At 61.5% G+C, this 57,671-nt stretch carries 57 protein-coding genes and 2 pseudogenes (1 of these 59 cut by a window edge); 25 read left to right on the top strand and 34 right to left on the bottom strand.

Annotated elements, in window-relative coordinates; all coding sequences use genetic code 11:
* Positions 1–124: the 3' portion of an ISL3-like element ISPfr2 family transposase gene (locus A0W34_RS32040; protein WP_081559509.1), read on the top strand. Its footprint begins 1,202 nt before the window's first position; only the last 124 of its 1,326 coding nucleotides appear in the window; the start codon falls outside the window, past its left edge; the stop codon is at positions 122–124.
* A gap of 24 nt (positions 125–148) precedes the next feature.
* Positions 149–529, top strand: a complete 381-nt coding sequence (locus tag A0W34_RS32045) for a VOC family protein (protein ID WP_054828530.1) — start codon at positions 149–151, stop codon at positions 527–529.
* A gap of 38 nt (positions 530–567) precedes the next feature.
* Here the strand turns inward: A0W34_RS32045 and A0W34_RS32050 are convergent, their stop codons facing one another.
* The 9 genes from A0W34_RS32050 to fdxA all read right to left on the bottom strand — a co-directional run bounded on the left by A0W34_RS32050 (position 568) and on the right by fdxA (position 8,665).
* Entirely contained in the window at positions 568–765 is a 198-nt protein-coding gene (locus A0W34_RS32050) for a hypothetical protein (protein WP_076949374.1), read from the bottom strand.
* An 11-nt stretch (positions 766–776) separates the two neighbouring features.
* Entirely contained in the window at positions 777–1,970 is a 1,194-nt protein-coding gene (locus A0W34_RS32055; protein WP_076949375.1) for a globin domain-containing protein, read from the bottom strand.
* 32 nt (positions 1,971–2,002) lie between these two features.
* Positions 2,003–2,452 (bottom strand): RrF2 family transcriptional regulator, encoded by a 450-nt coding sequence (locus A0W34_RS32060; protein WP_076949376.1) that lies wholly within the window; start codon positions 2,450–2,452, stop codon positions 2,003–2,005.
* A 174-nt stretch (positions 2,453–2,626) separates the two neighbouring features.
* On the bottom strand, positions 2,627–2,863 hold the full coding sequence (locus A0W34_RS32065; protein ID WP_076949377.1) for a hypothetical protein: 237 nt from the start codon (positions 2,861–2,863) through the stop codon (positions 2,627–2,629).
* Positions 2,864–3,740: 877 nt separating this feature from the next.
* The gene (locus A0W34_RS32070) at positions 3,741–5,531 is read right to left on the bottom strand and encodes a molybdopterin-dependent oxidoreductase (RefSeq protein ID WP_081559511.1); all 1,791 of its coding nucleotides are present in this window, start codon (positions 5,529–5,531) and stop codon (positions 3,741–3,743) included.
* A 120-nt stretch (positions 5,532–5,651) separates the two neighbouring features.
* Positions 5,652–6,062 carry a DUF952 domain-containing protein gene (locus tag A0W34_RS32075; protein WP_076949378.1) on the bottom strand — a complete coding sequence of 137 codons (411 nt, stop codon included), beginning with the start codon at positions 6,060–6,062 and terminating at the stop codon, positions 5,652–5,654.
* Between the two features lie 30 nt (positions 6,063–6,092).
* Positions 6,093–6,539 (bottom strand): hypothetical protein, encoded by a 447-nt coding sequence (locus A0W34_RS32080; RefSeq protein ID WP_076949379.1) that lies wholly within the window; start codon positions 6,537–6,539, stop codon positions 6,093–6,095.
* Positions 6,536–8,281: an aa3-type cytochrome oxidase subunit I gene (gene ctaD / locus A0W34_RS32085; RefSeq protein WP_081559513.1), complete on the bottom strand. Its 1,746-nt coding sequence runs from the start codon at positions 8,279–8,281 to the stop codon at positions 6,536–6,538. The genes A0W34_RS32080 and ctaD overlap by 4 nt, the downstream gene beginning before the upstream one ends.
* Before the next feature lie 9 nt (positions 8,282–8,290).
* Positions 8,291–8,665 carry a ferredoxin gene (gene fdxA, locus A0W34_RS32090; RefSeq protein ID WP_076949381.1) on the bottom strand — a complete coding sequence of 125 codons (375 nt, stop codon included), beginning with the start codon at positions 8,663–8,665 and terminating at the stop codon, positions 8,291–8,293.
* Positions 8,666–8,725: 60 nt separating this feature from the next.
* Between fdxA and A0W34_RS32095 the strand changes: the two genes are divergently transcribed.
* From A0W34_RS32095 to A0W34_RS32115, 5 genes are all read left to right on the top strand, one after another.
* A complete protein-coding gene (locus A0W34_RS32095) occupies positions 8,726–9,421 on the top strand; it encodes a helix-turn-helix transcriptional regulator (RefSeq protein WP_076949382.1) in 696 nt (231 codons plus the stop codon).
* 177 nt (positions 9,422–9,598) lie between these two features.
* Positions 9,599–10,288 (top strand): hypothetical protein, encoded by a 690-nt coding sequence (locus tag A0W34_RS32100; protein ID WP_076949385.1) that lies wholly within the window; start codon positions 9,599–9,601, stop codon positions 10,286–10,288.
* A gap of 116 nt (positions 10,289–10,404) precedes the next feature.
* Positions 10,405–10,737, top strand: coding sequence for a cupin domain-containing protein (locus A0W34_RS32105; RefSeq protein WP_076949383.1), 333 nt, complete (start codon positions 10,405–10,407; stop codon positions 10,735–10,737).
* Between the two features lie 223 nt (positions 10,738–10,960).
* On the top strand, positions 10,961–14,530 hold the full coding sequence (gene metH / locus A0W34_RS32110; RefSeq protein ID WP_081559684.1) for a methionine synthase: 3,570 nt from the start codon (positions 10,961–10,963) through the stop codon (positions 14,528–14,530).
* Positions 14,523–14,840 (top strand): MGMT family protein, encoded by a 318-nt coding sequence (locus tag A0W34_RS32115; protein ID WP_076949123.1) that lies wholly within the window; start codon positions 14,523–14,525, stop codon positions 14,838–14,840. The genes metH and A0W34_RS32115 overlap by 8 nt, the downstream gene beginning before the upstream one ends.
* 383 nt (positions 14,841–15,223) lie before the next feature.
* Here the strand turns inward: A0W34_RS32115 and A0W34_RS32120 are convergent, their stop codons facing one another.
* From A0W34_RS32120 to A0W34_RS32130, 3 genes and pseudogenes are all read right to left on the bottom strand, one after another.
* Positions 15,224–15,811 carry a uracil-DNA glycosylase family protein gene (locus tag A0W34_RS32120; RefSeq protein WP_076949122.1) on the bottom strand — a complete coding sequence of 196 codons (588 nt, stop codon included), beginning with the start codon at positions 15,809–15,811 and terminating at the stop codon, positions 15,224–15,226.
* A gap of 144 nt (positions 15,812–15,955) precedes the next feature.
* A complete protein-coding gene (locus tag A0W34_RS32125) occupies positions 15,956–16,615 on the bottom strand; it encodes a carbonic anhydrase (RefSeq protein ID WP_076949121.1) in 660 nt (219 codons plus the stop codon).
* Between the two features lie 352 nt (positions 16,616–16,967).
* A pseudogene (locus A0W34_RS32130) lies at positions 16,968–17,505 on the bottom strand (DUF488 domain-containing protein).
* 397 nt (positions 17,506–17,902) lie between these two features.
* Here A0W34_RS32130 and A0W34_RS33305 point away from each other — a divergent pair.
* The 4 genes and pseudogenes from A0W34_RS33305 to A0W34_RS33780 all read left to right on the top strand — a co-directional run bounded on the left by A0W34_RS33305 (position 17,903) and on the right by A0W34_RS33780 (position 19,213).
* Positions 17,903–18,043: a hypothetical protein gene (locus A0W34_RS33305; RefSeq protein WP_179090822.1), complete on the top strand. Its 141-nt coding sequence runs from the start codon at positions 17,903–17,905 to the stop codon at positions 18,041–18,043.
* Between the two features lie 287 nt (positions 18,044–18,330).
* Positions 18,331–18,654 carry a hypothetical protein gene (locus tag A0W34_RS32135; protein WP_076949119.1) on the top strand — a complete coding sequence of 108 codons (324 nt, stop codon included), beginning with the start codon at positions 18,331–18,333 and terminating at the stop codon, positions 18,652–18,654.
* Positions 18,651–19,003 (top strand): annotated as a pseudogene (locus A0W34_RS33775) (recombinase family protein); the annotation flags it as partial. The gene A0W34_RS32135 and the pseudogene A0W34_RS33775, both read left to right, overlap by 4 nt.
* Positions 19,004–19,009: 6 nt before the next feature.
* Positions 19,010–19,213 (top strand): helix-turn-helix domain-containing protein, encoded by a 204-nt coding sequence (locus A0W34_RS33780; RefSeq protein ID WP_308252621.1) that lies wholly within the window; start codon positions 19,010–19,012, stop codon positions 19,211–19,213.
* 18 nt (positions 19,214–19,231) lie between these two features.
* Here A0W34_RS33780 and A0W34_RS33715 read toward each other — a convergent pair whose 3' ends face one another.
* Both A0W34_RS33715 and A0W34_RS33720 read right to left on the bottom strand, forming a co-directional pair.
* Positions 19,232–19,366 carry a hypothetical protein gene (locus A0W34_RS33715; protein ID WP_256718329.1) on the bottom strand — a complete coding sequence of 45 codons (135 nt, stop codon included), beginning with the start codon at positions 19,364–19,366 and terminating at the stop codon, positions 19,232–19,234.
* 157 nt (positions 19,367–19,523) lie between these two features.
* Complete coding sequence (locus tag A0W34_RS33720) at positions 19,524–19,646, bottom strand: hypothetical protein (protein WP_256718328.1); 123 nt, start codon at positions 19,644–19,646, stop codon at positions 19,524–19,526.
* A gap of 121 nt (positions 19,647–19,767) precedes the next feature.
* On the opposite strand from A0W34_RS33720, the gene A0W34_RS32145 reads away from it, so the two are divergent.
* Positions 19,768–20,244, top strand: coding sequence for a hypothetical protein (locus A0W34_RS32145; protein WP_076949118.1), 477 nt, complete (start codon positions 19,768–19,770; stop codon positions 20,242–20,244).
* Positions 20,245–20,749: 505 nt separating this feature from the next.
* Here the strand turns inward: A0W34_RS32145 and A0W34_RS32150 are convergent.
* Entirely contained in the window at positions 20,750–21,040 is a 291-nt protein-coding gene (locus A0W34_RS32150) for a hypothetical protein (RefSeq protein ID WP_076949117.1), read from the bottom strand.
* A 205-nt stretch (positions 21,041–21,245) separates the two neighbouring features.
* Between A0W34_RS32150 and A0W34_RS32155 the strand changes: the two genes are divergently transcribed.
* Both A0W34_RS32155 and A0W34_RS32165 read left to right on the top strand, forming a co-directional pair.
* Complete coding sequence (locus A0W34_RS32155; RefSeq protein ID WP_232330117.1) at positions 21,246–21,452, top strand: hypothetical protein; 207 nt, start codon at positions 21,246–21,248, stop codon at positions 21,450–21,452.
* Positions 21,453–22,179: 727 nt separating this feature from the next.
* Positions 22,180–22,536: a hypothetical protein gene (locus A0W34_RS32165; RefSeq protein ID WP_076949115.1), complete on the top strand. Its 357-nt coding sequence runs from the start codon at positions 22,180–22,182 to the stop codon at positions 22,534–22,536.
* A 48-nt stretch (positions 22,537–22,584) separates the two neighbouring features.
* On the opposite strand, the gene A0W34_RS32170 is transcribed toward A0W34_RS32165, so the two are convergent.
* The 5 genes from A0W34_RS32170 to A0W34_RS32200 all read right to left on the bottom strand — a co-directional run bounded on the left by A0W34_RS32170 (position 22,585) and on the right by A0W34_RS32200 (position 27,778).
* Positions 22,585–23,574: an exodeoxyribonuclease VII large subunit gene (locus A0W34_RS32170; RefSeq protein ID WP_198035751.1), complete on the bottom strand. Its 990-nt coding sequence runs from the start codon at positions 23,572–23,574 to the stop codon at positions 22,585–22,587.
* Between the two features lie 2,249 nt (positions 23,575–25,823).
* Entirely contained in the window at positions 25,824–26,153 is a 330-nt protein-coding gene (locus A0W34_RS32180; RefSeq protein WP_076949112.1) for a hypothetical protein, read from the bottom strand.
* The gene (locus A0W34_RS32185) at positions 26,150–26,710 is read right to left on the bottom strand and encodes a hypothetical protein (protein WP_076949111.1); all 561 of its coding nucleotides are present in this window, start codon (positions 26,708–26,710) and stop codon (positions 26,150–26,152) included. The genes A0W34_RS32180 and A0W34_RS32185 overlap by 4 nt, the downstream gene beginning before the upstream one ends.
* The gene (locus tag A0W34_RS32190) at positions 26,707–27,165 is read right to left on the bottom strand and encodes a hypothetical protein (RefSeq protein ID WP_081559521.1); all 459 of its coding nucleotides are present in this window, start codon (positions 27,163–27,165) and stop codon (positions 26,707–26,709) included. Before A0W34_RS32190 ends, A0W34_RS32185 begins: the two co-directional genes overlap by 4 nt.
* A 301-nt stretch (positions 27,166–27,466) precedes the next feature.
* The gene (locus A0W34_RS32200; RefSeq protein ID WP_143541279.1) at positions 27,467–27,778 is read right to left on the bottom strand and encodes a hypothetical protein; all 312 of its coding nucleotides are present in this window, start codon (positions 27,776–27,778) and stop codon (positions 27,467–27,469) included.
* Between the two features lie 644 nt (positions 27,779–28,422).
* Between A0W34_RS32200 and A0W34_RS32205 the strand changes: the two genes are divergently transcribed.
* Positions 28,423–28,854 (top strand): helix-turn-helix domain-containing protein, encoded by a 432-nt coding sequence (locus A0W34_RS32205; RefSeq protein WP_039972922.1) that lies wholly within the window; start codon positions 28,423–28,425, stop codon positions 28,852–28,854.
* A gap of 414 nt (positions 28,855–29,268) precedes the next feature.
* Here the strand turns inward: A0W34_RS32205 and A0W34_RS32210 are convergent, their stop codons facing one another.
* The 10 genes from A0W34_RS32210 to A0W34_RS32255 all read right to left on the bottom strand — a co-directional run bounded on the left by A0W34_RS32210 (position 29,269) and on the right by A0W34_RS32255 (position 40,991).
* Positions 29,269–30,279, bottom strand: a complete 1,011-nt coding sequence (locus A0W34_RS32210) for a GAF domain-containing protein (RefSeq protein WP_076949107.1) — start codon at positions 30,277–30,279, stop codon at positions 29,269–29,271.
* Positions 30,280–30,415: 136 nt separating this feature from the next.
* Positions 30,416–31,237, bottom strand: a complete 822-nt coding sequence (locus A0W34_RS32215; RefSeq protein ID WP_076949127.1) for an SDR family NAD(P)-dependent oxidoreductase — start codon at positions 31,235–31,237, stop codon at positions 30,416–30,418.
* A 113-nt stretch (positions 31,238–31,350) separates the two neighbouring features.
* Positions 31,351–31,932 (bottom strand): hypothetical protein, encoded by a 582-nt coding sequence (locus A0W34_RS32220; RefSeq protein ID WP_081559525.1) that lies wholly within the window; start codon positions 31,930–31,932, stop codon positions 31,351–31,353.
* Between the two features lie 155 nt (positions 31,933–32,087).
* Positions 32,088–32,675: a hypothetical protein gene (locus A0W34_RS33580; RefSeq protein WP_076949106.1), complete on the bottom strand. Its 588-nt coding sequence runs from the start codon at positions 32,673–32,675 to the stop codon at positions 32,088–32,090.
* The gene (locus tag A0W34_RS32230) at positions 32,672–34,243 is read right to left on the bottom strand and encodes a peptidoglycan DD-metalloendopeptidase family protein (RefSeq protein WP_076949105.1); all 1,572 of its coding nucleotides are present in this window, start codon (positions 34,241–34,243) and stop codon (positions 32,672–32,674) included. The genes A0W34_RS33580 and A0W34_RS32230 overlap by 4 nt, the downstream gene beginning before the upstream one ends.
* Entirely contained in the window at positions 34,240–35,073 is an 834-nt protein-coding gene (locus A0W34_RS32235) for a hypothetical protein (protein ID WP_076949104.1), read from the bottom strand. The genes A0W34_RS32230 and A0W34_RS32235 overlap by 4 nt, the downstream gene beginning before the upstream one ends.
* Positions 35,073–37,184 (bottom strand): hypothetical protein, encoded by a 2,112-nt coding sequence (locus A0W34_RS32240; RefSeq protein ID WP_081559527.1) that lies wholly within the window; start codon positions 37,182–37,184, stop codon positions 35,073–35,075. The genes A0W34_RS32235 and A0W34_RS32240 overlap by 1 nt, the downstream gene beginning before the upstream one ends.
* Entirely contained in the window at positions 37,181–40,228 is a 3,048-nt protein-coding gene (locus A0W34_RS32245; protein ID WP_081559529.1) for an ATP-binding protein, read from the bottom strand. Before A0W34_RS32245 ends, A0W34_RS32240 begins: the two co-directional genes overlap by 4 nt.
* Positions 40,225–40,623 (bottom strand): hypothetical protein, encoded by a 399-nt coding sequence (locus tag A0W34_RS32250; RefSeq protein WP_076949102.1) that lies wholly within the window; start codon positions 40,621–40,623, stop codon positions 40,225–40,227. The genes A0W34_RS32245 and A0W34_RS32250 overlap by 4 nt, the downstream gene beginning before the upstream one ends.
* 41 nt (positions 40,624–40,664) lie before the next feature.
* A complete protein-coding gene (locus tag A0W34_RS32255) occupies positions 40,665–40,991 on the bottom strand; it encodes a hypothetical protein (protein WP_076949101.1) in 327 nt (108 codons plus the stop codon).
* 1,270 nt (positions 40,992–42,261) lie between these two features.
* Between A0W34_RS32255 and A0W34_RS32260 the strand changes: the two genes are divergently transcribed.
* The 8 genes from A0W34_RS32260 to A0W34_RS32295 all read left to right on the top strand — a co-directional run bounded on the left by A0W34_RS32260 (position 42,262) and on the right by A0W34_RS32295 (position 50,140).
* Positions 42,262–44,364, top strand: coding sequence for an FtsK/SpoIIIE domain-containing protein (locus A0W34_RS32260; protein ID WP_081559531.1), 2,103 nt, complete (start codon positions 42,262–42,264; stop codon positions 44,362–44,364).
* Between the two features lie 58 nt (positions 44,365–44,422).
* Positions 44,423–44,779 (top strand): hypothetical protein, encoded by a 357-nt coding sequence (locus tag A0W34_RS32265; RefSeq protein WP_081559533.1) that lies wholly within the window; start codon positions 44,423–44,425, stop codon positions 44,777–44,779.
* Complete coding sequence (locus A0W34_RS32270) at positions 44,779–46,113, top strand: ParA family protein (protein WP_081559535.1); 1,335 nt, start codon at positions 44,779–44,781, stop codon at positions 46,111–46,113. Before A0W34_RS32265 ends, A0W34_RS32270 begins: the two co-directional genes overlap by 1 nt.
* A gap of 77 nt (positions 46,114–46,190) precedes the next feature.
* Entirely contained in the window at positions 46,191–47,417 is a 1,227-nt protein-coding gene (locus A0W34_RS32275; protein ID WP_081559537.1) for an insoluble domain protein, read from the top strand.
* A gap of 107 nt (positions 47,418–47,524) precedes the next feature.
* Positions 47,525–48,181, top strand: coding sequence for a hypothetical protein (locus A0W34_RS32280; RefSeq protein WP_081559539.1), 657 nt, complete (start codon positions 47,525–47,527; stop codon positions 48,179–48,181).
* 36 nt (positions 48,182–48,217) lie between these two features.
* A complete protein-coding gene (locus A0W34_RS32285; RefSeq protein WP_081559541.1) occupies positions 48,218–49,015 on the top strand; it encodes an N-formylglutamate amidohydrolase in 798 nt (265 codons plus the stop codon).
* A 346-nt stretch (positions 49,016–49,361) separates the two neighbouring features.
* On the top strand, positions 49,362–49,520 hold the full coding sequence (locus A0W34_RS33310) for a hypothetical protein (protein WP_198035752.1): 159 nt from the start codon (positions 49,362–49,364) through the stop codon (positions 49,518–49,520).
* A 71-nt stretch (positions 49,521–49,591) separates the two neighbouring features.
* Positions 49,592–50,140 carry a hypothetical protein gene (locus A0W34_RS32295; RefSeq protein WP_232330118.1) on the top strand — a complete coding sequence of 183 codons (549 nt, stop codon included), beginning with the start codon at positions 49,592–49,594 and terminating at the stop codon, positions 50,138–50,140.
* A 153-nt stretch (positions 50,141–50,293) separates the two neighbouring features.
* Here A0W34_RS32295 and A0W34_RS32300 read toward each other — a convergent pair whose 3' ends face one another.
* The 3 genes from A0W34_RS32300 to A0W34_RS33585 form a co-directional block, all read right to left on the bottom strand.
* Complete coding sequence (locus A0W34_RS32300; RefSeq protein ID WP_081559545.1) at positions 50,294–51,544, bottom strand: hypothetical protein; 1,251 nt, start codon at positions 51,542–51,544, stop codon at positions 50,294–50,296.
* Positions 51,541–52,644, bottom strand: coding sequence for a hypothetical protein (locus tag A0W34_RS32305; RefSeq protein WP_081559547.1), 1,104 nt, complete (start codon positions 52,642–52,644; stop codon positions 51,541–51,543). Before A0W34_RS32305 ends, A0W34_RS32300 begins: the two co-directional genes overlap by 4 nt.
* A 203-nt stretch (positions 52,645–52,847) precedes the next feature.
* On the bottom strand, positions 52,848–53,852 hold the full coding sequence (locus tag A0W34_RS33585; RefSeq protein ID WP_232330119.1) for an Ltp family lipoprotein: 1,005 nt from the start codon (positions 53,850–53,852) through the stop codon (positions 52,848–52,850).
* 642 nt (positions 53,853–54,494) lie between these two features.
* On the opposite strand from A0W34_RS33585, the gene A0W34_RS33590 reads away from it, so the two are divergent.
* The gene (locus tag A0W34_RS33590) at positions 54,495–54,770 is read left to right on the top strand and encodes a hypothetical protein (RefSeq protein WP_232330120.1); all 276 of its coding nucleotides are present in this window, start codon (positions 54,495–54,497) and stop codon (positions 54,768–54,770) included.
* A 5-nt stretch (positions 54,771–54,775) separates the two neighbouring features.
* Positions 54,776–55,120, top strand: coding sequence for a hypothetical protein (locus A0W34_RS32315; protein ID WP_232330121.1), 345 nt, complete (start codon positions 54,776–54,778; stop codon positions 55,118–55,120).
* A 516-nt stretch (positions 55,121–55,636) separates the two neighbouring features.
* On the opposite strand, the gene A0W34_RS32325 is transcribed toward A0W34_RS32315, so the two are convergent.
* Positions 55,637–57,655, bottom strand: coding sequence for a DUF499 domain-containing protein (locus A0W34_RS32325; RefSeq protein ID WP_156888996.1), 2,019 nt, complete (start codon positions 57,653–57,655; stop codon positions 55,637–55,639).
* Positions 57,656–57,671: the final 16 nt, after the last annotated feature.

Below are 57,671 nucleotides of genomic sequence, written 5' to 3' on the forward strand. Positions count from 1 at the left end.
CGGACGGCTCGAACACCTGCGCGGCTCCGCACTCGGGTTCCGCAACCTGACCAACTACATCGCCCGAAGCCTGCTCGAGACCGGCGGCTTCAGACCCCAACTCCTACACCCCCGATTGGGATGAGCCGCCAAAGTTGCCTCGTCGGTGATGCAAGTAGCCAACTTGGATCGGTCGGTGAGTTACTACTGCGACGTGTTTTCTTGCCGTGTCGCCTTGCGTGAACCCGATGCGGTACTTCTTCTGACACCGGATGATTTTCAGATCTACATGTATGTGCAAAAGGGCGCATCCCGGCGCAACATGAGCAACATCGGCGTCCACTACGTCATGTGGTCCGCTGATACAGAAGAGGAACTTACGCGGATCAGTGAGCGTCTACGTGCATATGATGCCTCCACCTTCACCCAAGCAGTCGGTGGAGTGACCTTCGTCGACGGCTGCGATCCGGACGGTATCCGCGTTATCGTCGCCTACCCGGGCCCCGAGCAACTACCCCGAGAGCTGATCGCACAACGATTCCACGGATAACGTGCCCGTCGACCGCAGGTAGCGGTGCGTCGGGCACGTCAGTCCTCGCTGGTGGAGCGGTTACCGATCCACTCCAGGAGGTCGGGATCGGATGACGTCAGGCGCTCTACTTCCTCGCCCCCGTCGCAGCGTCGTAGTGACACCGTAATCGATGTGGAGGTGCGCCGTAGAACCCGCCACGTCGCTCCCGAGTCGGACCATCGCGAAAGCGTCTCCACCGGTTGCTCTTCCGTCATGTCGGCTCCGCTCAGGTATTGGCCCAGCTGTCCGGTCCGAAGACTTCGTAGTGGATATTCTGCGCCGGGACGTCCCTTTCGAGCAACGATGCGCGCATCGCCAACATGAACGGCATCGGCCCACAGAGGAACGCCTGGGTATCCGGTTCGACAGTGATATCGCGCAGATCAGCCCGTCCTTCGTGTACCGATCCGAACGGTACGTGCGTGCCGAGATCCTCGTACCAACGATGCAAGGTTGCGGCGGGAATCTTCTCGACGAGCGTGCTGAGTTCTGCTCGGTGAGCATGATCGGCGATGGATCGATCAGCATGAATGACAGATACCGAACGGTCAGCGCCGGTGTCTGCAAGATGATTGAGCATGCCGATCATCGGTGTGCAACCGATTCCGGCCGACGCGAGCAGGAGCGGTGAGTCGTCGTCCGGCATCATCAGATCACCGAAAGGTGTGGTGACCGACAGCTCGGAACCTTCGAACGCGTTGTTGTAGAGGAAGTTCGACACTTCGCCGTCGGGCGTGCCCGAAATTCGCTTGACGCTGATCCGCCAGTCTGCGCTGCTCGGTATCGAACACAAGCTGTACTGACGGATCTGGCGAGCGCCGTCGGGCAGCGTAACCCCGACCGAAAGGTACTGTCCGGGAGCAAAGGTGGGGAGAACGCTGCCGTCGAGCGAGGTGAGTGTCAGGGACACGGTGTCGGCGGACTGCAATACCCGTTCGGTGATTCGCACCATCCGCCAGACGTCACCGGCCTCGACTCCGACGAGCTGATAGAGGCCTCGCTCCATCGTGATCAATGTTTCGGCCATCAGCCAGTAGACCTCGTCCCAGGCTGCTGCGACGTCGGGAGTGACTGCATCGCCGAGTATTTCGACGATTGCGGCAAAGAGGTGTTCGTGCACGATTGCGTACTGGTCGGGGGTGATTCCCAGCGACGCATGCTTGTGAGCGATACGAGAAAGGATGAGATCGACCTTGGCGCTGTCCGGCTCGAGCTGAAGCGTCGCGAATGCTGCGATGGCGCCGGCGAGAGCTTTCTGCTGTTCGCCCTGCTTCTGATTGCCGCGATTGAACAAATCGCGTTCGAGTTCAGGATGTGCGTCGAACATCGTGCGGTAGAACAGGGTTGTGATATCGCCGATGGCGGCGTCGACCACGGGAAGGGTGGCGCGAATGACCTCGGTTGACTGTGGGGAAAGCATGAGCTGCTCCGTTCGGTCGAAATTGACGTTGATCAGCTTGCTTCGTCGCTCCGGGTGGTGAGGCGAAGCAGAACAGTTTTGGACGGCTGCCGGATGACGTCTTCGATCGTGACCGCGTCGAGTGAAACGAAGAACGCTTCCTGAGCGTCGCGTAATGCACTTCGAAGGAGGCAACCGGCGCGCAGTGGGCACGGCTTGTCGCCTTCGCAGTCGACGACTTCACCCGGGCCTTCGAGGCGTCGGGCCAGCCAGCCGATGGTGGCGGTGCGGCCGAGTTCGGTGATGGAAAGCCCACCGCCGCGGCCGCGCCTGGTTGTCACGATGCCGAGCTCACCGAGCCGTGTAACCACCTTGGTGGCATGGGAATACGACACGTTGAGCTGCTCCGCAATTACCCGCGTACTGGGAGAAGCATCGGCGTCGAGTACGGCCAACCGCATGACGACGCGCAATCCCAGATCGGTGAACTGCGTCAGTTGCATGACCCGAACCTACATAATTCGTATCTGAGATGACTATTTATGTGAGGGGGATCTCAACCGAAGCCTCAACGCATCACGTCGACATGGTCGAGAACGCTGTGAAGCGGCACCGATCGTGCAAAATTGGTTTGTCGACGAAAGATCGAACCGGGCACATCGGCCCGTAGCGCACGCTCAGAGGGCGGAGGTGAAACCGTACCGTCGACGCATTTCCTTGATGGCGGCGACGTCGTTTGCGCTGAAACTCGTTGCAGCTGACCATTGCAGCGCTTGCGCGTAGTCCTCTCGCCACTGGTCGATCTCACGTGCGGTGAGGCGAGTGACGGTCGGTTTCTGTCCCTCGGCTACGGGTTCGAATTGGGCCAGAAACACGGCGAGTAATGCCGCTTCGCGCCGACACCTGTTCGTCATGGTGCCACCGCTTTGATGCTGATACCGGCAACGCGGAACGGTGCTGCAATGATCCCGCAAGCGTCGGTCGGATCTCGGTGAGGCCGATCGATGCGTCGAACGCAACGACGAACAAATGATGTACAGGGACTTTCGTTCCGGAAATGCACTGTGCTACATAGTTTCATTACAGATGGAGCTCCATTCGGCCCCGACCTCATGAAGAACGAACAACTTTCAAGTAGCTCACCGTAGCAGTACGATTCGGATTATCGCTAACCTCAAGCTACCGGCGGTTCGCTCACCGTACATCGCACCCGAACGGCAACTGTCAACGGGGGTAGCGACGGTGGACTTGATCTGGAATCGGTCCGCCGCCGAAGTCCGTCGTATATTTTTTGCGTCGAGCGACTCGCCAACGGTCACGCCCGAGATCGCACGTGGAGGCTTCGGCTCCATGGTGCGCGGTTCTGTCTGCCACGATCTTTCTGCCGAAGATTTTGTGGCACCTGTATTACCGGGCTTCTCCTCGGAAGGTCGCGGAGGAGTCAGATGGCAACGCTTTTTCAGGGGCGACGGAATCGAGGCCGATCCCGGATCCGATGGAAATTCCACTACCAGAGGAGAATTGAGGGCGCGGTAAGCCCGGATATCCACCTCGCCGAGGTGCTCGGTGGTGACAACAGCGATGAATCGGTCCGGTCGAACATCGGTCCGAGTGGATCCTCGTACTCTCCGAAGCGCGCGCATTTCCGCCCGCGTCGTCAGCGAGCGCTGTGCGGCTGACTTTTCGCTTGTCGCATTGTTCCTTTTCCGGGTGTCGTGTTTGCGTTGTCCGTTGATCGACCTTTGCGGTCGACGAATATCTCACATCACAGCAGTCGTCTGCAGGACAGGTTTACAAGGATTGCCGGTACCCGAAAAATTCATGATCCTCGTTGTACCCGCCGAAGCCGCCACCGACGTCGGAATAGTCCGCGACGAACTCCACGCCCTTGAGCCACTTGACCTGCTTGAAACCGAGTTGCGTCTCATTGCGGAGTCGCAGCGGTGCACCATGGCCGAACGGCAAGGGGGCTCCATTCATGTCGTAGGCAAGCATCGTCAGGTGGTATCCCATCTGTTCGATCGGGTGCGCGTCATAGTAGATACCCCCGTCCGGTCCGTCACCGAGTGAATAGAACACCACCCACTTCGCGCCCGGTTTCGGTTGCACAAGGTCGATGATCGTCTGCATCGACACCCCGCCCCACCTGGCGATGCCCGACCATCCCTGGATGCAGAAATGCTGGGTGATCTGCTCCTGTAGTGGTAGTGCGCGGAGGTCAGCCAGGTCCAATTCCACCGGGTGCTCGACCAGTCCGTTGACCCGCAACGGGTAGTCGACGAAGTTGCCGACCAAAAGAGCTTGGTACTCCTCGGATTCGGGGTACTGCCCGTTGTGCCAGAAGTACGGGGAGATGTCCTTCTCGGTGTATTCGCCCGGCTTGGAGTCGACGTGCTCGAACAAGCGCTGCGCTGGTCCGATGAGCGCGAAACCCACTCGCTGAACCACCCGTGGATGACGCAGCGTGAACGGGGTTGCCGCAACCCAGCCGACAATAACGACCACCATCGAGACCGCAAAGATCGTGAAGCCGATCCAGCTGTTGTCATCCCTCGACGCGTACATGTGGTTGGCGTTGCGGAGCAGACCGGTCGTGAAGACCATCGCCACGTGGATCACGATGAACGCCAGGAACCAGATCAGCACGAGAAAGTGCAGCGAGCGGGCAGTTTGAATGCTCAATACTTTGCTGACCCGCCTGAAACGGGTGGACAACGCCGGCGACATACCCAACCCGGTGATCATCGCGACCGGAGCGGCGACGAAGACCGTGACGAAGTAGGCGAGCAGTTGCAGTCCGTTGTATGCCATCCAGTGATCTTCGGTCGGCCAGTCGAGCGAAAGGTATTGCAGAAGTACAGATATGGTGTTGGGGAAGACGTCCCAGCTGGTCGGAATCACATGCCGCCATTGCCCGGTCACGAGCAGCAACACGTAGAAGATCAGACCGTTGAGCAGCCACAGCGTGTTGGTGCCGAGATGCCACCACCGGGCCAGGCCGATCGAGTGCCGGATCCCCGGTAAACCCACTTGTCCGGGCAGGCTGATCGAGTCCTTCTTCGCTGTCCAAAAGGGATCGGCAGGAACAGGTTTCTGGATACGGAACCATTCCCGGCCAGGTGTGCTGTGGCGAGTCCAGTACAGCCGAGGGTGGTCGGTGAGGATCTGTGCTCCCGACCGGATGATGAAGACCATCAGAAACAGATTGAGAAAGTGTTGCGCACCCAACCATGCGGGGAGGGCCGACGTTTCGCCTGGACCGGGCTCACTCGCACCGGGATGCTGCTCGATGAACACCTGCACGGACGACATGCTGCGCAGGTGTTGCGCCGCTGCGACTGCCCCGATCAGGACGACGAATCCGAGAGGGAGCAGCCAGAGCAGGTTGAACCATCTGCTGTGGCCGATGCGCATGCGAGGTGCGATGCCGGTGGCGTACGGTACCGAACCCGCCCACGTGACGGGGTCGACGACGTCCGCACCTGGGGTCAATTGTGTGCGGAAGCTGTGCGCCACAGCAGGAGTCCGCGCAGCATCGGGAGCCGCACTCGGCGGTGTAGGTGAATCGGTGGAGTCGACCATCGGTCACATCAAAACGCTGTCAGCGACACCGGCGAGATACCGGTGACCAAAAAATTGTTCGATGACCTGACCCTACGCACCACTATTAGCCGCAAAGTCGGCTTACCTGGTTTTTGTCGACTACCGCGTCGCATCTCGGAGCGTATATGCGGACACGTCGGGAACCACCCATTTCTCGTCGACTTCCTCGATCGGGAGAACATCGAGGACGATGTCCGGATCCAGCGGTAGTGCTCCCAAGATCCCTGGAACCCGCGTGCCTGTACCAGGAGGCGATGGGTTGCGCTCGTCCCACCTGATCGAGACCCCCGCAGCAAGGAGGGCATCCTGATCGACAACCACCACTACCAGTGGAAGTCGGAGGTCTTCGTACACTGTCGAGAGAACATAGTCGAGATCCGCAGCAGTGGCAGCATGGATGAAGCCGACTTGATCAAGAGTCGTTGCGCGGGTTGATCCTTCATATTCTCCGAATCGTTGAGCGCCCTCCCAGTCGTCAGCAAGGGCTATGTGAAAAATACATTCGCTCATCGGAAACCTTTCATCGAAGTGGTCCGGGTGTCAGTGAAGACATGCGGACAACACCCGGAACAGAGACATGATCACGCTGACCAACAACACCACCTTCACCAACTCGAATGCGATGTACACCAGATGCATCGTCGAACGTGGTAGGTCTCCTCCGGCAAGGATCCGGTCGGACCGTCTACAGAGCCGCGGCCGGATCACCACAACCTGAACAACGAGCACCAGTGCGACCAGCACGAAGAACGTCAACGCGGGTGCGTCAGGTTTCGCGGCCATGCAGGATGCCGCCAATATCAGTGCCAGAACCAACTCCACGGCGTTCAGTGCGGTGAAGACCTTCCGGCCGATCCCGAGCCCGATGGCCAGGCTCACTCCTGGAGCACTAAACTTGATCGGTGCTTCCAGGAAGGAAATCGCAGCGACTATCCCGAGCCAGAAGACCGGCAAAATCAATTGTGCGTAGCGTGCCGCTTCTGTCATAGGTCATCAGGCTCACCGGACGGGATCGAGTTCGGTTCGTTCACTGCGGAGGTGACAGCCTTCCTTCTACCTGCATGTTCTTCCGTCCTCATTCGTTCGGTCATGTTCAGGTAATGCAGTTCGAATGCGGGACGCTCGGAGCGGATCCGCGGCAGTTCGGTGAAGTTGTGCCGCGGCGGCGGACAACTTGTAGCCCATTCGAGCGAATTGCCGTACCCCCACGGATCGTCGACCGTGACGACCTGGCCGTAGCGGTAGGACGTGAACACGTTCCACACGAACGGCAACAGTGACGCGCCGAGAACGAACGAACCGATCGTGGAGATCGTGTTCAGCGTGGTGAATCCGTCCGAGGGCAGGTAATCGGCGTATCGGCGCGGCATACCTTCGGCGCCGAGCCAATGTTGCACCAGAAAGGTTGTGTGGAAACCGATGAAGGTCGTCCAGAAATGCCACCTACCGAGTCGTTCGTTCATGAATCGTCCGGTGATTTTCGGGAACCAGAAATAGATCCCGGCGTACGTGGCGAAGACGATCGTCCCGAAGAGGACGTAGTGGAAGTGTGCGACGAGAAAGTACGAATCGGTGACGTGGAAGTCGAGCGGCGGGCTCGCCAATATCACCCCGGAGAGACCTCCGAAGAGGAAGGTGATCAGAAACCCGATCGAGAACAGCATCGGCGTTTCGAAGGTCAATTGTCCTTTCCACATCGTTCCGATCCAGTTGAAGAATTTGACCCCGGTCGGTATGGCAATGAGAAAACTCATCATCGAAAAGAACGGCAGCAGAACGGCTCCCGTGGCAAACATGTGATGTGCCCATACTGCCGCCGACAGTGCCGATATGGCGATCGTCGCGTAGACGAGTCCGAGATAGCCGAAGATCGGCTTGCGGGAGAAGACCGGAAAGATCTCCGACACGATACCGAAGAACGGTATCGCCACGATGTACACCTCGGGATGTCCGAAGAACCAGAACAGATGTTGCCACAGGATCGCACCACCGGTGGCGGGATCGAAGAGATGCCCGCCCAAGTGTCGGTCCACGAGCAGTCCCATCAGCGCTGCAGTGAGAATAGGAAAAGCCAACAACACCAGGATCATGGTGATGAAGACATTCCACGTGAAGATGGGCATCCGGAACATCGTTATCCCGGGTGCACGCAGACAGATCACGGTGGTGATCATGTTGACCCCACCCAAGATGGTCCCGACGCCGGCCAGTGCGAGTCCCATGATCCACAGATCCCCGCCGACACCTGGTGAATGCAGGGTACTGGTCAGCGGGGAATAACCCGTCCATCCGAAGTCGGCGGCACCTCCGGGGGTGAGGAATCCGGATACGGTGACGAGCGCACCGAAGAGGTACAGCCAGTAGCTGAGTGCGTTCAGTCGCGGGAACGCCACATCCGGTGCGCCGATCTGCAGGGGAAGTATGTAGTTCGCGAAGCCGAAGACGATCGGAGTGGCATAGAGCAGCAACATGATCGTGCCGTGCATGGTGAAGAGCTGGTTGTACTGCTCGTTCGAGAGAAACTGAAGACCGGGGACGGCAAGTTCGGTCCGGATCAGCAGGGCCATCAATCCGCCCAGCATGAAGAAGGCGAACGAGGTGACCAGATACATCACGCCCAGCTGTTTGGGATCGGTCGTAGTGGCAGCGGAATAGAGGAACGTGCCCTTGAGCCCCCGCCGTTTCGGGTAAGGCCGCGAAGGAAGGAGCTCTGTCACAACGGGAGTCATGGCCGTTCCTCACTGCGCGGGAGATGGCGGTCCGATATCCGGACGATTCGAGTGCGGGTACCCGCCTACCAATTCCGTATCGACACCTACGCGACCGAGATTCATGGATCCTCCCGGTGATCCCACCATCTCGGACGCACCGGGCAGTGGCCGATGGAAGAAGCGGGCGTTGTCATCGATGAAATCTTCCCAGCGGGCGGGGACGTCGGATTCGTACGAGATGGCCTCGACCGGGCAGACCGGTTCGCACGCGCCGCAGTCGATGCATTCGTCGGGGTGGATGTAGAGCGACCGCGCTCCTTCGTAGATGCAGTCCACCGGGCATTCCTCGACGCACCCCCGGTCCAACACGTCGATACATGGTGCTGCGATCACGTATGTCATGAGCGACCTCCGGGGGCACTGCCTATTTTTAAGGAAATCTTTCCTCTAAAGTCTTACAGTATGGCGATACGAAAGGGAACCGGTTCTGCGCGCGCCGGCACCCATGCAGTGCTGGCGTCTGGGCGGCGAGTTCAACTGTTGGATGCCTTGCGGGCTGCCGCGGAATCGATGACCGCCACCGAACTGGCGGATCTGTGCGGCCTGCATGTGAGCACAGTTCGGTTCCACCTCAATGCGTTGATCGAAGTCGGTCTGATCGCGAAGGACACCGAGCGCAACGTCATCCGAGGGCGTCCGCGCCAGCTTTACCGGGCACAGAATCCACTCGGGTCAGGATTCGGCATCACCTCCGGATACGAAAAGTTGGCCCACGTTTTGGCGGCGCACTTCGCACGCCACGCGGACGGTGATCCGGAACAGCTCGCCGAGGCTGCGGGTCGGCAGTGGGCGCTGGACGATCTCGGCGAAACCTCCGGAAACGGTCGATCCGCAGAAGATGCGGTGGTCGTCGTCACTACCTTGTTCGCGGAGATGGGGTTCGATCCGGAACTCGAATCCTCGACTTCCCGAACGCGTATCCGATTGCACGCCTGTCCGTTCGAAAGCGTCGCCCGACAGAACCCCTCCGTTGTCTGCTCCTTACATCTCGGTCTGATACGCGGCGTTCTGACACGACTCGGCGCACGTCAGATCAAGAGCACGCTCACCCCCTGGGACACCGCGCATACGTGTCTCGCGCAACTGGAGCGGCAATGATGCCCAGGTACATACAGCCGGTGTCTATCAATATCGAACTCGCACAGTCACATTCCCCTCCCTCATACATTGTTGGACCACTGACGTGCTCGCGCGATCGAAGATGTTCCCCGTTTCGGCGGACCGCATCGAGAAATGAACAGCCGGAAACTTCCTCACCACAACGGATTACATCCCATGAGCATCTATCGCATGATCTGGTGGATTACCGCGGTCATCCTGGCCGCTTCAGGGGGGATCGCCGCAGCCGTCACCGTCCAAACCGACGTTCTGGTCTCGGCGGTGATTGCCGCAGTGTTGATCGGAGGGGGTTCACCCTGGCTGCGACCGATCACACGTCGTACTACCCCACCACCGCGAAATCTCCTTCCGATTGCGCTACGAGACGGTGCTACGTGGGCGGCAGGAGTGGTCACTGTCATCGGATTGATCACGCTCGCCGGCGCTGCTGCCTTACCGTTGATACTGCTGATGGCCATCACCTCTGCTCCGGTATGCTGCTATCTTCGCGACAGTGTCGAGTGCACACAGTCACCGCCGCGCTCGCCGAGGAGTACACTGATCCACCCACGCCCTGTCGATGTGCCGCTTCATCCGCTGCCGGACTGCAGTCAACTGTCGAACGAAGCCCTGTGCCGATGTTGGCGAATGAGCTTTGCCGCCCTGAAGAGCGATCCCTCGACATCGCCCTCGGTCACGGACGCCCTGCACCTCGCGCGTACCCGCGAGGCTTTTCTCGACGAAATCGAACGTCGAGATCCAAGGGGATTCGCCCGATGGTTAGATAGCGGCGCCCGCGCCGGCAGTGACCCCGCCAAGTTCCTCACCGCGCGAGATCATCCCCCACCCCCGCCGCAGCAGCCCTGATTTAACGCCCTCCGAAATGCCCATGAACCAACTGAGGAACCTCCTCATGGCCGGACTAGTCGAGAACGAGTGAAATCCCTGGCCAGCACCGCATAAATGCAAAGAAAGCGAACATCGTGGAGAAGATGTCATTGACAGCGCTCGCTCGCCAACTCGCCGACAAGGCGGGAAGCTCGAAGAGTGGCCGTAGCGCTCGTACCGTGTACGGCGGCCATGAACACGTCCTGCGTCAAACCGTCATCGCGCTGGCCGCGGGGCAAAAACTCGACGAGCACGAGAACCCTGGGGAAGCGACCGTCTATGTCCTCACTGGCCGGGTACGCCTGTGCGCGGACGAAAATGCGTGGGAGGGATCATCCGGCGATCTGTTGATCGTCCCGAATGCTCGGCATTCTCTCGAAGCGCTGGAGGCCTCGTGCGTACTGCTGACGGTCGCTAAAACAATCTGAAAGTATCGACGGCCGACCGCGGCCACTGATGTGACCGTCATTTCTTACTCTGCTTCGTCATCGACCATGCTCCGGTCGCGAGCTGTGCCCCGCATCACCCGCGTGCACGGTTCGCGGTACTTCTACGTGTCGATGGCAATCGTCCTGTTAGGTAAATGCATTGAACGGTTTCGAGACGAAAGATCCGATCGCCACTGATTCCTCGGAGTCCGCTGTCGGCGGCATGTCTGCCCCATTTAACTCTGCCCTGCTTGATGCGCTGAAACAGCGCGTTGTCATCGGCGACGGAGCGATGGGCACCATGTTGCAGGCCGCGGACCTCACCCTGGACGACTTCCTCGGCCTCGAGGGGTGCAATGAGATCCTCAACGACACCCGTCCCGACGTGCTCAAAGACATCCACCGCGCGTACTTCGCCGCTGGTGCCGATGCCGTCGAGACAAACACCTTCGGTTGCAACCTGCCCAACCTCGCCGACTACGACATCTCTCACCGGATCCGCGAACTCGCGGAAAAAGGCACTGCTCTCGCCCGTGAAGTAGCGGACGAGATGGGACCAGGCCGCGACGGCATGGCCCGATTCGTACTCGGCTCGATGGGACCGGGAACCAAGCTCCCCAGCCTGGGACACGCACCGTACGCAGTCCTGCGTGACGCGTACACCGAAGCTGCGCTCGGCATGATCGACGGTGGCGCCGACGCCATCCTCGTCGAAACCTGCCAGGACCTGCTTCAGGTGAAAGCTGCAATCCTCGGCAGCCAGCGTGCGATGGAGCAACTCGGACTGCGGTTGCCGATCATCACGCACGTGACGGTCGAGACAACCGGAACGATGCTCCTGGGCAGTGAGATCGGTGCGGCGCTGACGGCACTCGAGCCACTCGGTATCGACATGATCGGTCTGAACTGTGCCACCGGGCCGGCCGAGATGAGTGAACATCTCCGTCATCTGTCCAAGTACTCCACGCTGCCGGTGTCGGTCATGCCCAATGCCGGCCTGCCGCAGCTCGGCCCCAAGGGTGCCGAGTATCCGCTGACTGCCGACGAATTGGCCGAAGCCCTCAGTGGTTTCGTCTCCGAGTTCGGACTCGGCCTCGTCGGTGGCTGCTGCGGTACGACGCCCGAGCACATCAGCGCGGTCGCCGACGCGGTTCGTCAGGTCGAGAAGGCCCAGCGCACGCCGATCCACGAGCCGAGCACCTCTTCGCTGTACTCGGCGGTGCCGTTCGAGCAGGACGCCAGCATCCTGATGATCGGCGAACGCACGAACTCCAACGGCTCCAAGGCTTTCCGCGAGGCGATGCTCTCCGCGGACTACCAGAAGTGCCTGGACATCGCCAAGGACCAGACCCGCGACGGCGCACACATGCTCGACCTCAACGTCGACTACGTGGGCCGCGACGGTGCCGCCGACATGTCGGAACTTGCCAGCCGCCTGGCGACGTCCTCGACGCTGCCGATCATGCTCGACTCCACCGAGCCTGCCGTGCTGCAAGCCGGCCTCGAGCACCTCGGTGGCCGCTGCGCCGTCAACTCCGTCAACTACGAAGACGGCGCCGGCCCCGAATCGCGTTTCCACAAGATCATGACTCTGGTCAAGGAGCACGGCGCGGCGGTCGTCGCCCTGACCATCGACGAAGAGGGCCAGGCTCGCACCGCCGAGACGAAGGTCGCCATCGCCAAGCGTCTGATCGAGGACATCAAGGGAAACTGGGGACTCGCCGAGTCCGACATCATCGTCGACGCCTTGACCTTCCCCATCTCGACCGGTCAGGAAGAGGTACGACGCGACGGCATCGAGACCATCAAAGCGATCCGTCAGCTCAAGGCTGCGTACCCGGAACTCCACTTCACCCTGGGTATCTCGAACATCTCGTTCGGTTTGAACCCGGCCGCTCGTCAGGTCCTCAACTCGGTGTTCCTGCACGAGTGCACCGAGGCAGGTCTGGACACGGCGATCGTTCATGCGTCCAAGATTCTGCCGATGGCCCGAATTCCGGACGAGCAGCGTGAAACTGCACTCGACCTCGTCTACGACCGTCGTAGCGAGGGGTACGACCCGCTGCAGAAGCTGATGGCTCTGTTCGAGGGCGTTTCGGCAGCGTCGGCGCGTGAGTCTCGTGCGCAGGAACTGGCGGGACTTCCGTTGTTCGACCGGCTCGAACGCCGCATCGTCGACGGTGAGCGCAACGGCCTCGACGACGACCTCACCGAGGCGATGACGATCAAGCCTCCGCTGGCCATCATCAACGAGACCTTGCTCTCGGGCATGAAGACCGTCGGCGAGCTGTTCGGCTCCGGACAGATGCAGTTGCCGTTCGTGTTGCAGTCGGCCGAGGTCATGAAGGCTGCCGTGGCATTCCTCGAACCGCACATGGAAGCGAGCGACGAGGACGGCAAGGGTCGCATCGTGATCGCGACCGTCAAGGGCGACGTTCACGACATCGGCAAGAACCTGGTCGACATCATCTTGAGCAACAACGGCTACGAGGTCGTCAACATCGGTATCAAGCAGCCGATCGCGACCATCCTCGACGTCGCGTTGGACAAGAAAGCCGACGTGATCGGCATGTCCGGACTGCTCGTGAAGTCCACTGTCGTGATGAAGGAAAACCTCCAGGAACTCAACGCACGTGGAGTCGCCGAGAAGTTCCCGGTGCTGCTCGGTGGTGCGGCGCTCACGCGCTCCTACGTCGAGAACGACCTGCAGGAGGTGTACGAGGGCGACGTCAGCTATGCCCGCGACGCCTTCGAGGGTCTGAACTTGATGGACCAGATCATGACGACCAAGCGTGGTGGCGGCCCGGCGCCGGACAGCCCGGAGGCCATCGCTGCTCGCGAGAAGGCTGCCGAGCGTAAGGCACGCCACGAGCGTTCCAAGCGCATCGCCGAAAAGCGTAAGGCTGCAGCGGTTCCCGTGGTCCTGCCGGAGCGTTCCGATGTCGCAACCGACATCGCGGTGCCGACACCTCCCTTCTGGGGCTCGCGCATCGTCAAGGGAATCTCGCTGTCCGAGTACTCGGGGCTGCTCGACGAGCGCGCTCTTTTCCTCGGCCAGTGGGGCCTTCGCGGTCAGCGCAAGGGCGACGGTCCGACGTACGAGGAACTGGTCGAGTCGGAAGGCCGTCCGCGACTTCGGTACTGGCTCGATCGGTTGACGTCCGAGGGCATCCTCGCGCATGCCGCGGTCGTGTACGGGTACTTCCCGGCGATCTCGGAGGGCGACGACGTCATCGTGCTCACCGAGCCGAAACCGGATGCACCCGAAAGGTTCCGGTTCACCTACCCGCGCCAGCACCGCGACCGCTTCCTGTGCATCGCGGACTTCGTTCGCTCGCGCAAGGACGCCGAGGCCACCGGGCAGGTCGACGTACTCCCGTTCCAGTTGGTGACGATGGGTCAGCCGATCGCGGACTTCGCCAACGAGTTGTTCGCATCGAACTCGTACCGCGATTACCTCGAGGTTCACGGAATCGGTGTCCAGCTCACGGAGTCTCTGGCCGAGTACTGGCATCGACGCGTCCGTGAAGAGCTAGTGCTTCCCGAGGGTCACACCGTCGCGGAGCAGGATCCCACCGAGGTTGCCGGCTACTTCGATCTCGAGTACCGCGGCGCTCGTTATTCGTTCGGATACGGCGCGTGCCCGGATCTCGAGGATCGAGCCAAGTTGGTGGCGTTGCTCGAACCCGAACGAATCGGCGTCGAATTGTCCGAGGAGCTGCAGCTGCATCCCGAGCAGTCCACGGACGCTTTTGTCCTGCACCACCCGGAAGCAAAGTATTTCAATGTCTGAGCTGTCGACCGAAATATTCGAAGACGGCCCCTCGCCGTTCGCTCGCCGCGTCCTCGACATCATCGACCGTATCCCTGCAGGACGAGTGATGACATACGGACTGATCGCTGACACCGTCGACGCGCATCCTCGCCAAGTCGGGCAGGTCATGACCCGTTGGGCGGACGAAACACATTGGCATCGCGTGGTCTACGCCAACGGCACTCCCGCTACCTGTCACGGCAATAGTGCTCTCGTCCTACTGCGCGGCGAAGGGACGCTCATGCGTGGCGGACGGGTCGACCTCGTACACGCGCTGTGGGATGGATGATCCACCGGACGTGATGGCGAGAACCGTCCTGCAATCACCTTTGATGAATGCCATGTCCACCATGTGAATAAGTCTTCTTCACCCTGGTATCTGCTCCCCGGGACCATGTCTTAAATCTGGTATGTCGGATGAGACACGGCCCCTCGCTGCGCGGCCTCGGCATGCTCTCAGTGAAATGGCAGTTGGCGACACATCCGGGGGCAGTGTGTAAGGCGCGAGAGCGTGTAGCGCCGGCGCGGCGTGTGAACAGGGTGAGCTCAGCGTCCGAGAGGTCCGTCCGGTATTGGTTCGGTGATGTAGACGGTCAATTGATCACTGACGAACACAGATGTGTTCGCGCTTCGCGCTTCGCGCTGAACCTCTACGTGAAGGAAAAAGATCTCTCACAGGGCGAGCGAGCGAATTGCGGTCTGGACGATCGGCAACACGTCCTTCTCGAACCACAGGTTCTTGGCAAGCCACGGCTGGTTGCGCGGAGAAGGATGTGGGAGGGGAAGATACCCCAACGGCAGGTAATCCTTCGCTGCTTTCACGGTCTCGGTCAGCGTCGGCTTGCGCCGACCACGTAGATAATGTGCCTGCGCATACTGACCGACCAACACCGTGAGTCGGACGTCGAGCAAACGATCGTTCAGTGCCTCATGCCAATGAGATGCGCATTCGGATCTCGGTGGTTTATCGCCCGACCTGGCTTTGCCTGGATAGCAAAAGCCCATCGACATGACGGCTACCTTGTCCGGGTCGTAGAACTCTGTGGGCGTCAGACCGAGCCACGTGCGCAGACGGTCACCTGAAGGATCGTCCCAGGGAACGCCTGTCGTATGGACTTTGCGGCCGGGCGCCTGGCCGATCACACGCAGCCGAGCCGATGAGCCTGCTTGCAGCACGGGACGCGGTCCGCACGGCAGGTGGTCCGCGCAGAGCGTGCATCGTCGGATGTCCCTGAGCAACTCAGCCAATGGTTCCGGCATATTCCCTCATCTCCGGGGTCGAGGCAAGCATTGAAGTGACCTCGTTATCAGATGCGTTCAAGGTCGTCGGCGTACCGGGAAATCACCGAAATCTAGTTGGAAGGCTCGCAGTCGCGTCGGTAGGCCGGCTGACAGGTCCCTCAGTCAGCGGGCAGCGGGGGCGTCGAGTCCCCCAGTATTTGGCACGGTTTCTCCTATGTCTCCAACCGTGCCTCGAAGACGCATATACCCGTCGGACAATGTGTAGGTGACGCCGACGATCGCGCAGGCGCCTTTGTCCACTTTTTCCGCGATGATCCGCGACCTCTGCATGATCAACGACCCTGTTTCCACCACATGACGACCTTCGAGTTCGTCGACCGTGGACAATCCCTCGCGACGGCCCATCAGGATCGAGGGGGCGACGCGTTCGATCACACTACGAATGAAACCGTCGGGCACCGTGTTCTTGTCCAAGGCATCGAGAGTGGCTTTCACTGCGCCGCAACTGTCGTGGCCGAGGACGACGATGAGTGGCACGTCGAGCACGTCTATGGCGTATTCGATCGAACCGAGCACCGAATCGTCGAGCACGTGACCTGCGGTGCGGACGACGAACATGTCGCCGAGACCCTGATCGAAGATGATCTCGGCGGCTACGCGCGAATCACCGCAACCGAACAGGACCGCGGTGGGATGCTGTTCGTTGACCAGTTTCGCGCGGTCGATGATTCCCTGGCTCGGGTGAATGGACGCGTCGTTGACGAATCGCTCGTTACCTTCGCGAAGAGACTTCCAAGCGGAAAGGGGGCTTGAACGTGGCATTCATTCATTGTGCACACGACGTCTTCCGCATTGCTGACAGGGTTGCACTAATCCACAAGTGGTGAGGTACGACCAGAAGGTAAGCACGAACGCGTCCGTTCGATACACGTATCTGTACTCCGTGATCGACTGCAGTACCTCGTCGACCTCACGGCGAGAGTCGACAACGAACCTCCTGTACCAACGGTCGCTGTGAGAGCGAATGACCGCATATGTTCGTGACTGCGCGGGGACGTGGCCGGATCGAGCGCGCGATCACCAACAATGGATCATGCCGTCGGGTAGTTGGGTTTCCGTGTCTGCGGAAACTCGTCGGCTCACTTCGTCACCGCGCCCACTCAGCCCAGTACGCTCAAGGCGACGTCTCCGACGAGGCCGGGTAACTCACACGCGACCCGTCAACGCGCGCGAACGAGGTGAGCGTATGCGGAGGTGCCGACTTCTTGGTCATGATGTCGAGGACGAGGACACCGCGCACCACGAGCGCATCACCGATCATCGAGCGATGGCATCGCCACGGCACAGCTTCCGCGCACATGATTGCTGCATCGCTGTTGTGGCCTCGCTTCACGAGCAGGTCGATCGCGTCGGCGAACTCATCCGTCTGCATGTAGTCCGCGTAACCCTGGAATGACGCGTTTCGCCAGGCGCCGTTGACGCTGTCTTTGCGTACATGACGTAAACCGCCCAATGCCGTCATACGGCGGTACGTGATCTTGCGCGCGCACGCTCGCCGCCAAAGCAGCCTCACCGAACTGCGGATTGTGCCGGGACTTGGCGATGGTACGGACGTCGATCAACTTCCTGATCCCGTACGTCTCCAAGAGATCGACGAACTCGTCGATCGGGTGCGTCGAGTGCCCGACAGTGTAAATCGTGATAGCTGACATGACGCCACGCTACGTCGCATCCACCCTCGCGGAGACGACGTACCGAACCGAAACATGCGGTCGTCGATGCCCGACGCCTGCCCGGCGGCGGGCCACCTTCGGTGTCCCCCGAAGAGAACTCCGCTTCGCTCCGTTCTGGAAAAGCGTTCTATTTGTTTTCCCTTCTGGCCTTCCGATCTTGACCGGCGGTGACCTGCGCGCAACCGCTGACTCCGCTTCGCTCCGGCCTTCGGCTCGAAAGACTTTTTCAACCCGAACTCGCAAGCTCGCAGAAAAACTCTTCCGCTCACCAGTTGCGCTCCGGCCACCTCATGCCGGTACAACTCTCCTATGCCAGAAGGGCAAAAAAATTGGCGGGGCACGGGATTAGTCCCCAGCCGCGAACGAAAGGTCACCGATGAGCGACGACTACGACTACACCGAGGGCGACGACTACAGCGCGGCAACCATCCACTACGCCGGACTGACTTGCGGGTGCGGTGACTACTCCTGCCCTCGCATGCACAACGACGCCGCACAGTGCGTCAACGCCGAGTAACGACAACCACCCACCAACCTCGAGCAAAGGAAAAACGGTGAGCAACGAGACGAACTGCGACTGCGGCCAAACCTCCTGCCCTGCAACGACAGACTGCCCTGCAACGACAGACGACACGCAGATGTGCATCTACCCGGACCCCGGCGACTGCCCGCGATGTCGGATGGGCCATCGAATGGCGCGAACTCAGCGTCGACGCCGTCCAAGCCGCCCGCAACTTCGCCTACATCGATGGCGGCACCATCCTCGCCGACGTCCTACGGCCCGCGATAAAACCCGTCACCGAAGTGCCCACGGACTCCATCGCCACCGCACCCCGCGAGAACGCCATGGTTTTCCCCGAGCACTGGCAGTCCATGATCGAGCACTACGACACCATGCCCGAACAGACCTGCACCTGGGCAAGTCAGATCAAACCCGAAGCACCACAACATGAACCACAGTCGACCGAGATCCGGCCAACGCCGAAGCCGGATGCTCCGGAGCGAGAACTAGCCGACCTCGACACCACCAAGCTCCACACCCACTGGAGCCCCGAGGTCGACCAGCAACTCATGAACAGCCGCACCATCCCACAACACAGCAGCCGACCAGAAGGACCGAGACTGTGAGCATCGTCGGATGCGCCCGCGTCTCCACCCTCGAACAAAACCCCGAACTGCAAGAACATGTACTCCGCCAAGCCGGCGCGATCCGCATCTTCACCGACTACGAATCCGGCTCCAAAACGCAGCGCCCCCAGCTCACCGAATGCCTGAACTACCTACGTGACCACGACGGCGATGTCCTCGTCGTCTGGAAACTCGACCGCCTCGGACGATCCGTCCGCCACGTCATCGACACCGTCCACAACCTCGGCGAACGCGGCATCGCATTCCGTTCCCTCACAGAAGGATTCGACACCACCACCGCAGGCGGCGAATTCTTTTCCACATCATGGCAGCCCTCGCTCAAATGGAACGCCGCATGATCGTCGAACGCACCCACGCCGGCCTCGAAACCGCCCGCCGGCAAGGCCGACACGGCGGTCGGCCCACCGTCATGACACCCGAGCGCACCGAACTCGCCCGCACCCTCCGCGAACAAGGGAAGAGCCTCGACGCCATCGCCAAGGCTCTCGGAGTCGGCCGATCCTCCGGCAGCCGTGCACTCCTGACGGCTGCTCAATAGCTCGATCGGTGTCGACAATCAAGTGAGCAGGGTATCGAGCTGGGCGATGGTGGAGCGGGTGTCGTGATGCAGGACTGTCGTCATTCTGACAGCGGCCGCGCCGTCGACGGCGATCTGTGCGTCGTCGACGAATACGGTCCGTGTGGGGTCCACGTCGAGCCGGGTGAGTAGCCCGAACCTCGTTCAGGCGGTGGGTTGAACGCAGCCGGTGAATGTGCCGGCTACGCCTTATCGATAACGAAACTTGCGCCGATAACAATTATGTCACTCTAACCCCTGCATATACTGCGCCGCAGCATCTTTCGCGCTGTCACCGCGCAACCGCGCTCCAGTTTATGCAGTACTCGAAAGCCATCCGTAGAACGAATTCTTTTGCCGCCGTGACCACCCGGTAGCGAGCATCGACGGCATGCTCCCGCCCTTCTGGTGTCATCGGCGAGCACCTCGATTCGGTTCGTCGCGGGAGTGGGTTTATGGCAAAGACACGCGTGGACACTACTACCGTGACAGCATCAAACCGATCAGTCCTGATCACCCATAGCAAGGAGCCCCTGATGAATTTCCCCGCACGCCGCCTGGCTGCCGCCGCTGCCGTATCCGGCGCGACCGCTCTTGCTCTGATTGCCAACCCCGCCCTGGCTGGAGCCGTCGTTTTCGCAGGCAACGCCGAGGTGACCGCCAACGGCAACGTGATCACTGTCCAATTCGCCGGTGTCGCCTCGGACGGGATCAGTTTGAGCTGCGCGGTCCGCGTTACCGACGACCCCGCCACTGTCGTCATCATCGAGCCGCAGTTCGTGCCGGTCGTTGGAGGTTCGGCGACGTACACCACGACGCTGCCCGACGGCGACTACCTCGTCGTCGCCGGCTGCAGCGACTCTGACACCTTCCGCACAATGACCCCCGACACCCCGCCCGTCGACGCATTCAATCTCGGTGACGGCGAGCCGGTCACCCTGGTCACGACCCCGCCTCCCGGCGGCGGGTTCTTCGGCAGCGTGGAGATGGGGAACCTGTTCGGCAGCTCGTAGCCGCCCACACCCTGATCACTCCGCCCCACCCCGCCCGGTGACCGACACGGACGTGGGTGTCGGGTGGGGCAGGTGGCTAATTGCCCACGACAGCGACAGCTGCGATCGTCTATTGTCTGCACTTACGGATTCGAAGGCCCCATCTCGGGTTGGGATAGTTTCTGCACGCTGAGAGAGGGCTGCACCCCGCCCGTACGCCGGCGTGAGCGTGAAGCAATACGGCGAGTTCTGATATGCAGGGTTACCAATAGACCTCTGCAACTGCTGTGCAGCAACACTTTTCGCCTCACGCGACGTCGATGAACCTGCGGAGACACCGATGAAGCTTGATTGTGCGCTGGACGGCGGACTCGCGCCGATCGGCATGCTTTCGACCCATATCGACTCCGCATGAACGTGTTTCACGCGCGGCTCTGGCATCGTTTTGCGGCACTCACGTCGTGCAGATCGGCTCTGCTGCTTCGGTGTCTTCCTCGGAAGACTCGGTTCGACGAGGCGAGAGGGGTTATGCGTCGTAGGCGACGTAGTGCAATTCGGCGTCCTGGCGCTGGTCGTACAACGCCGTGTATGCCTTCGCGATGACGTCCGGTTCTGCCTCCGGATGACCTGCCCCGATGAGGGCGGTGATGCCGACATGGGCAACGTGGACGCCCTTGGATTCGAGAGCGTTGTGCAGGTTCAGCACCCAGTTGCGAAGGCCCGCAGCGGCGATGTTCAGGTTTCCCAGGAACGGCATCGGACTGATCGAACCTCCACCGGTGGTCACAAGGATGATTCCGGTGCCGGCGGCGACCATGTCGGGATACGGTTCCGGACTTGCGTGACCATGCCGAAGATGCGGAGTGCCTAGTCGACGGGGGTAGATGCTGGTGGCCGAGTAAATATGTCCGCGAGTTGCAGCCGGGAGATGAGATCCCTCGATACCTCGGCAAGTTCTAAGAGAGTGAATCCTACGACTGGATGTTCGTCGAATCCGTTACTGACTGCGGGGGCGGGCGGGTGTGACTTCCGTCCAGCTCGACGTCGCGGCCCTGGGCAAGGGATTCCAACGGCGCACAGGACGGATGGAGATCCGCGAAGAGGTAGGGGTGTCAGTCTGGCGAACAATCGCACCGACCGTCGACGCCGCACACGAGCCTGCCCGGCTGAAGAAGGCGCTGTGTTCAACACCGATCATTGGAAAGAGCGCTGGCCGGACCACCCTGTGATCAGGACATTCGAGCCAGCGAGGCCGGTGAAAGTCGACATCTTGTAGATCGGGTTTGAACGTGACCAGTGTCCAGTAGTTGGTCGGCATAGTGTTAGGTATGCGGCGATCTCGTGTGGGGCTCATAACGATGGTTTCGGTCGTTGTTCTCGCAGTGGGCGGAGTGATCACCTTCTGAATCCTCGACGAGCGACGCGAACCCGTGGCATTGCCATTGGGGGTGGTGGTCGATCGCGCCACATGTTTGGCGCCGGAAGTGCTGGCGGCGGCGATCCCTGTGCCGGTGCAGCCCCCGGAGTCGTTGTCGGATCCTTTACCTCCTGCGGGCACGGTTCCTGACAACTTTGAGCCGACATCGGTGGTGGTGTGCCAATTCCTCGAATACACAGACGATTCGAGCGAGGCAGTGCTTTCGCAGACAACCGGAACGGGGGAAATGACGCACGTTGTGGCGCAGCTTAATCGAGAGTCACTCAAATCGCCGTGGGTCGGTGAGTGCCCCACAGCCTCGAGCATTCCCACACCTGTGGTGTGGTTGGTTGACGCCGCAGGAAGCGCTGTCAGGGTTGCTTTTCCCGTCGATGGAACGTGTCGGCTACCCCTTCCGGAGGCGTACGAGGCAGTGATGGATTTCGCGGTGCGAGACGAACAGATCTACCATCTTCCGGGCATATTGTGAGGTCGGGGATGTGCGCCTGATAACAGGCACACACCCCCGAAATCAGGGGATGCGAAATCTATTCCACGGTGAGCGGGTCAACCGGATCGGCGATCGCGTCACGCATGACGGTGATTGCCTCGGGTTCGTTTGCTGCTCCGCCTCGCTGCGGCGGAGCTTCCTCGATGGCCTTCGCCTCGTCGGCGGGAATCTCTTGCTGGCCGGCAAACGCGATGACTGTGTAAAAGTTGACAGCCGGGAGCTCAACGCAGCCGCTCAGCGAGTGGTCGACGAAGCCTCGCGCCAGTCACGTGTAGTCGTCCACGACCTGCGGCAGCGCGGTCTGTCCGTCCGCGAAATCGGCGTCATGCTGGGTATCACCCCCTCGCGGGTCTCGCAGCTCGGCAAGGACAAGGCCACGGCCTGAACCATCCATGTGTGGCGTTGCTCGAACGAGTTGTCGAAGTGGGTGATTTCACGGGTTCGTGAGGCTGGCAGGGACCTGCGCCCAAACAGCTCTGTGGCGTCGTGGAGTGCGGGCTTTCCTTGCTGCGCTGATCCATTCGATGGACTCAACGGGGACTGTGCATGTTCGAGCGGACCGCGGCGGGGCGTCTGCCTGTCGTCGGTGCCGCCAACACAAGGCGGCGATGACGGCTGTTGCGATGAGGATGACGGTGGTGGCAGTTAGGTTTTCGGAGATGCCGGTGGCGATCATGGCGGCTGTAACGCCGGTCAGCGCTGTGACGAGTGCGACGGTTGCCCAGTGATTTTTCACTCGCGCGGTCCCGCTCGCGTGTAGTTCGTTGAGGAAGGCACTGCGCCATTCCTTCGCGTGCGAGGAGTTCACCGCGTTCATCTGTTCGAGTTCTCGACAGCGTTCACGCTGCGCGTCGAGTTGTGTTTGTGCGGTTGCGGTTTGTGAGGTGGGCGCAGGCACTGTTGCGGCGCGTGGCTTGCGCGGGCCGTTCCTGGCGTACAGCTTGCGGACGAGTTCGTGTCCGAAAGCTGTTGGAGTCGGGAAGCGATCTACTGCAAGACGTTCCGCGTTGCTTGTGTGATCGGCGGCGTGTCCGATCGCAACCATGACCGGTACTGGGCATTGGTGTATGGCGCGAGCGAGTTCCGGATCGTTGAATGACCAGAGATCGGTCCAGTGGCCTCCGCCGCGAGTGATTAGGATGAGGTCGGCGCTTCCTTGGTCTATAGCTGTGAGGGCCTTGACGAGTTTTTCTGCAACAGTGTGGCGGTTCATCGAGACGGGTACATGCGTGAACTTTGGGAGTTGGATGGTTCCTTTGCCCTTGTTTTCGATGACTGCTTGAATGTCGGTGACTGCTTTGGACTTGTCGGGAGACAGGACTGTGACACGTTCAAGCTTCTCGGGCCATGAACCCTTGGGAATGTCGCCGCGATGGGTCAGCTGCTGCAGGGCGGTGAGGTGCAGCTTCTCGGCGGCACTCACTGGGCCTTGAATTGTTTTCTCGGGTTGCGCTTGCCGTGCCTGCAAGAACAGCCTGTGAGTGGCGGGATGGTAGGTGAGGTCGCCGGCGATGGTTACTCCGGCTCCTACGGTGAAGTGCTGGAGAAAGTTTCGCTGTGTGTGACGGTATAGGTACTTGCGTACTGCGTCTGTCGTTGGGCGGTCGAACTGTACGGGGATGCTGACTACGGCTCGGTCAACGGGGACTGCGAGTTCCATGGTCCATCCGGACATTAGTGGCTTCAGTTCGCGGCACTCTCCGGTGATGACCACCCTCATTTTCGAGCTCGAGGCGAGGTGTGAACGTACGAGTTCGCCTGCTTCTGTGATGGCAATCAAAGGCCCTCGCTTTTCGGCCCACTGCTCCAAGTTTTCCATCCCCCGCCTACTTCCCCTGTGAATTCGACCTTGGGTACGAGCCTGTCAGAGGCCTCCGACAGGTTCGCCGTCGAGGTGCAGGAGGCAGGCAGAGCGCGAGGTAGCGAGACGATTCGCGAACATTGCCGCTCAGTTCGTGTGCCCACGATGAGAGATCGAGCGCGTGGTCGTCGTGAGTTCTCGACGGAAAGGGGTCTGAGTTGCTTGGAAGGTTCGAACGATTTCGATTCGGGTTGTTTCCGTCGCTCTGCTCGCATCGCGCTTGCGGAATTCTGCGCGTCGTTGGGATTGTTCCGAGCGTCGAAGGCGATCGTGTTCGAGCCTTCGTTCCGTCGGCGAGCTGACGGTCCAATCTAGTTGGGTCGTTCGCCAGCGTAGGAATTCGCTTGGCCGTGGGATGTGGTTGGGCCATGTCCAGCCTCGTTGTTGGGTGTCTGTGGTGAGTTGGTGTGCGATGTCGCGGCCGGTCCATCGGGTGGTGTCGATTCCGGTTTGTTGGAGGGTGTCGCAGATTGTTCCGATGTGGCCGGCTGGTTTCAGTGTTGGTGCGTGGGCGATGAGTTCGGCTGCTGCGCGTTGGAGGTGGAGGGGTCGGGGTGTGGTTGTTGGTTGGTGTGTTGTCTTGCCCGCGTGCGTTTGTGCGCGCGTTGGTGAGATCTTGAAAGCAAGAGCTTTAAGTGCAAATCCCCCGGAGGGGGATAGGGGGTCACGGTGACCGGATTGTGGATGGTTCCGTGTGGTGGTTTTGGACCGGTATGCGTTGGTGCGCAGTGTGGCTCGGGAAGGTTTTCTGGGTTTTGTGAAGGGAGGGGTGACGGTCGTTGCTACCGGGCGGGGTGTGGTGAGTGCCCAGGTGGAGGCTGCGCGGAATTGGCGGCGGCCGTGGTGTGATTCTGCGGCCATGGCTTCGAGGCGGCTGAGGTAGCGACCGCGGACGAGTTCTACTGCGACTCCGAGGGCTGTGAGGACTCGGCGGGCGCGTTTGACGGTGGAGGCGCTCACTCCTGCACGGTGGGCGATGGTCTCGCGTGAGGCGGTCACTGAGCGTCCGGTTGCGCTCTCAGCGAGGGAGGCGTGGATGACGGCGACGGCGAAGACGGCTTCGGTGCTGATGGTGTGGTTTGTGCAGAGTTTCGTGCCGGTGGGGGAGTTGAGGAGGGTGCGGACTTGGTGTTGCCAGTGTGTGCGGCTGGTCCAGGTGGGGGTACGGCTGTAGGTGCCGTCGGGGATGGGGAGGGACCAGGAGTTTCCGCGTTGGTTGCTTGTTCGGTTGAGTGTTTCGATGCGGGTGACGTTTTCGGTGGCTTGTTGTACGGCGTGTGCCCATTCGTCGTCGGAGATGGGGGTGTGGCGCGTTGATGGTGAGCGGTCGAGGATTGTGTTGTGTGGAAGTGTTGAAGCTGGTTCAGGGTGTGCGTTACCCTGAGATGTACCTGTCACAGGTAAATCCCTTCAGTTGCGTGAAGAAGTAGTGCAGTGCAGAAGGCGGAGCGGTTACTTCGGCTTCATCAGTGACAGCGAGCCGGGCATGGCTTTGCTGTTGATTTGGCTTTGGCTCAGTGTGTGGCGAACCCCCGTAAGGGGGTTTCGTTGTTTCTGGACTGCGTCTATGGAGTTGTGTGTCAAGGTCTTTCGGATGTCACGCTGTGTGGTGGCGGGGCTCCCTTTTTCGGCGGTGTTCGGGTCAGGCCGGGTGTTTATCGAGGTCAGTTGCCGTTGGCGGTCTGTGTCGGACGCCGACCTCTGATGTGCGGATCTGTCGCGTTTCGAATGTCAGGAACGTGTGGGGCGAAGCGAAAACACTGCCCCCACAACACCGGCGCACCCCAACGCGACAGCGAGAACGAGCGCGATCACGAATGATTCGATCGCACGGGGATGTGCAGATCCAGAAGCCCGCGCAGCGCAACCGCGACTTCGTGAATCTGATCGACCGACGCTGTTTCCGGATCGGAGGCAACGAGATCTGCCACGTCGATGAGGTTGTCGCGTAACCCGACCGACAGATCGCGCGGGCCGGCGAGGGCGTCGACGGTGTCCCGGACGATCGTTTCAGCGAGTTGTCGTACCTCGGCCATCTCGGCGTCGGTGGGGAAGGTGATGCCTACTTCTTTCAGGAGCGCTGTGGAGGCGGTGCTGATCATGGATTCGATCAGCGGCGATCGATGCGGTGTTGTTGTCATGATGCTGCCCCCAACTGTGTCGAAACAGATGATGCGGTGGTGCATGTGGGATGAATCCAGTGTTCGACGGCCGCAGTGATACTTGCGCGGGCGGTCGCAGGGTCCTGTGCGGTGATGACGGCGGTGAATGCGGAGGTGACTGCTTCGATCCCGGAGGTCTCGAGTCCGTTGCAGTGGTCGAGTCCGTCGGTGATCAGCTCCAGGGCAGTGTTGAGGACTTCCCAGTGACCGTCCTCGTGCGGGGAATGCTCCGCGATGAGTTCGATGGTGGGGAGTTGTTCTGCGGCCCACAGTTCTCGCACGTTGAGGGGGTGGATGGGGTGGGCGGTGAGTTGGCACAGCCGGGCGACGGGGGCGCAGACGTGGTCGAGTCCGTCGACGATCGCGGTCATTCCCCAGCGCGGGTGGGTGAAGAGGTGCGCGAGCCATTGCCATCGTTCGGCGGGAAGGCCGCTCGAGGCGGGGGAGGGGAGGGCCCCGGTACTGATCCCATAGATGATGTCAGGAAGGGGGTGGTGGGGGTTGTTCAGTTCGTCGAGCAAGCGGTGTGTTGTCATGTGGGGCAGTCCAATCGGGTGACGTCGAACGAGGCTTGTGACGTGCAGGTGGGAAGGTGCGCGGCATCCGTCGTATCAGTACGGAGGGGTGCGAGGACCGCGGCAGGGGAGGGGTCGACCCTCAACGGGCCGTGGGCTTCGATCAGATCGCGGGCATGAAGAATCGCGCGGGAGTCCACGTCGATCAACCCGTACACATCCGGTGAGTCACCGATGTGCGGATGATCGTGAATGAAGGTGCGGCGACTACGCAGGCGGCCGGCGACTTCGACGAGGATCCACAACCGGTCGTAGCGGTCCCGTACCGGCACATGGCCGTGCGTGTCGGCGAGGATTCCGTACACAGACCACGCTGATTCGAATGTCCTCAAGATCAGCACCGGGGACCCATCTGATGCCACTGTGTCGAGCGGCCGTGTGAAGACCGGAGCGAACGACCCCACTATCGGGGTCACGCAGCGCTCCCACGAGAAGTACCGCGATGCCCGTCGACCCGCCGATAGTACGAACGCAACACCGCATCTGAAGTAATCGGCCGGCCACGATGACTGAACGGCACACCCGCCCAAATCATCGACCGAGGCGGAGTATCCGCCGCCACCATCGACGACAACTCCTTCCGACAATCCGCCAAACGAGGGCACCGGAAACACTCAGCCTGCGCATCCACACCCGCTCGATACGAACCCTCATCCAAATCCCACGATTGAGGATCGACCGCGCACGCCAACACCGTCGGCGGCGGCACCGCGGCCCTCACGCGGCCACCTCCGAATCCCGGCGACGACGCGTTGCTGTCGTCAACGACTCGTACAGGCCCAAGCGTTCACCGTCGACGATATTTCCGTGACTGTCATACGCATTGCCCGCCATGATCATTCGCTGCGGACCATCCCCACGTTCCACCGCCGCGGCCGCATCTATACGGCACTGCGCCAACAACGGGCACGCCTCACACCAGGAGATCGCGCGACGCCACTCCACCACCGTGCGGCCATCCATCTCCCACGAACGTGACTTCCCCGCGCACAACCCCATGCCCGGCTCGGCACCAACAATCGGCACCACACCCCGAACCTCCAACTCCACACGAACAGCTCGCACAGTCGGACACACATCGCACTCCGACGAGAAAACGAACCCGCACCGCGCGCACCGACCAACCCGATCAGGATGATGCAAAGCAGCAACCCGAAGAAGATCGTCAGTACTGAACTGCGGCAACACGACCGCAGATGATCCCCGGCCCTCACGGTGCGTCAACTCACGCAACGCGGCCGCAGCCTCCGGGCACAACGGAACAAGCTCCGAAACACTCAAACCGCAACCATCGCAACGCCCGCCGATCGACGAATGCCGCGCAACAAGCCGACGAAGGACAAGTGTGGAGAGAGCTGCATACCGATCGTGGAACACGTCATCCGGACCCGATGGGTCCACTAAGATAGACATCGCAGAATCCTTTCTGCAACTGAAGAAAACTCTGGACGGGCGCCAACCCGTTTGGACATCGTTCCCCTGGTCGTTGGTAGCGACCGGGGGAACTTCTTTCGATGTGTCAGATCACCCCTTTGCCTGTGAGATGTGGACTCGCTGCCGTGTGCCTATTACAACAATTGCATCGATTAAAGTCATGCACGTTTAGACCCTAGAGGAGGTGCGGCATGGTGTCTAGCAATGACGAACGGAATGCCCACATGAGTCGCCGTGTTATGCGCGGGTTCGAACCCGCGCGACTTAGTCGTGCGCGTGAGAGCAAAGGCTTCAGTCGAGCAGATCTTGCTCGTCGCGCTGGGGTGGGCGGCGCGACAGTGCAGCAATGGGAGTCCGGCAACCGGAGTCCTCAGGTTGATACGTTGGCCTTGGTTGCCCGCACGCTTGATGTCCCTATGAGTGAACTGGTAATAGTTCCGGAGGATGAACGGTTCCCCGGTGATTGGCGCATCCTCCTCGGGCTTACGCAACCTCAGCTCGGAAAGCTCACGGGCATCAGCACCTCGATGATCGCGCGAATAGAGCGAGGCGAAGTGCTCCTGACGCCTGCGAATGCTCAAAAGTTGGCGGATGCTTTGGGAATCAGTGCAATTGAATTGCATGCAAGCTACGAGCGTGCCAGGACTCGACCTGCTGGTGTACCTGCATAGGTACGCAAGGGCATCGACATGGCAACTGAGGTAGTCGACGTGTGTGCGGCACAAACGGGCCTCCGGTTGAGTCTCAGGTGCGGGATCGAGCGGCAACTAGTACCGTCCGCGCTACCTGGCGGAGTCACCTGTAACCACTCACTGCCGGAGCCCCTGAAGGGCGCGCAGTTGCACGTTACTGATGCCTAGTGTTCTACCGCAATAGGCCGCAAGCATCTTGGGTACTAGGTCCCAAAACGCTTGAACATTCGGTGATCATTGCGCGCGACGCCGCCGAAGTCGATGTTCATCGACATCACGCGCTGGTGGCCGGGACTGGTCCAAGTCTTCGAATCAATTGCGGCAGAGGTGAAATCGTAAATGATCTTTAGGCCAGGGAAGGTGAAGGCGCTATGTCAGATGCATGGGCCTCTCCTATTCCGGAGAACTTGCTTCGCGAATCATGACCAGGCCTGCCGTCGTATGTTGGTTCAGCATCATCAGAGTTGCGTCCACAGCATAGGTTTTCCAGGCTCCGCTCAGTTGGCGGAAACGAATGACTCCGCGGGTCTTACCCCGTGCGAGACCTTCTGACATCGCAAGTGCAATGTGGAAGTCGTCCGGATGAATGCTGGGTTCGACCTGATCGTCAACTGATTCCCATGCAAGTCCCGGCATGGCGTCGCCGACCCATCGAATCAACTGCAGGGTCTTGAGATTGACGATGGCTCGATACTCTCCGTCATTGGTTGCCGCCTCTAGCACCCTGTATTCGAGAACCACCGGAGGAGGTGCGGAGGTTACCTCTACTGCTGGTCCGATATCTTGAGTAATCCCGCGCAGGATCACTTGGGGTTGACCTGTTTCCGGATCGTTCTCTTTGAGCATTCGGCAGGAGAAGTGAGCTGCGCGCAGTTCTCCATCATCCCTCTCCACCGTCCAGACGGCTTGGTGAACCGTTCCGGGTTGCGACTGGACTATCTTTGACAGTGCGTCGCTCTCGTCATGATTTGTCCGTAATCGTGTGAACGCGCCCGCCATTGCCTTCTCTGTGTGGCGTTCGTCCTCGGGGACGCCGTACAAATCCAGTAGGGCGACGCTTCCACTTGCCTTGCCTGCAGTAAGATTGAATAGCCATGCGCCAGCCGGATCATGTTCGGGTACTGTCTCGTTCGATCTTCCGAACCACAGATGTATTCCATGCAAGCGACCGCTGAACGTGATCAGGGGCTCAACGATGAGGCGACGTTGCCCGTCTGCTGATCTCCGATCAATTTGTCCAGGTGAAGCACTGACTTCCTCGATGATCCTCTTCACAAGTTCGAGTGAGTCCCTACTTTTCAGTACTCTCTCGATTGGCACGAATCGCCTTGGTGCGCTACCCAACCCAACAATGGATGGTGCAGCGTCGCCGAATGTTTCGATCATCAACCATTTTGTTGTCACAGTGGTCGTTCCTCTCCCCGCGGATTGTGAACAGACGAACACTACGCAAATTCTTCTGTACATGTAACCGCTGATAACGGAAAAAGGTCCCAGGCTGGCGGGCGCAATGTCCTCATACGGACTTCGTTGGGTCAGGCTAGGAGCGATTTGCCCTATTGGTGGCCGGTATCAGGCGTTGGTATCCAGATCCGGAGATTCTGGTCAGTGCGTCGATGATACGAGCGTCTGCGCCGACAAGTATCCGGGGACGTCCTTGTTTTGCGCCACGTAAGATAACCTGCGCGGCCTTCTCCGGTTCGGTTCTCGCGATGCTGTGTTCGAAGTACTCGATGACTGCTTGTCTGTCTATCGGTGCAGCCATACGGGCAGTCCGTGCAATCGAGGTCTTGATTCCGCCAGGGAAGACGCAAGACACCTTGACTTGCGGATGCAGAATCAACATCTCCTGCCGTAGCGATTCGGTGAAACCTCGGACGGCAAATTTGGCTGCGTTGTATGCCGAGTATCCGGGCGCCGACATCAAACCGAATGCAGAGGAAACATTGACGATGTTTCCCTCATTTGATCGAAATATGAAGGGCAAAAACGCTTTTGATCCATTGACTACACCCCAGAAGTTCACTCGCATTACATGTGTGAAGTCATCGAACTCAGCATCGAGCACGTCCCCGGTGTAGAGGACGCCAGCGTTGTTGAATACTGCGTCGATGCTCCCAAAAGCGTCGAATGTCTCAGCGGCGCAGGCATGCATAGCGTCACGGTCGGAAACATCTACAACCGACATGCGGATTACACCTGACTGCGTGCCTATCAAGCTGATCGTTTGATTGAGTGCATGTTGGTCGCGGTCGATCAGAGAAAGTGACGCGCCTTGTCTTGCCAACTGAATGGCCAGCTGGCGGCCCACCCCCGCACCTGCACCTGTCACTGCGACAATCCGACCATCAAAATAGCTCACCTGCACACACTATCCGGCAACGAAACGGGACACAGATGCTGGCGTATCAGTGTGAATCGGCTATTGCCGGTTATGTGGCCCTTGGAGGTATCGTTCCTGGCTTAAGCGTGCGGCTACGTCCCTTCGCATCGTACGTGCATGTCGATGGTGACTCTCTCCCTTGCTCGGATTTGCCAGTGGGGCGGTGTCTTCTGGCTTAACTGAATCTCGACGTCGCCGAGCTGTGGGAGATCCCACGTCACGCCAGGCGGGAAGAGGTCGGTCGTTCCGAACTTGTTGTTCGATTCGCTCTCGCTGTCGAGTGCGCTTTGCGGAGTGGTGAACTCCTGCAAGGGGTAGTCGAGTTCCTTGTTTTCGATGGCGATGGTTTGAGATCCATGCGTAAGTAGGGCGTTCCAGCCGTTAGGTGCGGTGATGCCGATTGTGAGATTGTCTCCTGCTCCAATGCACCTAGCTTGGACCTGGTCCGGGGCCGGTGTGGTAATGAATTGATCGCTTTGGATGTCTCCCACGCCGATCGCTAAGTTTCCAGGCCAGAGGGAGGATTCGGCCGGCGTGACCACCCCGATTCGGTCGCCGTCTGTGCTGGCGGATTGGTTGGGGGTGGCGACCCTCTGTGTCGCTGGTGTCGAGCATGCAGGCAGGAGCGGCAGTAACGTAAGGAGCGCCGTGACTACAGCAATACGTCTTTTCATGAGTCTCCTCGTCGATACTGGTCTATCGTGATGGGTGTAGCGCAGGACGTGAAAAGTATTGTGTACAAGTAATATTCGACTACATTCTTGAAGTCGCCTATCGACTGGATTTCGAAGGACGATCCTCCACTTCTTTGTGTCGGTGGATGGGCTATTCAGTACTGAATGGTGTCGATGCGCCACTGATCAACCTCCTTGGAGAGCGTGACCCACACGGTCGTTTCCGGTACGACAAGATTGGTCGCATCTCCGGTAATTACGGTCTGGCGGATGGTGGCGACTCGGCGGACGAGTGCATCGGTATCTGGTGGGCAGCCGGAGCAACCCACAGTCACATCGGCGACCACTTTGGCGTTGTCGGAGGCCCATTGGTTCCACTGTGCTCCTGGTCCTCGTTCGGTGTGCGTGTCGACGAGCAGGGTCTGTGCCAGGGTGTCGGTGAACCATTCCCGGGCGCGTGCGTATCCATTGGTGGGGCTACGGTCCGTTGCTGGGTACCAGGTGAACGCCACGGAAAGTGCCTGGCGAGCGATGTTTTCGGCTCGCTCCGTATCCGGATCTTCGGTGATGTCGATTGTTGTCGGAGCCGGCGAAGTCGAAATGGTCAGCGGCGCCGGTGCTGGGGCGATCTGTTCAGCTGTCTCGGTTTCCGCCTCGTTGCCCCAACCGAAGAGGAAGTACACCAGTCCACCGACGAGGAGGACAGCGACGGCAAGCAGAACCAGCTGGCGTGCGTTGCTCACAGAACCCTCCTGGCTTTCATATCGCTCTGCAGTGGAGCTTGTTTGACGACGTCCCCCGTAGTGGGAGCATGGATCATCTGGCCTCCGCCGATCGCGACGCCGACGTGCCCCGGACCTGTTCCGGCCCACGAACCGAAGACCAGATCCCCGGCTTGTGCTTGGTCGATAGGGATCTCGACTCCGACGTTCCACTGCTGTTCGGATGTCCTGGGCAGGGTGATCTTGTTTCCACTTCCCTGGTAGATGGCGTAACTGGTCAGTCCGGAGCAGTCGAATCCACCGCCGGTGGTGCCGTTGATGTTGCCGCCGCCCCAGACGTACGGGGTGCCGAGGAATTGGCGGGCAGCGTCGACCACCTGCGATCCGGACGCCGAACCGGGCGAGACGATCAGTTCCCCGCTACCTCCGGGGGACGCGAACTCTGCTTCGTATGCAAGGACTTTCGCGACGTAGGGCTGTGTCTGGGTGGTGTAGTCGCCGCCGCTGGGCATTCCGCCGGCATTCTTCACCGCGCCTTCGCCCGCGTTGTAGGAAGCGATGTAGAGCGATTTCGGATCGCCCTTGACCGATCCGTCGGCAATCCATCCGTCGACCTGCGCCGCGATGGAGCAGAAGTATCGGCCCTGAGCCATGATCGCGTCCCCATCGTCCCAGATCGAGATCTTGCCGTTTCTGTCGTCGTCCTGGCCGTAAGAAGCAAATGTTCGCGGCATGAACTGCGTGACACCTTGCGCTCCACTGCCGGAGGTCAGGCCACGGGTCAAGCCGGATTCGGCCTTTGCATCTGCGGCCAACAGGGAGGGCTTGATCTGGGGGCACAGCGATCCGGCCTTGCGGAACCATGGTTCCATCTCCGGAGGAACGGATCCGGCTTTGAGATCGCCGCCACCTGCCACGCCGAAGCCGGCGCAGTCGATCGACGATGATGACGCGGCCAGCTCGATGGCAGGAGAATCACTACCCGCTTCGCCCGCGGGGAAGGGGGCTCCGCCGAGCTTGGTCATCGGATCGACAGCGGTTCCACCCTGCAGCCGTCCCCCGTCCCAGTATTCGAAATGCAGGTGTGCGCCAGTGGATTGGCCGTTGTTTCCGATGTTCGCAATATGGTCGCCGGCCTTGATCTGCTGGCCTTCCGTGACAAGGACACCGTCGTCGAACATGTGGCCGTAGACGGTGCTCACGGGTTTTCCGCCGACGAGCGAGTCGAGCACGATCCAGTTCCCGAACCCGGATGCGGGTCCGGCCTTGACCACAACACCGTCGAGCGCCGCGTAGATCGGTGTCCCGACGGGGCCGGCGAAGTCGACGCCTTGGTGTTCGGTTCCCCAGCGAGGCCCGAACGGGGACGTGAACGTCGTCGTTCCGTCCTTGGTCGGGCGGGTGATCGGCCCCGATGCTTTCAGTTCGGTGTTCCCGGTAGAGGATCCCTTGTCGTCTCCCTCACTCCACGAGGTGCCGCCGCAACGGTTGTGGGGGAACACCGGCTGCTGCGTGCATCCGGACAGCCCCAGGATCGCGGCGGTGGCGGCGGTGACGATCAGGGCTACCGCTCCACGGCGGCGACTCACAGCGTTCCCGGGAGCGGTGTGTCGAGGTCGGGAATCGGGATGGGGCCGGGAACAGGAACCGGTGCCGGTTCGAGGTCCGCCGACGGAACAGTGGTCGAGCTGGTCGATGTCGGCGTCGTGGGCGAGGTAGTGCTCGGTGAGGTCGTCGACTTCGGAGTCGTGGTGGTTGTGGGAGCTTCCGAGGTCGGTGTGCTCGCGAGGGAAGGTACGCCGAGCTTGTCGATCTCGCTGCGGTCCAGGGTGGGCAGCGGCATCTGGACCTGCCATGTCGAACCCTTGGCAGTGTCCGAGGCTTTCAGGGTGACCCGCAGATTCCCCGCCTGCGTCGGGACAATGACCTGCACCGCGCTCTCACCGCCGGTGCCGGCCACGATCTCACTGCGCGTCGGACCGGTGATCGCGACCGGCACAATCGGACGAGCATTGACCACCGTCACGCCGGGCGCTTCGGCGGTGTGCACGCCCAGCTTGGACTTCCATTCACTGGTCGAGAGCGACTGATCGACGTAGACGTGCGCGTAGGCCATCGCTGTCGCCGGTGCACTCTCGGCTACCGACGCGATCGACTTGCCGGCAATCGAGGATTCGGTCACCTCGGCCAACGCGTAGCTCAGACCCGGCGCCGCCGATTCTGCGTCCGTCGCAGTCGTCGCGGCGTAGGCCGGGATCTTCGAGGCAGCATTCGACGGAGCGGGGGACTGGCCGAACACTGCTCCCGCCACGAACAGCACACCGAACGCAGAGACGATCGTGATCGTCAGATTGGTGCGCGAGTACAGCACCCACCGCCGGATCGGTGCTAGGACGGGATTGGCTGTGCTGGAAGGCATCAGCTGACCCTGTCGGTCGAATCGGACGAAGTACCCGCTGAGGTCAACGACGGCGTCCACAGTCGTGCCGTCGACCGCGGAGTAGTCGACGAGTTCGAGCGCGCCGCACCCGATCGAGGCATCGGAGTTTCGGTGGGGGCATCCCGCGAGGACGGAGTGAACACCTTCATCGGCGCGATACTCGACCGCGGGCCTCCGTTCCATGTCTCACTCACCGACGAAGTGCTGCGCGGTGAACCGGCTTCGGTTCCGATCAGCTGTCGAGCGAGGGTGCGGCTAGGTTTGGCAGCGGGACCGGCGGTTTGTGGTCGATCCGACATGGGCCGCTTGGTGCCCGCGGAATTCTTGGCGGTATCGGCTAGGCTTCGGCGCCGCACGTCCTGGGCGTCCTTCCGTGAATCCGTCAGGCGCTGTTGGCGATCCATCGTCTTGCGTGCATCGACACGCGATTTGTCGACCTCGTGCCGGCGTCGCTGATTCAACTCGCGTCCTTCCGGACGCACTGGTGTCACCGAATCCTTGTCGAGGTCACCACCGCGTTTGGTCGCCTTCCGAAGCGCGCCGACACCTTCCTCGACCATCGACGCCGCGGGACCGCCCACGACGGCGCTGCCGGCCTTGAAGAACTTCTGTTTCATCGACGTCTGAGCGTGACGAGCTTTGCGATTGAGTGCGCCCGCTTGGTTCTGGGTGAAGGTCTGAGTCATCCGTTTGAACGGGCGCATGATGAACCAGCACACCGCCGTCAAGATGACCATGAACCACAGCCGCCACGTGCCGTCGACGAGACCGTTGTCGGTGTCGTACAGCTTGACCAGCGCCATCAGGTACAGCGCGATGATGACTGCGCCGGCCACGCCCCACATGTAGGCGGTGGCGATCATGCGGCACACGCGCGAGAGGGTGCCGCCGTGTGCGGCGGCGATCGGAACCCAGATCGGTGCGAAGAGAATTGCGAGTCGAATGGCTAGTAGCGCAGTGAGTTTGAGGATGGATGCGCCGATCCAGAGGATGGAGGGCATGGCGAGTTTGATCATCGCCATGAACCCTGTGCCGGTGCGTCCGGAGTCTTTGCCCTGGAACTGATTGTAGGAAAGGTTCAAATCTTTCAGCTTCTCAACCAGATTATTTTCGAAATCCTCTCCTTTTTTGCTCGCAAGCTCACTTGCAGCCTCGTTGTCGCCGGCCACGTTCTGCTGCTCCGCGTACGAAAATGCCAGGGTGTCGCGGAGCTTCGGTCCAAGTTGCAGTTCCTGGTCATTGAAATTCGCGCCGAACCATCCCTTACGCCAGTCGTCGAGGAAGATCTTGTCGATCAGCACATTGCGGGGGTCTCCGGTGTTTCCGGACACGGACAGCATCTGACCTTGTGTGTCGGTGATGACCGATCCGAAGGTGTCGTCGGCGACCTGGATGGCCTTTTGCGGTGCGCCGACGAACAGTGCTCCGATGGCCATTGCAGCGCCGGCGATCGCGACGGTGCGAGTCACGGCCGCGGCATTCGATTTGAGGGCGTTCCAGATGATGATCGTGGCGACCACGATCAATGCCACACCCAGCCACGTTCCGTAGACGCCGAGCATTCCGTTGGAGATCGAGGCGACGATCTGGTCGAACTGCACCATGGCCGGGGCGATCCCGGCCTCTTCGGCAGCTGCTCCGGTCTTCGTCTGGTCGTCGAGCCAGAACGCGGCAGCTGCGAATCCCTTGCCGATTGCGAGGAATGTGTTGCCCAGAGTGGTGTCCGCGACGGCGTCGGGTGCGCGGACCAGGTCGTTGCCGCAGCCGAGGTCGTAGGTGTACCAGCGTAATCCGGCCCACCCGTAGGTTTCGTAGCCGGTGCCGCTCGGTTTCGGTTCGCGGTCTTTGCTCGAGGAATCGAACTCGGCTGCCATGACCGAGTTCGGGAACTCGGGGGAGGGGACGTCTTTGCAGTCGAATCCGCCGGCAGATGCGATTGGCCCACCTGGGGCGACGAGGGGCACCAGCACCAGCGCTAGAACGGCGAGAACCCGCGCCAGATTGACGGTCAGCGCCCGAACGCGCGATCGATGGGGGATTGCGCCATTCAGCTCTGCCGAGGGCGCTCTGAGCCCTCCGCGGGTATTCATGCGGCGCCGCCGAGCGCGTTCTTCGCCGACGAAGAATTCAGCGCCGCGAACACATGCGCGAGATGCACGTAGTGAATCCAGCTCGAACGCACCAGCTCCACGTCGTCAGCCATCCGGATCATCCAGCGCCGCGCTTCGTCCTGATACGAGGTGTCGGTGTCCTCGTCGAGAGTGTCCTCGCCGCCGCTGCCCAGTTCAGCGAGGAACTGCTCGAACCCTTGCCCGGCGGGAAGTTTGAGCAATTTCAGGGCACCTTCGATTGCATGCGGATCACCGCCGACGTCACCGACGAACACCTCGTAGGTCAGGGCGGTCTTGTCGTCGCTGCCGTCCAATCCGAGGAAATCATCCGGAAGCTGCGAGCAGACCAGGGCACGGACCTTGAACTTGCGTGAGTCGCGCGCGATTCGGAGGTTGAGGGTGCGGCCTGCGCCAGTGGATTCGAGGTATTTGTTTTCGTCGAGAAAGAGCACCTTGCGCACGTGGCGAGGCTTTTCGTAGACGAGCCTGTTCGCCAGCCACGCGGCCATGTGCATCAACGGCGCCGTCATCCGTTGCTGCGGTGTCCACTGCGAGGACGGCGTGCCTTCGGGCGGTAGCTGCAGGCCCGGCATCGTCAAGATCGTCAGACGGATGTCGGCATCGAACGCATCCGCTCCACTGCCGATCGTGCCCTCCTCCGGGAACAGCACACGCGCCTCGGTCAGTTCCGACATCAAACTGAGCTGCTGGTACAACCCGTTCGCGCACGTTTTGACCGCCTGGTCCGGATCGCTCACTCCGATGGATTGGATCGCGGCCAACACTTCCCGGAGGTTGTGGTTGCTGTCGCCGCCGACCAGGTTCGCGGCCATGTGCAGCACGGGTTCGGTGTGCTCAAGATGCAGATGCCGTTCGGTGAGCATCATCTTGAGCACCGAAACGGCGACCTCGACACGCTCGGCGGCAGCTGCACGCATATCCGCATCGAACTTCGACTGCGCCGCCGCGAACGGATCTGCATCCCGGACGAACTCGACGTTACGGGCGTCGTACTCGGGATCGTCACGACGCGGATCGGTGATCACCCGATACGGATTCAAGGCACCAGCACGTGAATCGCGACCGGTGAGAGCGTAGACGCGGGCGATATCACGAAACTCCGGTAGACCGGCCAACGCAGCGAGCGGACCGGAGGGGTCGAGGACAACGCCGTACGCGCCGGCTCTCACGGCTTGGTAGACGATCATGCCGGCCAGGAACGTCTTACCCGAACCGGGTACGGCGACGATCGGTGTCAGACCGGACTTGTGCTTGATCTCGTGCGCGGCGAACAGGTCCCAGATCACCGGGCGCGGCGAGATGGATCCAGTCTCGCCCAGGACGACACCGCGGCGGTCACCGATCCGGTCACTGACGGTCGCCATCCCGGCGGCGACTGCTTCGACATCCATGTGCCGTTTGTTGGCGATGTTGGCTTGCGGCTCACCCGGTATGAACTCGCGCAGCAACTGGTATTGGCCGTGCTCTTGTTCGAGCGCGATGTGCGGGGAGTACATCTCCTGCAGATCGGAGACTTTCTGCCTCGCATCGTCGGGATCGGTGCCGACCACCGCGAGGCGGTACCACCCGGTGGTTCGAGTCGAGAGTCCGGAATGGTCTTCCTCGACGTCGGAGATCACGTCCTGCGCGCGGGCGTGCTGCTCCGCCAACTCTTTCGGCGGGACCTGATCGTGTTCGACGGTGTAGTGGTCGAACTGCGATTCGATCTTGCCGGTCAGCGAGCGCATGGTGCGGATCGTTTTCGCTTTGTCGTGCAGCTCGATGCGATCGGACCATTCGAGAGGTTCACCGGATGGGTCCCCGATGATCTGCCACGGCAACATCCGTTCCGGAATCGGTAGGGGAGCCATGCGGCCGATCGTCAGCACGATCACCACGCCGGTGTACTTGCGGCCGTCGACGACGCCGGAGACGGTGGTGTACCCGTCGCCCGGGGTAAGGGAGAGGTCGGTGAGATCTTCGAGGGCGGCAACGTCGGTTTCTTCCCAATCTCCGGCGCCGGCGATCGCACCGCCAGCTTCCAGCGGTAGACCGATGGTCGCTGATCGGCGCAGCAAGTAGTCGATCGCGGCCGGGGTGGCCGGTGTTGCTTTCACGCCACGGCCGGACATGATTCGTTCGAGTGTGGCGAGGTGATCGGCAAGGGCCTTCTGCTCCCGGTCGAAGGCGTCGTCGGCCCAGCTGTTCACCCCCGTGCACACCCTGCCCAGCAGAGGCCAGTGAGCGAGGTGGCGCAGCATCCGGGCGGTCCAGTCCAACCCCTGGCCGAGTGAGGAGCGTTGCGGCAGTTCGATACCCCAGTAGCGGCCTTTGATCGTCGCGTTGGACCACAACATCGCATGCTGCTGCCCGCGCAGGTAGTCCGCCCATGACAACGCGCCGGGAACATCGGGAATCGGGGTCGCCCACTTGTCGTGATCGACCGCCCACTGCGCGACGGGGAACGGGGTGCGCACCAGGCGGCGATGCACCTTGCTAACGCCAGCCTTCTGCAGATTGGTCAGGATGATCGCTTCGTCCTGAATGAAGCGGCGCTGCTTACCGGTGGTGCGGAAATTCCACGGCCCCTGGCGTTGGACAAACCATGCGGTGGACGTGGTCGCGGTGCGGGTGATGTTCGCTGATGTGCCGGTCAGTTTCAGCCGTACCGCTTTTCGCTCGCGGTCTGCACGTTTCTTCGCTGCTGCCTTGCCCCGATCTGTTGCCGACCTTGCCCGTTTCTTGCCTGTGCGACGACGCTGACGACCGAGCACTTTGTCTGCGACGTGGTCCGGATCGGTTGCAGGGGAGGTGTGGCCGGCGGTGTCGTCCTCGCCGTGGTCGTAGTCAGAACCATCCGGAGCGTGTGCGGGTTCGGCTTCCGACCACGCACGCGCCGGTTGCGGAGCATGCGACTGCACTGCAGCCCACGACGGCGGGAGGGCACCGGGAGGAATGACCGGAACCGGGTCGTCGAGCTTCGGATCGAACAGAGCCGCAATGTCGTTCTCGGGAACGGTCATCGGTGATCCTCACCGTCGAGGCGAACAGGTACGACGGCACGTTCTCCTGTAGTCAACCGCTCGGGTAGCGAGATGAACACGGGTGTACCGCGCTTCGGTGGGCGCGGCGCAACGAGGTCGTTGAGAGCGGCCGTGAGAACCGACCGCAGTGGGCGGTCCGGGGTGACGAACTTCGCGATCCGAGTCGTAAGCCACACCGTGATTACGGCCATCACCATCAGCGATTTGAACCCGAGCGGGACGTGCAGAATTCCGCGACCGATCACGAACACCACCACGAAAGCAACCACGCCGACGATGCCGGCCGTGTAGCGGATCCGCACGGGCAGTGGATAACCGGTCGGACCGAGGTAGTGCCGGTCCACGCGGTACATCAGGTCATCGTTGTCGATCACCGGGCATCCCCTTCGAATGGTCTCTGCGCAGGCATCAGCGGTCAGGTCGATATACCGACGAGCCCGAGAATCCAATTGCCGATCCCCGTGGCCGCCGATTCCGATGTCGCGATACCGAGGTAGGCAAGCCCGAACAACCCGAGTCCGCCGACGGTGAAGACCCGCGACAAATTGCCCTTGAGCCCGCCGACGAGAACCACACACGCGAGGGCGATGAGGATGGTGAAGACGATGTTGTCCTTGATCCACGCGCGCAGACCACCGGTATTGACGTCCGTCGACTGCGCGAGGGTCACCGCGTATGCGGCGAGCGGTGGATGCGTCGGCGGGATCGACACGTCGATCACGGTGGAAGCAAGAGAAAACATGAGCACTCTCCAACACAGTGGTGTAACCAGACCCCACGAATGTGGTTGCGCGGAAACGTAGAAGAGTGGTGGCAGGAATTTCAATGCGACCTGTGGATAACTTTTTCGGCTCCGCGGTTGGCGCGTTTGTCGATCAGCGCTGCCGCGTGTCGTCGCGTGAGGGTGTGTGTTCAGGTGTCGCGATTCACCCCGTCGGGGATCTTTCGGCGATCGCGGGAACTAACTCGAATGCAGGGGGAGCGCGGCCACGGAACGGTCTTCGCTGCGGGTGTCCGCGGGAGACTTCCCGGACCTCAACGGGAGGGTTCCTTCAGTGGAGCGGCAGAGAGCTGTGAATGGGCATTGTCGACGGACCCGCCGCAGACCATGGAGATCCGCACGTGTCTCCCTCGCTGTGCTTCGTGGGTTTCGTCCGCCTGAAGAACCTGGCACAGAACCATTTTCGGAACGTGTCCGCCCGCTGTGCGAGTCGCCCCTGCTCGAGCTTGCTCGAGGCACCCGCGCCGTGGCCATGATCAGAAGTTCGAAGAACGGGTCCCCGCCACCACCTGCGTGGTGTGCATGCTCTGCATGCACAGCGTGTTCAGCACGCACACGCAGCAGGCTGTGCGGCCGGTGCTCGAAGAGTCCCGCATCGAGGGTGCCTGCAGAGGTCGCGGACAGAGGTGGAATTCAGGGGTCCGATTCACTCTTCCCCTTCGGGGTCACTCCCCCGGCCCTTCGGGCCTAGGGGGAGTGTACTGGTCAAAATTGCTTCGCGCCAACATATTTCAATCAACTGCTGGTCAGGGTTCTGTGCGGAGTATCGCCGGATCATCGTGGCGTGGCGCCTGCCACGGGGTGATCGACACCGCTCTCGGGCGTTCGAGCGCCGGGTTCTGTACCTCACGAAGCGAGTCGTTCGAGAGCCTGCAGGGGTCCGCGAACCGTGGCGCAGGAAGACAAAAACCACTCGAGATGTACATCGTCATCGGGCCTGTGGTGTAGGTGGTTGAACAAGTCCCCACACGGTGTAGCGGCGATGCCGTCGCGGGTCCTGCGATCGGTAATGCGCAGCACCACAACCAGAACCAGCCGCGGGTAGAGGCGATGGGTGTCTATCGCGCCCCGGAATCACCGATCGGGCATGTGACGCACGCTCCAGCCACGCACCCGCGAAACAAGTTATCCACAGGCGGGTTGAGATTGCATCCCGCGCTCTGTGACAGTGCACCCCACACACCCCGGCGACGACCGCCTCGGGACTGGATTCGAGCGAGAGGAGTAGACGGTGAGCAGAAGCCAGCAGGACCCGCTCAAAGACTTTCTCGTCGACCTCTTCGGCTCCGACAAACCCCACGCGCGAACAAGCCAGGCGGGGGAGTCCGCCATCCGCCCGTACAGGGCGTGGGCGCCTTTCGCCGTCATCGCAACAACACTCGCGTTTCTCGCGCCGCAGCTCCTCGAACTCGCCGAACAATTCGCGAACCCACAGCTCGACAGCGCAGTCTCCGCAGTCCACCAATACCGGTGGCCACTCGTCGCCCTCACTCTCGGCCTGCTCGCCTGCGATATGGCACGGTTCCTCACCCACCGTCACCGCGCCGGACTCGACGCGCAAATCCGGCAAAGCACCCGCCACACCCCGGTCAAAATCACCACCGGATATCCGCCCGGCATCACCACCCTGCGCAGCGCCACCATCACCCTGGCACGCGGCGCCATCATCCGTCCGAAAGAGCTAGACGAGTTCACCACCGCAGTCCGAGCTTCCGCGAGGAGGCGCACCAGCAAATGGACCTACACCGTCGTCCACGACGCCCACCGCGACCGGATCCGCATCACCCGCACGCTGACCCAGCCCGACCTTCGATCACCGCGGCACAAGGCACTGGCGAACTCCCTCAAAGACGGACCGCTGAAAGAGCCGGCCGTGAGCGTCGCCTCGCTCGACGGCGACGTCGAAACCGCCTTCAAGATCAGCTTCACACCCACCCTCTCCAGCGGAGCACGCGGATTCCAGAAGAAGGTCGACGAAGCCCTCGCCGCCCTCGCCGGCGAGCACGAATCCGGCCGCACCTGGGCCACCGACTGGTTTCCCTCTGAGGGCTATCTCCTGATGAGCCTGCGCGCCCCACTACCCACCCGCGTCGATCACCCTCTCGAACTCGTCGACGAGAACCTGCGCCACCTGCCCTACGCGACGGCAGCATCGGAGGTGAACATGTTCTGGGACATCTCCACCAAGTCGAACAAACCTCACTGCCTGATCGTCGGACCCACCGGCGGCGGCAAGACATCGGTGATCCGCACCCTGCTCACCGAAGCATCGCGACGAGGAATCCCGTTCCTGGGCGTCGACCCGAAAATGATCGAACTCGACGGACTCGAGGGCTACCCCGGGTGCGCCGCCATCGTCTACGACGCCGTCCGCTCCGCGATGCTCGTGCGTGCCCTACACAGCGAAATGATGGCCCGCAACCACTACGTCCACGTGAAGAAGATCGAGCCGTCCCAACTTCCGCTCCTGATCGCCGTCCTCGACGAGTTCTTCATCCTCTCCGGCAAATGGCAGCGCCTCGCCAAAACCGGCGACGACGAAACCCGCGAACTCCTCAAAGAACTCGACCCACTCGGGGCGTGGGCAGATCTCGCCGTCCTCGCACGCTCGGCCGGCATCCGGCTCCTGCTCGGTGTGCAACGACCCGACGCGTCCCTCTTCGGCGGCGCCTCGGGCAACGCGCGCGACAACTTCGGCACCCGCATCTCCCTCGGCAACCTCTCGCAGGACGGCGCGATGATGCTGTGGGGCGACTCGCAGATCGGCCGCGAGATCGACACCTCCGTCCCCGGCCGCGGAGTCGCCCTCGGCAACGACGGCGTGCCCGTCGATGCGCAGATGTGGTGGACACCGAACGTCGACCCGCACCCCAACAAATGGAACCAACTCTCGACCTCGGAGAAGAAGATCATCAATGGGCTGCGGCCCCAGCAGGAACCGCACATCGCGTTCTACTCGACCGAACTGCGCCACTTCATCGAATCCGAGCGCTCCGTCGCCGTCGCGGCCCGCGCCTACGGCCGAGCTCCCGAGCCCACCGTCCTCGGCCACCACGACGACACACCTGCCGCCGATGCCGGCGACGACTTCGCCGACGCGATACCCGCCTCCGCAGTCACCGAAGGAATGACCGTCCTCGTCGACGACAGTCGCGGCAACGAACACCCGGCCACCGTCGCCGCGGTCACCGTCATCCGCGACAAAGACAGCGGCGCCGTCACCGAAACCACCCTGACCTTCCACGGCACCGGACGGGTCAAGAACCACATCACCTACGGACCACACGAAGTCGTCCTCCTCCCCGAACCCGACACCACCGCACCCGTGCCCTGACACCACAGCCCCGACTTCGCTGACACACCTGCACAACCCTCACCCGAAAGGTCCACCCATGAGCCGCCGCATCTCCCAATCGATCACCCCCACCGCCGACGACATCACCGTGCTGCGCAACCCCTTCGCAGCCCCCAAAGGGGGCGGTGACCCCGTCATCACCGAACTACGCCGCGTCCTCAAAAACGCCATCCCCACTTGGCTGCCGAAACTCAGCGAAGACCAGGAACTGACCGCTCCGCGACTCGACGAAATCAAGAAAGCCGTCGCCACCCGCCGCCAGATCATCGAAGTACTCCCCGACGGCAAAGCCCGCGACGACGCCCTGTCCGCCCTCGACAAGGCCGACACCATCGTCCTCGAAATGGACACCGAACTCTCCGGCGTCGGAGCCTTCACCGGAACCACCGCGTGATGTCGACCCTTGCCATCGAAATCACCTCCGAGCGAACCGCACTCGTGAGCGGGGCAGGGGACGAGAAAGTGGAACTGTCCGCCGAAAACGGGCAGTCGATCCACGCGGCGATCGCACAGTTCAGCCGACAACACTCCGCTGACGCAGGCTCACCCGTCGAGGTCACCGTGCAGGAAGCGGGGCGCTCCCGCCAACTCACCGTCGCCCCGGACGGGAAGGTGGCGCAATCGCTGCCCACGGGCCCCATCCCTGAACCCGCCGACACACCACAGACGCGGCCGGATCATCATGTGGACGAACCGGGCACAATGGCGGTGACACCCCTCGACGACTCACCGCCAGCCGTGGGAGTAGACACCCACGCCCGGCCAGTCCCCGCGGCGCGCACACCGACCTCGACATCCGTGCTCGTAGCGCCCGAGATCGCGGCAGGCTTCCACGAACCCGCCCGCACCGGACTACGCGGGCGACTCAACACCATTCTCAACCTCCGAATCGCCCCGAAACCCGAGTCCGCCGAAATGCGCCACCGCGCCGCCATCGCATCCCTCACCGGCCCCCTCCCGAGGTTTTCGATCGTGACCATCGCCAACCCGAAAGGAGGCGTCGGCAAAACCCCTCTCGCGGTAGGGCTGAATGCGATCATCGCCGAACACCGCGGCGCCGCAACCACGGTCTGCGTCGACGTCGCCGACGTCGGCGGCAGCCTCGCCGACCGCGTCAGCATCCCACCCCGCGACGGACACGACGTTCTGTCACTGATCGCTGCCGAGGCAGCCGAGCCCGGCAGCATCCGACCCGCGGCGCTCTCGCAGTACCTCACCCGCCAACCAGGCGGGGACGACATCGTCGCCGGCAACAACGGCGCCCACGGATCCAGTCTCGGCTACGACGACGCCCACGCGGCGGCACAGATCTTGTCCCAGCACCGCGAGATCCTCATCGCCGACACCGGCAACAACCGCCTCGCCGCCAGCTGGCACTGGGCAACCACCCACGCGGACGTCCTCCTCGTACCGGTACCGCTCCGCCGCGACGCCGCCGCAGCCGCGCACCGCATGCTCCTCGACCTCGCCGCCACCGCCGGCCTGGCGATGACGGCTCGCACCATCGTCGTCATCACCGACGGACCCGGGGACGCACCGATGGTCGAAATCGACGCTGTCGACGCCTTTCTCGACGCCGGAGTCCATTCAGTCTGCCGGATGCCGTTCGAACCCCTCTTCGCCTCCGGCGAGCGCATCTCTCCCTCGAAGCTCCGGCGCAGCACCACCGAAGCCCTGACCGTCGTTGCTTCGACCGTCATCGATCTCATCACCCACGCCGCTGACTGACCCATTTATCAGCCGGATTCCGCACACCAGACCCCGTCCCGGCACCCATCCGCACCCTCCCCAACGAAAGGCACCACATGAGCATCGACACCACCGCAGGAAACCGAGCAACCCGCCGCGCACACCGACACGGCCGACACCGCCGCCGCACCCTCGCCCGTCAGAGCACCATCGCCGTCGTCGCGGCCGCAGCAACGGCCGCCGGAATCACGCTCGCACCACCGGCAATCGCAGCGCCCGGGCAAGCCGGAATCACCGACGGAGGAGGACAAGCAGGCATCACCGACGGCGGCGGACAGTCCGGCGTGACCACCGAACCCACCCCGCCGCCGGCCACAGAAGCTCCAGCCCCCACCGAGCCCATCTACTGGGTCGACCCACCCGCGCAATACCAGAACATCGAGTACCAGCCGCTCCCGAACTGGGACTACGACACCAACACCTACACACCACCCACCTACACCGACACCACACCGACCGACTACACCCAGCTTCATCTCCCCGGCCCCGTCGACGTCGTCGCACCGATCATCGCCCCCCGCGACACCCTCCGCATCGGAACATTCCACATCGCACAACCGAACTGGGTCTCCGACGTCGACCTCGAACGGACCAACAACACCACCGCCATCATCGAATCCGGAGTCGCCACCGGCTGGAACTCCTTCGGCGTCCCCGTCGACAAAGCCAGCCGCGACGCCGCCACCCAAGTCGGCGGTGCCGCCGCCGGAGCACTCGCCGGAGGAATCGGCCTCGCGACCCCGTTCGCCATCGGAGGAGCACTGATCGGCGGCACCGTCGGCGGAAACATCGGCCTCGGACTGGGCAACGTCTTCGTCCCCGGAATCGGATGGATAGCTGGCGGTCTCGCAGGAACTGCCGTCGGCGCCGGTACGGGCGCCCTCCTCGCCGGCGCCCCCGCATTTGTTCTCGGCGGCCTGGGCGGAGGAATCGCAGGATTCACCGCCGCCGTCGCGTACGGCGCAGGCGAACTCGGCGAACCCGTCGAAATCACGGTCCCCGATATCGACCAACCCGCCGTCACCGCCCAGACCCAGGACATGTTCGCCGACTGGGAGAACTCCGGCCCCATCGGTGAGGCCGTGGCCACCACTGTTCGCGACACCGTCGCCGCTGCCCCTGCGATCGACCAGCAGGCCCGCGACTTCGTCGCCGGACAGCCCGGAGGCGGGCAGATCATCGAACACGTCGACACCGCACTCACGGAATTCCTCACCAACGCCACCCCGGGCCTGGCGTCCTCGCTGATCAGCGACGCCGTCGGCGCGGGTATTCCGGCATAGCCCGCATGATCAGAGCCGTTCAGGGTGGGCGGCAACGCGCCGCCCACCCCGAACTTTGTCCGTGCGCCACTGCAGAACCAGGCGCGAGCACCGAAGAGGCGACAGCGATGAAGACGACAAGGCACCCCGCAGTGATCGACCTACTCGGCGGCACGCCCCACGGCGCAGGCGCGGACACGGCCACAACAGTCACCGCGCCCACGCCTCCGACAGCGCCGAAGCGTCCGCGCAAGAGGGATTCTCGATCGCTCCGTTTGCGTTACGTAGCTGCCGTGATTGTCGTGGTCGCGCTGCTCGGTTGGTTCGTCCTGCGTCTCCTCTCCGGCAATGACGAGAGCGCACAGGCAAGAATCGCCGACGAGACAGACACCTCGGAAACGGCGCCTACCCTTGACGTCACCCCGCCCGCTCCCGTCGCTGCTGAAACCGATCCGACCGCATGCCGCACCGACCCTGGTGACCAGAAGAGCGGCGCCGGAGTCATCGCAGCGTTCGAGCACGCCTACTACGTCGCCCGCTCCGGAACAGCCGTCCGCGCACTCACCACCCCCGACGCGTCCCTGCCATCGAAGGAGAAGATCCAAGCCGGAATCGACACCGTTCCAACAGGAACCACCTACTGCGTGCGTATTACACCGATCGCGGCCGGTATCTACTCCGTCGCTCTCACCGAAATGCGTCCCGGCCAGCCGCCCGCACAGTTCCCACAGACCATCACCGCCAAAGAACTCGGCGGTCGCTGGTTCGTCGACGTCATCAACTGAAGCCGGCACCAGTTCCATACTTGCCAAGGAGATTTCGTGAACACGAGAACACTGATCGCGGGCGATACATCCTCGCCTGTCATCTTGCACGTCCCGCACGCCTCCCGCACAATTCCCGGCGAGCTCCGCTCGTCGCTGACCGTGACCGATGATCAACTCACTGCAGAGTTGGACGAGATCACCGACGCCCACACCGACGTCATCGCGCAGCACGCGGCCCGATCTGCCGGTGTCCCACCGTGGACGTTGTGCAACGATCTTTCCCGTCTGGTGATCGATCCTGAACGATTCTCCGACGAGCGCGAAGAACTCAATGCCGTCGGGCGCGGGGCGGTCTACACCCGAACCTGCAACGGGGCCGTCCTACGCCGCGACGACGAAGAAGCGCGAAATGCGCTGCTCGATAACTACTTTCACCCCTACGCTGCCGCGATGTCCGATCTCGTCTCCGATCGGATCGCCGCCACCGGCAGCGCCGTGATCATCGACGTCCATTCCTACCCGACTCTGCCGTCGGGGTACGAGCTGCACCCCGACGGGCCCCGCCCGGCGCTGTGCATCGGCACCGACCCACACCACACCCCACAATGGCTCACCGGCGCCGCCCACGCCGCGTTCTCCCCCCTGGCCGATATCGGCATGAACACACCGTTCGGTGGTACGTACGTACCACTCGACCGCTACGCCACCGATCCCCGCGTGTACTCGGTGATGATCGAACTACGCCGCGACCAATACCTGACCGAGATAGGCGAACTCGTCGACATCGCCGCCGAGAACCTCGGTGCCATGCTCGGTCGCCTCGTCGACGCGGCAGATCGGGGGAGCCGGTAGATGTGCCAGAAGTACCCAGGCCCCCGCTGCACCCCGCACGTGCGAGCACGCCTCGACACCGCCCGCCGCCGACATGACTTCGCACTGGCATTGTTCGACGCAAACCCCGCAGACACCCGCAACCGGCAACGATTGGACACTGCGAAAACAAACCTTGCCGCCAGATCCTCCGAATACGACGCGACCCCCGGTGGACAAACCGAGTTGCGCAACCAACTCGGCACAGAGGACGATCCAGGTAAGCGAGAAAAGCTGCAGCACCGTCTCCAAGTGGGCAAAGCGCTACGTGAACAGCAGATCAGAGCAGTATCAGGTGTCACCCACGACGATACGAAGGGCAACCGACATGGCCACGAACGAGACCCCGACCCTGACACAGGAGCAACGCGAAGCGTTCTGGCGTCGGTGGGGATGGAGCCCGGAGTTGCCGGAGGCCGAGCGCCTGGCGATCGAGCAAGAGTGGCACGACACGGCAATCGAATTGGCGAAGTTCCACGGCTTCTGATCGACGGCCGCCACATCACGCCGGTTGCAGTACATCGACTACAGAACGAGCGCGCCCAGCATCTTCGCAGCTTGGGGGGAAGCACACCGGAGCTGTACGAGTTGCATCCGCGTGATGCCAGGACGTACCGCCTCCAGATAAAAGCGCTGCGCGAGGGCAACAGGTTCGCAGCTTCGGTCTATGTCTACAGCGATGACGAATACGCAGGGATGCGGCTGCTCGTGACCGACGACGGTCGCTCTGGCATCGCACTCAAAGGCGATGAAATCGTCTCCCTGTACGCACATCGCGACAGCAATCACCCCGGCGCCGCGAACTCGATGCTCGAAACTGCAGTCGCTGCAGGTGGGCAGAGGTTGGACTGTTTCGACACCGTCTTGCCAGCGATCTATGCGAGGTCCGGATTCGTTCCGGTCGCGCGGTTGAAATGGAACGATGACTACGCCCCCGATGGCTGGAAGTACAACACATACGCGGCGTTCAATGGAGGGCGTCCTGACGTGATCTTTATGGCTTACGAGTCGACATCGATAGATTCGCGTTACCAGCACGGGGCGGGTCGCTACGTCGACACATATGCCGACGGAAACGAGATGGTTCGTGTCCGATTGGGATTGTGAGTCACCAAGGCGGCGAGGCTGATCTGCCTCCATGGACGACTTCGGCGACCGAAAGAACACAATCTATGATCTCGACGAACTCGGCGTCTGTGGTGACTGAGTCGAGCGACGAGGTGTCAATAGTTGATGCTGATCATGCGTGAGGTGTGACACTCAGGGGAGATCGTTGAAGGGGTCGTGCTCCGCCGGTAGCTCTGTGCTGCTGAGGTTTTCGATGCTGTTCACGAGGTCCAATTGCCACGGTTGCGCCGTGGCGGAGATCAGGTCGTTCCATGAACGAGCGGAGGGTATTTTGGAGGCTCGGTAGGCGTCGTTGACGACAGTGCCGGCGAGTGCGCCTGTGCGGAGGAGGGCGGGAATGTTGGCGTGCCGGATGTGTGAGGGATGGACGGCGCGGACATAGTTTCCTGAGTAGTAGTGTGCGGTCATTTGAGCCGCCACTTTTCCCAGTGAAATGGCTGATATGAGGCTGTGCGACGCTAGGAGCAGTTCGTTTCTTCGGCGCGTGTGTAGAGGATCCAGTCGGGCAGTTCCGGTTTGCTGGTAGACGTCGAGGTGCACGTAGGTGCGTACCAAAATCTCTGTGACGAGGACGGTCATGCCGGGTGTCACGATACCGTTTCGTACGCTCCATCCGCTGCCTGCTTCGAGGCCGCTGTACGCGTGGAGCGCGAAGTCGCGTAGCGCTTCGCTGTCGCTCTCGTAGAGGAAGGACATACCAGGAATAGGAAGGCTCATCGGTGTGATCACATCGGCGAGGAGATGCTGAGCAAGTCGCAGAGCCGCCTCGGCCCAGGTGTCGACTTGCCGGAAATTACCACCGAAAGCCACTGGGGTGGCGCCGCCGGCCTGCCATAAGTGGCCGCGGAATTCACCCGCCATGATCTGTCTGATCGCCTCGATCGGCCGCGCGAGATCGTGGCCGGCGCTTTTGATGCGGTGCGCGCGTCCTCCGAAACCCTGTCCCATGTAGTCGATGGGGAGTCGCTTGCCGGCTTTCTCCCACCCGCTGACGATGTCGGAGGACACAAGAGGTTTGAGTCGATCTCGGATAGTGCGATCGATCGATGCGTCGAACCATGTGCACAGCATTCCGATGACACCGACGGCCCCGACAGTCACGAGATCGGAGGCGGACCATGTGAGGCGGTGCTTGTGCTGCCAAAGTTCCCACGCCTGACGTTGTTGCTCTGTCAGGGCGGAGTCCAGATCGATTTCGGTCCATTCGCGTTGCGTGCGAACGTGGTCGTTGAATGTCGTGAGTTCGTCGTAGGTTTGGCGGTGGGAACCTCGGGTGAGTTGGACTGCTGGTTCCTGATCGTCGAGGGTTGCCCGGATGAGGTCTTCGATGTCGTCGAGTCGTCGAGATTGGGTGTCGAGGTTGCGTTCGATGTCCTCGCTCATGCGTCGATCTTTTCTGGTAGGCGGTCGCGGACCAGTTCGAGGGTCGTCTGCGCTTTCTTGGTTTCTGCGAGCTCTTCCTCGAGATCCTTTAGTCGGGCGCGTAGGTCGGTGTTTTCCGCGGATATTGCAGCTTTCTCGCGTTTGAGGGTGTTGATCGTGTCGACGAGGAGGACGACTCGATCGGTTACTTCGTTGAGTCTGTCTTGCAGGCTTTCGACGACGCGCCGCATCTTCTCGTCTCGGTCAGGTGCATCGGCGAGGACCATACGTGCGACCAGGTCGAGTTTGACGGCCTCTCCTGCTATTGCGTGAGAACCTAAGGGGCTGTAGCGGATACCCGCTGCGGCGACCCCTGCTCCAGCGAGCCCACCGACTCCGGTCAGCAGGAGCGTCCCGCCTGCTACGCCAAAGCCGCCCGCAGCGAGGGATCCGCCGCCGAGCATCGCCAAACCTGCTGAGACCGCTGCGGCGCCGGTAAGCCCCATAGTGCCGCCGATGGCTGCACCGATCGGTGCAGCCGCCCACCCTGCGGTCAATGCGCCGGCACCCACTCCGATTACCGAGACCGCGGCGACGCGCCCCCATTTGATCGACTTGCGACGCAGTGCTTTCATCAAACTTTCGAACTCTGTGGTCATCGCGTCGAGGTCGTTCTCGCGCAGTGTGGTGAGATCGTGTGCCGCGCAGTGGAGTGCGGATTTTCGTACTCCGGATCCCCATGTCGTTCCGTCTGTCCAAGGGCTGAACGTGATCAACTCGGCGAGGATGACGACAGATGTGGACCGGCGGCCCACCTTGCCCGCGAGGGCGGATCCCTGCTTGGTCAGAGAGTTGAGCTGGTCGAGGAAAGGACTGTGTTCGATGGCGGCCAGTTCTTGCGCGAGAGACTCGGTTGTTGCCTCTGAAGCGAGGATCTCCTGGATTGAGGTGGCGACGAAACTGCGCAATCGATCCCGTTTCTTGGTGCGGGCATCGCCTTCTTTACGTTCGTGTTCCCAGTCCAGGCGGAGCATTCGCGCTTGCAGAGTGCGTAGTGTGAACATCTCGTCAGGGGTCAATCGAAGTTCTCGGGCGATCTGATCTGCGGAGTCGTCGGTCACGGGTTTTCCTCTGCAAGAGTTGGGGCGGGGCGCACGACCACCGAAACAGTCGATATCCAAACCAGGCCTGGACAATTGGTGTTCGATTCGAGTTTGACCGGGCAAGGTTCAGAAACGAATTGTGGGAGCGTACCCAAACTGCGGTGTTGTGATTGCGACACTTGAGCGTTGAAGTTTTGCCGCGCTTTTGCGTTGTGGGGTAGCTACAGGCCGGTCTGATCCACCCCGTACTGCGCTTGGGCACTGGTGTAGCCCTCGAACATCAACTGGTCGATCAGCCCTTGACGGGAAAACGCGGTGTAGTCGAGGTAGTCCTGTGCGGCCTTCGCTGCTTGTATGTTCCAGTCGGGTGCTATGTAATCGACTGCGAACGTGGCGTCCTCGGTCGAGTAGTTCTCGAACTCGAGTTGTTCGATCAGCCCTTGGCGTGAAAAGGCGGTGTAGGCCAGATAGTCCTTCGCTGCTCGGACCGCGTTCCTCTGTCCAGCGGTTATTCCTGGCTCTGTCTTTGCCGGTGAGGTGGTCTTCGGAAGCGGGGCTGAAGGGGTTGACGCCACGACGGGTTTCGTTGTCGGGGTGACGGGTTGGGCGCCAGGGTGGAGGTTGAATTCTTCGGCGGCGCGCTGAATCGTGGCGGTTTGGTCGGCGCACAGGATCGGAATCATTTCTTTGATGCGGCTGATCCGATGCGCGGTGGGGGAGTCGAGATTCTGGGGGCGGGTGATTGCCTCCGCGAGGATGCGTACCGGGTCGCCGCTGGTGCGGAGCGTTTCACAGAATTTCGCGTCTTCATCGAAGGCGCCGGCAGGGTTCTGGATCTTCCCTGCTGCCATGCGCGCGTCGTACTCTTCGCGAAGTGTCTGGGGTGGTTTCGTTGTTTGGCCGGTAGTCGGTGTCCAGTTGACATCTCGGGTTTCGATGCCGTTGTCACCGAGATAGGCGAGGCAGGTGAAGTCCCGCTTGACTGTTGTGCCGTCTGAGGTGGAACCCTCGACTCCGGCTGTGATGCGGTATCCGTCGTCGGTTTCTTCGGCATTGGGTGCGGTGATGGTGGTATTGGTGAATGTTGCAGCGAGTTTGTCGGCCTGGTCTAAGCATGCTGTCGTTGCTGCTTCTGCTGTGACTTCCGGCGATGTGGATTTAGTGGAGCATCCGCCGATGAGCAGTGCGACAGAGAGGGCCGCTGCGGCGGCGAATGTCCGATTCATGCCGTAATTACTATCAGGTTGCTCCGGACGGACATACCAGGTGGTCCGAAGTTGGCTCTGGAAACGCCACCGCTACGGGAGGCCACATCGCAGCAAGGGGACCGGTGTCCCGGTGGCAGTGAGAGGGCCCGTGACATTAGTACCGACGAGGTGTGCGCCCCCGGTCCGCCAGATTCGATCTGAGCCCCACAGACGGACTTGTGGGCTGGACCGCGCGCGCTCCCGCACAGGCATCCCCGCATGTACTGCCCCATGCGCTGTGACTGCACCCGATGTCGCTGGTTGGTGAGAACCTCGACCCTCAACACTGCCCTGACACCCCGTATGTAGTTGCCGCACGAGTGTGGTTCCCTGACGCTGATAGCTGCGCCAATGCCGTTGCGCCGGAAAGCTAGACCATCGAGGAGCGCCGATGTTGGCGATGAAAACAAGCTGCGAGAAATTCGGAAGACCGTGCTTTGCGCGGCCATCGACAACGAAGCCGAACCTGAGCGCGAAGACGACGGGACATCCACAGTGATCGACACACTCGGTGCCGCGCCTACCGGGGAACCGAAAGCATCGCCCCGATATTCCTAACAACTGCGCTACGCGAGCGCCTTACTGCTGGTCACAGCTCTTCTCGGCTGGTTTTTAGTGCGCGTGTTTTCTGGATCCGACACCGCCGACCTCAACGCATGCCACACCGACCAAGGCGATCAGCAGAGCGGAGCGGGCGTCATCGCAGCCTTCGAGCACGCCTACTACGTCACCCGCTCCGGCGACGACGTCCGAGCACTGACCACCCCCGATACAACTCTTCCGCTCGCGGACAAGATCAAAGCCGGAATCGACTCCGTCCCAACAGGAACCACCCACTGCGTGCAAATCAGCACCGATGACGGGAAAGCCGGTGTCGCGCTCAAGGCGACGAGGTAGTTTCGGTGTTTGCGCACAAGGACAGTGCACACTCCGATGTCGCGCAGTCGATGCTCCGACAAAGCACGATGCTCGGAGGTCATCGTCTGGACTGCTTCGATACGGTCCTCCCCACGCTCTATTCAGACGCCGGCTTCGTTCCCGTCGCGCGCCTGGCTTGGAACGACGACTATGCGCCCGACGGTTGGGATTACCACCAGTTCGGCACCTTCAACGGAGGCCGGCCCGACGTGGTGTTCATGGCCTACGACCCGGACCACGTCGGTGGCATCTACACCCCCGGAGCAGGGGCGTACGTCGATGACTATGCCGTCGGTATCGCCCGCGCCCGGGCGCACACATCCGACTGAGTGCCCCGTCCCGGTGGCGTGTTTGCGTCCCTTTTTTGTGCGGGTGGCGTTCACGACTCGCTACCTGGCAGTGTGACGTCGTCATGTTTGGCGCGTCGCCCAATCGAAGGGGATATAACGATAGCCGACAGCACCACGGTGTGAGGCGCACGTCCGCTATACCGCAGCCGTCGGCGGTGAAGGTCGATGCCGAGGAGGTGGGCGATCCCGATGAGAAAACCTGCGACACAGACGGATGCGATAACTCCTTGGACGACGGTGTAGATGTCAGAAGAGGTGGGGCGGTGTGCCCCACCTCTTCTTTCGGCGCTTGCAGGAGTGCTCGTTCGTCGACGCGCCGTTAAGGAATGAACGAACAGTGTTGTCGCACAGTCTCAGTAGTCCCGCGACCTCGCTGTCCGGGATGCTCAACAGCTTCCCGGACGTCTGCAAGGGCATCCGCCCGATATTCATGGCCTCGATCACGAGACATTATCGGTGTCGATAGCTACGTCGCGGTAGCTATCTGAGCTCCCGTCACATGTTTCGAACTGTCGGTCTCAACCCGAGTTCCGTGGCTTTGGCGGCGATATCCGATGCAACGGCTGCATCGAGGACTAACTGAAATGTCCCTTGGATGTAGCTGATTTGTCGCAGATCGCAGGCGAGGTACAGGCTGCGGAACATCGCGGCGAACTTGTCGGCGGCCTCTTCTTGGTTGAGGAGGTTGTGAGTGAAGGAAACTTCGAATCGTTTTTCTACTTGCGGCTCCGAAGGATCCGGCACCTTGCCCGTACCTTCGCCTGTCGAGCCTGATCCGGAGCTTACGTCCCCGCCGCCAGTTTGCGCTGTTCCTCCGGAGTCGGGTTTTGCATCGCTATCCTCGTCAGCGCCGGCCTTTTCGTCGATGAGGGGTTCGTCGGCGCTGAGTGGTTTCGCCAGTCGTAGTCCAGTGCTGGTGAGATTGACTTGGTTGGGGCTGGTCACAACGACGCTCGTGTCGGTGGCGTCGACGACACGAATTTTGTCTTCTTGGACTGCATCGAAGATGGCGCGCTGTAGGTCCGCATCTGCTCCGTACAGCAGAGGGAGCCTGGGTGTGCTGTAGAAAGCACTACGGATTTCTGACAAAGTCCGGCCGTAGTCGCGGTCGCGGAGGTTGTGAACAAGGGCTTTTGCAGTGAACTGATTTGAGTCGAGCGCTTTGTTCTTCTCAACCAGCGCTTTCCACACGGCAGTGCCGTCCAGTGCGGTCAGATTGTCCGTATCAAAAGAGAATTGGTCGACAATGCGTTCGCCTTCGGGATCTGGTTGTGCAAGGAAGACAACGTGCTGGAAGGCTCGCCTGAGGTGCTTTTCGAGTTGTTCGCGGGCCGCGGAAACTTCTTTTGTTCCTATGGATTTTAGCTCTTGGTCGTTCTGTACTTCTGGTGCGGCCAGTGCCTTCTGCCTGGCAATGAACTCGACCGCCACGCGGCGCATGACCGCCCGACGCTGTGTGTTTACTACGGCATACACTGCGCTGCTGGCCCATTGGACGGGTGTGCTGCTCGAGTTGACGCTCACGCCCATAGCTGCGGTGAGGGCTTCGAGTGTCGCTTTCTCCATGCCGTTGCGCAGACTGAACTGTGCTGGGTCGAGGACTATCAGACGGTTTACATGTGCGTTATCGATTCCGGCGGTGGTCAGCACCTCGGTGGCTGTTCGATCGTGATCTGCATTGATGTATTTCAGTTCTCGGAAAGGGCCACTGCTCGAGAGCTTCTCCGCAAATGTCGCGATCGTTGCGTCACGTTCGGTCTCGGTGATGGTGCGTTTGATGTTCTGGACGAGCATCCGGTGGGTGAGCCGGGTCGACAGGAAGTATCGAGCTGGTTTGTTGTTGCCCTGTCCGGGAATGGACTCGACAGCATTCATGCCGTTGGTCTGACTTACTAGACCTTCGAGTACTTCATCGGCGTCGGTGACCGTGTACAGGGGGTCGGGGATGCCAGTAGCGGCTTTCACTTCTGGTGCGCTTGCGCCCTTTCCTCGGCCAGGTCGTATCGTTCCCACGATGCTGGCGAGGAAGATGAACGTGGCGGCTCGCTCGGCTGCGAATGGATTGCTCTCTGACCACATTAGGGGTGCGCGGTCGATGTCCTGCTTGCGGGCGATTCCGCCGTCCCGCGAGGCGTTGACGACGTCGTTTTCGGCGAGGCTGCGGTAGTTGGCGATAGTCTTATCGTCTTCAACGAGACCGGAGCCCAGCAGTGCTTCGCGCACCGAATTGTCGGACAGTGGGAGATCTCCCGGGCCGATCAAGGTCGGCACCCATTCACCGCGCTCGCCGCGCTGCTGGTGCGCGTACACGGTGGCGGCGAAGATTCGGATGGTCGATCGGACGCGCTGGAAGCCCGTAACCATGCTCCATTCGTCTTTCGCGATACCGATCAGCATCGGGTGGAACGGGTAGCATTCTGCGACTTGTTCGGGCCAGTTTCGTCGCCAGGTGGAACCTGTTGCGTCCCATACATTTTTCGCCCAGGCTTTGTCCGCGTGAACGCTCTCGTACAGGGCTGCGGTGGCGGCG

The sequence above is a fragment of the Rhodococcus sp. BH4 genome (genome assembly GCF_002079265.1).
In the GTDB taxonomy this organism is placed as follows: domain Bacteria; phylum Actinomycetota; class Actinomycetes; order Mycobacteriales; family Mycobacteriaceae; genus Rhodococcus_F; species Rhodococcus_F qingshengii.

Bases quoted from the DNA above. Each gene is read 5' to 3' on its own strand.
- A0W34_RS32045 (WP_054828530.1), top strand. From the start codon at position 149: ATGCAAGTAGCCAACTTGGATCGGTCGGTGAGTTACTACTGCGACGTG.
- A0W34_RS32050 (WP_076949374.1), bottom strand. From the start codon at position 765: ATGACGGAAGAGCAACCGGTGGAGACGCTTTCGCGATGGTCCGACTCG.
- A0W34_RS32055 (WP_076949375.1), bottom strand. From the start codon at position 1,970: ATGCTTTCCCCACAGTCAACCGAGGTCATTCGCGCCACCCTTCCCGTG.
- A0W34_RS32060 (WP_076949376.1), bottom strand. From the start codon at position 2,452: ATGCAACTGACGCAGTTCACCGATCTGGGATTGCGCGTCGTCATGCGG.
- A0W34_RS32065 (WP_076949377.1), bottom strand. From the start codon at position 2,863: ATGACGAACAGGTGTCGGCGCGAAGCGGCATTACTCGCCGTGTTTCTG.
- A0W34_RS32070 (WP_081559511.1), bottom strand. From the start codon at position 5,531: ATGGTCGACTCCACCGATTCACCTACACCGCCGAGTGCGGCTCCCGAT.
- A0W34_RS32075 (WP_076949378.1), bottom strand. From the start codon at position 6,062: ATGAGCGAATGTATTTTTCACATAGCCCTTGCTGACGACTGGGAGGGC.
- A0W34_RS32080 (WP_076949379.1), bottom strand. From the start codon at position 6,539: ATGACAGAAGCGGCACGCTACGCACAATTGATTTTGCCGGTCTTCTGG.
- ctaD (WP_081559513.1), bottom strand. From the start codon at position 8,281: ATGACTCCCGTTGTGACAGAGCTCCTTCCTTCGCGGCCTTACCCGAAA.
- fdxA (WP_076949381.1), bottom strand. From the start codon at position 8,665: ATGACATACGTGATCGCAGCACCATGTATCGACGTGTTGGACCGGGGG.
- A0W34_RS32095 (WP_076949382.1), top strand. From the start codon at position 8,726: ATGGCGATACGAAAGGGAACCGGTTCTGCGCGCGCCGGCACCCATGCA.
- A0W34_RS32100 (WP_076949385.1), top strand. From the start codon at position 9,599: ATGAGCATCTATCGCATGATCTGGTGGATTACCGCGGTCATCCTGGCC.
- metH (WP_081559684.1), top strand. From the start codon at position 10,961: ATGTCTGCCCCATTTAACTCTGCCCTGCTTGATGCGCTGAAACAGCGC.
- A0W34_RS32115 (WP_076949123.1), top strand. From the start codon at position 14,523: ATGTCTGAGCTGTCGACCGAAATATTCGAAGACGGCCCCTCGCCGTTC.
- A0W34_RS32120 (WP_076949122.1), bottom strand. From the start codon at position 15,811: ATGCCGGAACCATTGGCTGAGTTGCTCAGGGACATCCGACGATGCACG.
- A0W34_RS32125 (WP_076949121.1), bottom strand. From the start codon at position 16,615: ATGCCACGTTCAAGCCCCCTTTCCGCTTGGAAGTCTCTTCGCGAAGGT.
- A0W34_RS33305 (WP_179090822.1), top strand. From the start codon at position 17,903: ATGAGCGACGACTACGACTACACCGAGGGCGACGACTACAGCGCGGCA.
- A0W34_RS33780 (WP_308252621.1), top strand. From the start codon at position 19,010: ATGATCGTCGAACGCACCCACGCCGGCCTCGAAACCGCCCGCCGGCAA.
- A0W34_RS33720 (WP_256718328.1), bottom strand. From the start codon at position 19,646: ATGACACCAGAAGGGCGGGAGCATGCCGTCGATGCTCGCTACCGGGTG.
- A0W34_RS32145 (WP_076949118.1), top strand. From the start codon at position 19,768: ATGAATTTCCCCGCACGCCGCCTGGCTGCCGCCGCTGCCGTATCCGGC.
- A0W34_RS32150 (WP_076949117.1), bottom strand. From the start codon at position 21,040: ATGGTCGCCGCCGGCACCGGAATCATCCTTGTGACCACCGGTGGAGGT.
- A0W34_RS32165 (WP_076949115.1), top strand. From the start codon at position 22,180: ATGCGAAATCTATTCCACGGTGAGCGGGTCAACCGGATCGGCGATCGC.
- A0W34_RS32180 (WP_076949112.1), bottom strand. From the start codon at position 26,153: ATGACAACAACACCGCATCGATCGCCGCTGATCGAATCCATGATCAGC.
- A0W34_RS32185 (WP_076949111.1), bottom strand. From the start codon at position 26,710: ATGACAACACACCGCTTGCTCGACGAACTGAACAACCCCCACCACCCC.
- A0W34_RS32205 (WP_039972922.1), top strand. From the start codon at position 28,423: ATGCGCGGGTTCGAACCCGCGCGACTTAGTCGTGCGCGTGAGAGCAAA.
- A0W34_RS32220 (WP_081559525.1), bottom strand. From the start codon at position 31,932: ATGAAAAGACGTATTGCTGTAGTCACGGCGCTCCTTACGTTACTGCCG.
- A0W34_RS32235 (WP_076949104.1), bottom strand. From the start codon at position 35,073: ATGCCTTCCAGCACAGCCAATCCCGTCCTAGCACCGATCCGGCGGTGG.
- A0W34_RS32240 (WP_081559527.1), bottom strand. From the start codon at position 37,184: ATGAATACCCGCGGAGGGCTCAGAGCGCCCTCGGCAGAGCTGAATGGC.
- A0W34_RS32245 (WP_081559529.1), bottom strand. From the start codon at position 40,228: ATGACCGTTCCCGAGAACGACATTGCGGCTCTGTTCGATCCGAAGCTC.
- A0W34_RS32255 (WP_076949101.1), bottom strand. From the start codon at position 40,991: ATGTTTTCTCTTGCTTCCACCGTGATCGACGTGTCGATCCCGCCGACG.
- A0W34_RS32265 (WP_081559533.1), top strand. From the start codon at position 44,423: ATGAGCCGCCGCATCTCCCAATCGATCACCCCCACCGCCGACGACATC.
- A0W34_RS32270 (WP_081559535.1), top strand. From the start codon at position 44,779: ATGTCGACCCTTGCCATCGAAATCACCTCCGAGCGAACCGCACTCGTG.
- A0W34_RS32275 (WP_081559537.1), top strand. From the start codon at position 46,191: ATGAGCATCGACACCACCGCAGGAAACCGAGCAACCCGCCGCGCACAC.
- A0W34_RS32280 (WP_081559539.1), top strand. From the start codon at position 47,525: ATGAAGACGACAAGGCACCCCGCAGTGATCGACCTACTCGGCGGCACG.
- A0W34_RS33310 (WP_198035752.1), top strand. From the start codon at position 49,362: ATGGCCACGAACGAGACCCCGACCCTGACACAGGAGCAACGCGAAGCG.
- A0W34_RS32300 (WP_081559545.1), bottom strand. From the start codon at position 51,544: ATGAGCGAGGACATCGAACGCAACCTCGACACCCAATCTCGACGACTC.
- A0W34_RS33585 (WP_232330119.1), bottom strand. From the start codon at position 53,852: ATGAATCGGACATTCGCCGCCGCAGCGGCCCTCTCTGTCGCACTGCTC.